We start from the raw sequence: 56,393 nt of genomic DNA on the forward strand, positions 1-56,393 counted from the left end.
GGTGCGGGCGCACGCTCGACGTGCGCTGGTGCCTGACCCCACAGGAGAATCACCACATGTCCGAGCTCGAAATCCAGCAGAAAGTCGTCGACATCATCCGTCCTTTCGCCAAGGCTCCCGAAGGCCTGGAAAGAGCAGGCGGCGAAGTGTCGATCCTCGACGACCTCAAGGTCAATTCGGCGCGCCTCGTCGACATCGTGCTCGCATTCGAGGATGCCTTCGACATCCAGATCGACGACGACGATGCCGACAGCGTCAAGACCATCGCCGACGCCGTCACGTTGATTCACGGCAAAATATCCTGAGGGGATATCCTGAGGTGACACTCCAGTCGCCGACCGCGGCCGAGCGCGCGAGCATTCGCGTGCAGATGGCGGTTTCGTGGGCGGCCGGCGTGCTTTTGGTCTGGCCTGCGACGATTGCGTGGATGCGCATCGCCAGGCGCTGGCGCATCCGCGACCTGCGCGCGCTGCGCCGCCGCGCCCGCGATCTGGCCGGCAGCGACGATGGCCCGCTGGTCGTGTGCCCGAACCACCTGACGTGGGTGGACTCGATGCTCGTGCAGTACGCGCTGGCTTCGCCGTGGGAACTCGCAACGCAGCCGCGAAGCTACGTGTGGAACCTTGCCGAGCAGTCGAATTTCTTCGTGTCGCCGCCGCTTCGCTGGTTCAGCTGGCTTTCGCGCTGCATTCCGATCGCGCGCTGCGGAGATCGCAGCCAGCAAAAGCGGGTGCTCGCCAAGGCGGCATGGCTGCTTCGTCGCGGGGACCGCATGCTCGTGTTTCCGGAAGGAGGGCGAAGCCCGGACGGTCGCATCTGTCGCGAGCGCATCGCCGACGGGGTCGGCCGCCTTGTGCGCGACGTCGGAGGTGCGCGCGTTCTCTGCGTCTACCTGCGCGGCGAGCGCCAGAGCGAGCCGAGCGTGCTGCCGGCGCCGCACCAGACTTTCGCGATGGACGTGGAGCTGCTTCGACCTTCGAGCGGCGCCAGCGGTGTGCGCGCGAGCCGCGAGATCGCCATGCAGATCCTCGACTGCCTGGAAAGAATGGAGGCCGGATACTTTGCGGATCGGCAATGACATCGTCGACCTGCTCGATCCCGAGGCGCATCCCGGCGCCGTCCATCCCCGCTTCGTCGCCCGGATCCTCGCCGAGTCCGAAACGCGCAGCGAGGCGCCGCAGACGAACGCGCTGCGACCGGTCTGGCGGCTGTGGGCCTGCAAGGAAGCCGCGTACAAGGCCGTTGCCAGGGACCATCCCGGCCTGCCGTTCTCTCCGCGCAGCTTCGAAGTGGAGCTCGGGCCGCCGGATCGTCGCGCGCCGGGTTGCCGGCGACACTGCTGCGTACGCTGGCAGGGGCGGGTGCTTTGCGGCGAAGTCGAAGAGACCGCGCGATGGATTCACGCCGTCGTGTGCGAGGACGCAGCCGGCGCCGCCAATGCCGCTCCTGCCGCACTCTACGACCTGCGCCGTGTCGTCGCCGCCTGCGGCGGCGCTGCCGACGCGAGCCTCTTCGTGCGTCGACTCGTGATCGACGAGGCAGCCGCAAGCCTCGGGCTTTGCCCGTCGCGAGTCTCGGTCCACGGCCGGCGGCCTCCGTGGCTCGCGGTCGACGGCGTAAGACGCGCCGCGCTTTCGATATCGCACCACGGCGCGTTCGTCGCGGCCGCGTGGGAGTCGGGAGTCTTCCTCAGCCGATCGCGGCCAGCGAAGGCGGCTGCGCCTCGGAGTGGCAGAACCCGAGCTCGTCCAGGAACTCGGTGACGTGCGCGATGTACGCGCCGCGGTCCAGGTGCACGACGTGGTTGCCGGGAAACCAGTGGATGCGACAGCGTCCCCAGTGGTCCCAGAGCAGGCGCGAATGCTTGGGCGGCGCCAGGCGATCTCCGACTCCGCCGATGATCATCAAGCGCTCGGTCGCGATGCGCGGCTTGTAGGTGAGCGGGGTCGTCACCGCCATGATCTCGCGCAGGTAGCGCACCGACCAGCGCAGCGCGAAAAGCCCCGTGCGCACGATTGTCCCCGCCGGCTGCCATTCCAGCAATAAGTCGACCGGACTGCAGACCGGAACGTTCGGGATCACTGCGTCGAGGTCGTCCTCGAGGCCGGCCAGCAGCGCGGCCGTCCAGCCTCCGAGGCTGACGCCCGTCACGGCGATCTTCTCGACGCCGCGATCGCGACGCAGGTAGCGCATCAGCACGCGAAGGTCGCAGATCGCCTGCGCCATGTGCTCGTTGATGCCGCTCATCCCCGCGGTGAAAAAACCCTGCCCGCTGTAGAGCGTCGAGCTTTCCGCGCGAAGCCCGTGGTGCGGCAGCGTGGCGAGCAGCACGTCGTAGCCGCGCTCGTAGAACTGTTGCAGCGAGAAGAAGCGCACGTTGAGCCAGTACGGATCGGCCATGAAGCCGTGGATCGCGATCAGCGTCGGGCGCGGGCCGCCGTCATGGCGCCACCAGCGCGCACGCGCAATGCGGTTGTTGCGATGCTGCTCGAAAGTCGCGGACAGGCGCGGATTGAAAGGCTCGTACGGGGATTCGAACTTGAGGCCGACGCAGTGGCCACCGGTGGGTTCGAAGATGCTCCAGCGCGGTGCGTACTCGGTGACGCGAACGTTGTCGGGAGGCTCGCGAAAGAATTGCGACGGGTCGCGGTCCTTGCGCACGAAATCACTGTAGAGAGCCCAGTCGTCCGGAGTGTCGGCAAAGCCGCCGATGCCGGGCAGGTAACCGAACGGCATCGTCATCGCGAGCAGGGTTCCGCCCCAGGTCCTCATCACCAGGTCGAGGGCCGCCGTCGCGTTGACGCGCGCCCAGTCCCACGGCTCGAGCTCGAACCCCTCGGGGCGATCGCAGAAATTGCTCTCGAGGTTCTCCCACCAGGTGCCGGACGGCATCGTCGAGGGAGCGTGGCGAAAGCTGTCGTGCGCGATGCGCGAGACGATCGACGAACGCGGCATTGCCCCCAAAATGCGCCAAAGAGGGGGATCTTACAATCGGGCGGCCACTTCGCTGCGCTGCGTAGTATCAGCTTCGCCCGTTCTGCGGCCCGGCGGTCAGTGGCCCGGCGTCTGGGACCCGGCGAGCGCGGGAAGAGTGAGCCTGTCCCCCGGCTTTACGCCGTGCCGCTCGGCCCAGCCGCCACCTACTTCGAGCACGTACCGGGCCGGGCCCCGCGACGGGATCAGCTTTTCGGAGTACGGCGTCGCGCGCGCAGCGATCGACAGCACGGTCGCGTCGCCGCGGATGTAAAGGATGTCGAGCGGCAGCGGAGTGTTGCTCATCCAGAACGTGCGCTCGCCGTCGTCGGGAAACACGAACAGCATTCCGGCGTTTTCGGCCAGTTCGGTGCGGAACATGAGCCCGCGCTCCTGTTGCTGGGGGGAAAGGGCCAGCTCGACCGTGACGCTGGTGTCGCCGCTTGCCGAGTGCACGGTGACGATCGGCCCGGCGGCGGCGCGCGAGCAGGCGCCGGCAGCGAGCACGACTGCCGCGGCCAGGGTGCCGCGGCGCGAAGACGCACGGAATCTCTCGACAAAAATGGCACGCACGGCGGTTCGGCCGGAGGCGGCTGATCTTCTTCGGTGCTGCAGCGGGGTGGATTGCAAGGCGGTGACGTCCCCGTTTAAATCGCCCGTCGCCTGGCGCCCGGCCTTTTTTCCGGCGTTTTTCCCGGTCGAACCCGACCGGACGACGCGAAGCGGGCTTGGGACCAGGCGCAGGCTGGAGGTTTGATCGTGAGCACCGTCATCTGGACCATCGCGTTCCTGGGATTGGTCGGACTGTTCGTCGCCCAGGTCGCCCGGCGCTTCGCGATCCTCGGCTACATGAGATCGGTCGATCGCTGGGACAACATCCAGGAGCGGATCGGCCGCACCCTGAAGTACGCGATCGGCCAGTTCAAGTTCTTCAAGAGCCCGATGCGCGACCGCCGCGCCGGCGTGCTGCACGCCTTCGTTTTCTGGGGCTTCCTGATCCTCGGCTACCAGGTCGTCTCGATGTTCGCGCGAGGCTGGTTTCCCGACTTCGTCATTCCGCTGGCGGGTGCGGCCCAGTTCGGCGGTCCCGTCGTCTTCCTCAAGGACACCTTTGAAGTGCTGGTCGCCGTGTCGGCGCTGATCCTCGTGTCACGCTGGCTGTTCACGCACCCCCAGCGACTGATGGGCTTCAAGCCCGCCGAGGAAAGGGTGGCCAACCATCCTCACTGGGAGGCGGTGCTGATCCTCTTGTTCATCACGACGATCACCTGCAGCGGGCTCATCTATGACGCCGGACGCATGGTCTTCCTGGCGGGCAATCCGGAGATCGAGGCCGAGAAGATGTGGGGATGGGCGTCGCACGCGCTGTCCCACGTGCTGGCGGGCTTCGGTCCGGGCTTTGCCGAGAGTGCGAGCAACACGGCGTGGTGGATCCACAACCTGGTGATCCTGACGTTCATCAACCTGCTGCCGAACTCGAAGCACTTCCACGTCATCACGTCGATCCCGAACGTCTTTTTCACCAAGCTCGAGCCGCTCGGCCGCCTGTCCAAGCAGGACCTCGAGAGCGAGAACGCGATCTACGGCAGCTCCCAGATGCGCCACTTCGACTGGAAGCAGGTGCTCGACATGTACTCGTGCACCGAGTGCGGGCGCTGCTCGTCGCATTGTCCGGCCACCGCGACCGGAAAGCCGCTGGCACCGCGCCAGTTCCTGCTCAACCTTCGCGACTATCTTTACACCCATCCCGAGTCGGTGACGGATCCGGCGGTCGAAGGACTGGTTGCGACGGGCGAAGAGCGTGGGGCCGCCGAGGTCATTTCCGACGAGGTGCTGTGGGCGTGCAACACCTGCCGCGCCTGCGAAGAAGCCTGCCCCGTCAACATCGAGTACGTCGACAAGATCGTCGACATGCGCCGCCACCTCGTGCAGGAAGCGTCGCGCTTTCCCGCCGAGCTGACCCGCGTGTTCCAGGGCATGGAACGGCAGAGCAACCCGTGGGGCATCGGCGCCGACAAGCGCGCCGACTGGGCCGAAGGGATGGACATCCCGACGCTGGCCGAGAACCCCGAGGCCGAGTACCTGTTCTTCGTCGGCTGCGCCGGATCCTTCGACGACCGCGCAAAGAAGATCACCAGGGCCGTGGCGAAGCTGCTCAAAGCCGCGAACATCTCGTTCGCCATCCTGGGTCGCGACGAGCCGTGCAACGGCGACACGGCCCGGCGCCTCGGCAACGAATATCTCTACCAGTCGATGGCGCAGATGGCGGTGGAGACCTTCGAAGGCTTCGGCGTACGCAAGGTCATCACGAACTGCCCGCACTGCTTCAATACGATCAAGAACGAGTTCCCGCAGTTCGGCGGGGAATACCAGGTGCAGCACGCGACCGAGGTCGTCGCCGACCTCATCACGTCGGGAAGGCTGTCGCTCGATGGCGGGGCGGCCGGATCGGTGGCCTACCATGACTCCTGTTACCTCGGCCGTTACAACGGCGTCTACGACGCTCCCCGGCGCATCCTTTCCGCGCTGTCGGGGGTCGATCTTCGCGAGCCCGAGCGCACGCGCAATTTCGGAATGTGCTGCGGCGCCGGCGGAGGCCGCATGTGGATCGAGGAGAAGCCCGAGCAGCGCGTGAACGTGCTGCGCGTCGAGCAGCTGCTGGCGACCGGTGCGACGACGATCGCGTCGGCCTGCCCGTACTGCATGACGATGCTGAGCGACGGCGTGAAGGCCGAAGAGAAAAACGAGCAGGTGCGCAACCGCGACGTGCTCGAGCTCGCGGCCGACGCGCTGCGCACCTGAATCCTCGCCGATCCTCGAGCGCCGGTCTCGAGCGTCGATCCCGCGCGCCAATGCCGCCGCGCAAATCTCGATGGAACGGCTCCCGTTTCACCCAGGCGGGAAAGCATTGCTGCGCGTGCGATCGAAAGCGCGACAATCCCGCGTCGTTCGATCTACCTGACCTCGTTCCGTCATGTTACGACGATCGTGATCGCTCCTGTCCGTTACCGGACTCACAACACTTGCATCCCGAAGGAGGGCCACGACATGCCAAGAGGCGACAAGAGCACGTACACCGACAAGCAGAAGCGCCAGGCCGAGCACATCGAAGAAGGCTACGAGAAGCGCGGAGTCGGCGCGAAAGAGGCCGAGAGCCGCGCCTGGGCCACCGTCAACAAGACGGGCGGCGGCGGCAAGCGGGCGGGCTCGGGCCGCGGCAAGGAAGAGAACAAGGAACCGTCGCGCAAGGGCGGCCGCATTGGCGGTAAGGCCTCGCACAGCCGCTCCAGGAAGTCCGCGAGCTCGTCCTCGGGCCGCTCGACCTCTTCCGGCAGCAAGAGCGCATCGCGCAAGAGCTCCTCGAGCAAGAGCGCGTCGGGCAAGAGTTCCTCGCGCAAGAGCGCGTCGGGCAGGAGCACGTCGGGCCGCACCAGGTCCCGAAGCGCGGCAGCCTCCGGTGCGCGAAGCCGCTCGAAGAGCCATTCCAGCGGTTCGAAGAGCCGTTCGAGCAAGAGCATCGGATCAAGGAGCCGCACCAGCGGCAGCGGGTCGAAAAGCACCAGCGGCGGGTCGAAAAAGAGCGGATCGAGAAGCCGCTCGAAGAAGAGCAGCGGCGCCTCGAGCGAGTGAACAGTTGCGCCCGGCGGTTGCGGATCCGGACCCGGCGCCGGCTCCGCGCCGCCACGCCTGCTGTCAGGCCGCCCGTGCCCGCAGTGCCGGACAGCACCGGCGCGCGGGAGCCCGCTAGCAGGCTGCGAGCTTCTTCGCGATTGCGCTCATCGAACAGCGACGGCGTCGCCATCCGGCCCACGGGTCCTTCGTCGCGTGAGCCGCGGCGGTCTCGATGGTCCACCTCCGCGCGTCGATGCGCGGTGAGCGCAACTCTTGCCACGCGATCGGAGTGGAAACCGGCGCACACTCCAGCGCTCGGACCGAGTACGGCGCTACTGCCGTCTGCGCGTACGCGTTGCGCGCGATGTCGAGATAGACGCGCCCCTTGCGTTTCTCCTTGCGCACTTCGGTCGTCACCAGGTCCGGATGGCGCGACGCGAGCACCTGCATCAGCGAGTGGCCGACGCCGCGCACGGTGTCGAAATCCTCCGTCCCCCGCAGCGGCACCAGCAGGTGCAGTCCCTTCGATCCCGTCGTCTTGAGAAACACCGGCACGTCGAGCTCGTCGAAAAGCCGCTTGAGCGACAGCGCCACGTTGCGGGCCTGCGCGAATGCACCCGACGGTGGATCGAGGTCGACGATGAAAACGTCGGGACGGTCGATCGACTCGGCGCGGCTCAGCCACGGATGCAGCACGATGGCCGCCTGGTTGGCCAGCCAAACCAGCGTCGCGCGGTCGTCGCAGACCACGAGACTCTGGAATCCGCCCTGCTTGCGCACGCGCAGGGTGCGCACCCACTCCGGCGTGTGCGGCGATGCCTGCTTCTGGAAGAACCCGCCGGCGGCGATACCGTCCGGAAAGCGCTCGACGACCAGCGGGCGGCCTTCGAGGAACGGAAGAATGCGCGGCGCGATCGCGTCGTAATAGGCGACGATGTCACCCTTGGTGATGTCGTCGCCGGGAAACAGGATCTTGTCCTGGTTCGACAGCTCGATGCTGCGCCCGCCGATGCGGCGGCTGGTCATGCGCCGGAGCCCGGGCTCTCGCGCCGCACGTCGAGCGCGGTCTTGTCGCTGCGCAAGCCGAGGAAGCTGGGATGGCGAAGCTTGCCGTCGCGCGTCCACTCGGTGAACGAAAACTGTCCGACCAGCTCCGGCGTCACCCAGTGCGCGCCGGCCTCGCGCGGAGTGTCGCGGAACGGACACGTGGCGCGCCCGCGCCGTTTCAGCATCGACCCGAGGCGTTGCAGCATTTTTTCGTCGAAGCCGGTGCCGACCTTGCCGGCATAATGCAACTCGCCGCGTTCGTAGTAACCGACCAGCAAAGCGCCGAACGACGAGCGCGACCCGCGCGGATCGGTGTAGCCGCCGATCACCAGTTCCTGGCCGGCGCTGCACTTGAACTTGAGCCAGTCACGCGAGCGCCGCGATACGTACGGCGCGTCGGCGCGCTTGGCGATCAGTCCTTCCCAGCCCTTGCGGCACGCTTCCTCGAGATATCGTTCGCCGTGGGTGTCGCGGTGGTCGCTGTAGCGCACGGGATCGCGGAACCGCAGCGCGTGCTCGAGCAGGTGCTTGCGCTCGCGCTGCGCAAGGGCCCTGGTGTCATTGCCGTCGAGGCGCAGCACGTCGAATACGTAGTACACCGCCGGAATCGCCTCGACGAGCGACGGCGCAGGCCGGCGCACGCCCATGCGTCCCTGCAGCCGCGAGAAGCTCGTCGTGCGTCCTTCGAATGCAACGATCTCTCCATCGATGATGAAATCGCTGCGCCGCTCGGCGGCCAGCTCGCGGGCGATTTCCGGCCAGGTCGCCGTGATGTCGTGCCCGTTGCGCGATTTGAGGTGCAACTCGCCGCCATGGCGGAAAGCCAGGCAGCGCACGCCGTCGAGCTTTCGCTCGAAGATCCACGCGGGGTCGGAAAAATGCCGCGTCACGAGCGTCGCGAGCATCGGCGGGATCCACTCCGGGAACGGCGCGGACTTGGCCGCCGCGCGACGCGTTGCATCGGTGCGCCGGCCGCGTGGTGCCTCGCCGCCCGCACGGCGCCGCGCCGCCCGCTGTTTCAGCGTGACGACCACACCTTTTTCGGCTTGCGGGCTACTTCCTCGATCGTGCGGCCCGACATCACGCTGCGCATTTCTTCCGTGACCGGATCGGCACCCGAATTTGCCGCCGTGTCCTTCATCTTGATCAGCAGCCAGTTCTTCTCGTTGTCGCCCATGCGGCTGTGGACGAGCGCGAACCCGCCGCGGATCTTGCGGCCTTCGAGCCATACCTCGATGCGGCCGCGCTCCCAGCTCTCGGCCATCGAAGGTCCGCGACCCTCTTGCTCCTTGATGTTTCGGTACGGTCCTGCGTCCCAGACGATCACGGTGCCGCCGCCGTATTCGTCTTCGGGAATGATTCCCTCGAAATCGGCGTAGTCCATCGGGTGATCTTCGGTCTGTACCGCCAGACGCTTGTCGGAAGGATCCATCGAGGGGCCCTTCGGAACAGCCCACGACTTGAGCACGCCGTCCACTTCGAGGCGGAAGTCGTAATGCAGCCGCGTCGCATCGTGTTTCTGGATCACGAAAAACGGGAGCGTTGCGCTTTTGCGGCGAATCTTCCCACGGCGGGTCGTGCCCGACGGCTCGGGCGTCCTGCCGAAATCGCGCTTGCTGCGATACAGCGCCAGTTTCTGCGCGACCGACCCGGACGAGGCGGCACGATGCTTTGGCGCCGCGACATCGGCCCTGGTCGTGCGCTTGGCCGCCGGTTTTGCGCTGCGTTTCGCGGGCGTTTTTGCGCTGGGCCTTTCGGGGCGTTTGCCAGGCGGATCGGCAGCGGGCTTCCGCGACGGTTTCGCGGCGGCTTTCGCGGCGGCTTTCGCGGCGTGGGGCGCGGCGCGCGCGCCGGCGCGAGGAGCCGGCCGGCTGCGACGCGTGGCTGCCATGCGTGCCAGCATCCACGAAAGCCCGATTGCTGCAAGAACCCCCGTCCCTCCGCTGCGTGATGATGCAGCCCCCAGGAACGCGGCCTCCCGATGGGCGTTCGTCGATTTCGTGCAAACGCCCCGCGATGGTTCGCTCTGCCGCATTCGCGCCGCGGCGCGCACCACTTCGATTCCAAACCGGCACGGCGACGAAGGATTTGCCGCGCGATCGGCGCGGCGGAGCGCACGATCTTTTCCCCCCGCACGGGCAGCAGCTCCCGCCGGGGAAAACATTCGTGCGTTGCAATGGTTCGAATGCTACCGCCATGCCAGCGTCGGAAAAAACGGGAAAAGTTTGTCCAACTCGCCGACGCGAAGGAGAACGCCATGCCCCAACAAGCCGATGCCCTATCGATGCTGAAGGCGGATCACGACAAGGTGCGAGGGCTTCTGGCCCAGCTCGAGAAATCCACCGAGCGCTCGGCGGACAAGAGAGAAGAGCTGCTGGCAAGGATCGCGCTCGAGCTCGAGATCCACACGACGCTCGAGGAAGAGATTTTCTATCCAGCGTACCGCGACGCAGTCAAGAAACGCGAAGACCGCAAGCTCTACCAGGAAGCGATCGAGGAACACCACGTCGTCGACTTGGTGATGCCGGAGATCGAGGACACCGATCCGGGAACCGAAGTGTTCTCCGCCAAGGCCAAAGTGCTCAAGGACGTCGTCGAGCACCACGCAGAGGAGGAGGAGACCAGGATGTTCCCGCGCGCGCGCAAGGTGATGGAAGCCGACGAGCTCAAGAAACTCGCGGCGCGAATGGAGGCCCGCAAGACCGAGCTGCAGGGACAGCAGGCCGCCGGAACCGAGGAAGAGATCGAAGAGGAAGAGGAGGACGAGGAGCTCGATTCCGAGGAAGAGGATCTCGAGGAAGAAGAGGAGGACGAAGAAGATGACGAGTGATGCAGCGGAGTAGCCGAGCAGCATCATGGCCCGCTCGATCTGGAAAGGCAGCGTCAGTTTCGGCCTCGTCGAGATCCCCGTCGCCCTCGTCAGCGGCGAGGAGAGCAACGACATCGCGTTCCACCAGATCGACAAGCGCACGTTCTCCCGGGTCGGCATGAACCGCGTCAACCGCGAGACCGGAAAGGAAGTGCCGTGGGAGGACATCGTGCGCGGCTACGAATATGAGCCGGACGAGTACGTCGTCCTCACCGACGAAGACCTTCGCAAGGCCAACGCGAAGGCGACACGGACCATCGACATCGAGGATTTCGTCGACCAGTCCGAGATCGATCCCGTCTACTACGAGAAGCCGTACTACCTGGAGCCGATCAAGAAGGGGAGCAAGAGCTACGCGCTGCTTCGCGAGACGCTCGAGCGCACCGGAAAGGTAGGCGTGGCCCGCGTCGTGCTGCGCAGCCGCCAGAGAATGGCGGCGCTGATGGTGCGAGGCGGAGTGCTCGTGCTCGAGATGCTGCGCTACGCCTACGAGTTGCGCGACCCGAAGAAACTCGACATCCAGGTGCCCGAGACGGACATGCGCAAGCTCGGCATCAGCGACCGCGAAGTGAAACTGGCCGAGCGGCTCGTCAAGGACATGAGCGCGAAGTGGAACCCGAAAAAGTACCACGACTCGTATCGCGACGACGTGCTGGCGATGATCCAGAAGAAGATCAAGGCCGGCAAGACCCACGTGATCGAGGAGCCGTCCGAGGCCGAGGCCGAGGCAGCGCCGCGCACCGACGTCGTCGACCTGATGGCGCTGCTGAAGAAGAGCGTCGCCCGCCGCGAGTCCACTCGCTCCAGGCCCAAGGCGGCGCGAACCACGAGAACGCCGGCCGGGCGCTCGCGCGCACGCAGCGCGTGACGAAGCCGTCGCGGTCACCCGCGCGGGTCGCGGATCCCACGCCCGCTCCTGCGACTGCGGAGCAGCCCGCAGGAGCAGCATCCGCCCCTCGTGTGGCAGGGGTGCGCATCGGCAACGCGACGAAAGTCCTCTACCGCGACGCCGGCGTCACCAAGCTCGAGCTCGCGCGCTACTACGAATTCGTCGCGCCGTGGATGCTTCCGTGGATGGCGCGCCGGCCGCTGACGCTGCTGCGCTGCCCGAACGGCTACGACGCCGGCTGCTTCTTCCAGAAGAACGCGCACGGAGCGCCGGCCGAGAGCGTCGGGCACGTCCGCATTCCGAGCCGCCACGGCGATCCCGAGTCGGAGTACCTGTTCGTGCGCGACGCCGCGAGCCTGGCGGCGCTCGTACAGTTGGGAGTGCTCGAGATCCACATCTGGGGCTCGCGCGTCACCGACCTGGAGCGCCCCGACCGCATCGTCTTCGATCTCGATCCCGGCCCGAACGTTTCGTGGAAGCAGGTGTGCGACGGCGCGGCGACGGTTCGCGAGGCCCTGGCGCGGCTCGGGATGAAGAGCCTGCTGATGACGACGGGAGGAAAAGGGCTCCACGTGGTCGTGCCGGTCGTCGCCGACCGCGAGTGGCCGCAGATCAAGAGCTTTGCGCATTCGGTCGTGCGCGCGATCGTCAAGACGGAGCCGGGGCGCTTTACGGCACATCTGGCAAAAGCGCGGCGTGAAGGAGTGATTTTCGTCGATTACCTCCGCAACGGGCGCGGTGCGACGGCAGTGGCACCTTACTCGACGCGGGCGCGGCCCGGCGCTCCCGTGGCGGTGCCCGTCGGCTGGGAAGAACTGCGCGATCTTTCCGGAGGCGACCACTTCGACGTGCGCAGCACGCTCGCGCGGCTTGCGAAGCTGCGGCGGGGCGACGCGTGGAAGCGCGCGCGCCTGCAGCCGCGATCGATCGCAGCCGTCCTCGACGCGGCGCGCGCCGCCGCGCCGTCATGACCTCACCCGGTTGGCTGGCTTGCGGGCCCGGCGTTTGTCACACTGTCGAGGGGGCAGTCGCCCCGTCACGTTGCGATGAGCACCAGAACCAAGATCGCTCTGTTCTTCGTGGTCATCGTGTTTCCGGCGCTCCTGTCGGCCGTGACGTTCCAACTCGCCTTCACCCGCGCCGAATCGGTCGAGTTCTGCTCGTCGTGCCACACGATGACCCCCTGGGTGAACGATGTGACCGGCAAGGCCGGCGACTCCCTGGCGGCCGAGCATTTCCAGCATCGCTGGATCCAGCAGGACCAGTGCTACACCTGCCACAGCAATTACGGCTTCCTCGGGACGATCCAGGCCAAGATCGGCGGCGTGCGGCACGTGGCAGCCTACTATTTCGGCCATCCGGCCAAGATCGAGTTGTACGGCCAGTACCCGAACTCGATCTGTCTCAAATGCCACGAAGGGGCGAAATTCTTCATCGAGGACCCCAATCACACCCCGCTCGAGGACCTGCTGTCCGGCAAGGATCGCTGCGTCGAGTGCCACGAATCGATCCACGGGGTGGAGCAGGCGGACGACGGTGAGGCGGCGGAAGCCAAGGCTGCCGGCGACGAAGCAAAGCCGGCCTCCGGCGAAGCGAAGGAAGACGAAGGGGCCGGATCCGGTCACGACAGCGATGCCCATGACAGCGATCCGAAGGAGAAGGCCGAGCCGTGACTACCGCGATCCGCGTAGCGCTCGCACTGGTGGCATTCGCTACCGTCATCACGCTGTCGTGCCTCGTCAAGACGACAGCGCTGTCGATGACGTTCTTCTTCGCGGCGGGCATCCCGCTTTACGGCCTGGCGGCGCTGATCTACATCGTCGAGGTCATTCGCGACCTGCGCCACCATCAGGTGCTGTAGCAGAGTTTCCGCTGTTGCGGCAGGATTTTCCCCGCCGTAGAAACACGACGGATCCGCAACGGTGCAGGATCGGGCCTGTTGTGGCCCCCGACATTCCGATCAAAGAGCAGGAGGCACGCATGAAGAACATCACGTCGAAAAGTGTCTTGCGCGGTGCGGGCTTGGCCGCCGTTGCATTGGCCGCTGTATGCCTGGCGCGCCCCGCAATGGCCGCCGACGCCCCCGATGCGGCAAAGCTGTGGACGAAGAACTGCCAGACCTGTCACGGCCCCGACGGCAAGGGCAAGACGAAGGCCGGCGAGAAGGCGAAGGTCAAGGACCTGACTGCCGCTGACGTGAAGTCCGGCCTGACCAAGGCCAAGGCCGCCGACACCATCAAGAACGGCGTCAAGGAAAAGGACAGCGACAAGATGGCGATGAAGGCCTACAGCGACAAGCTGTCGGATGCAGAGGTCCAGGCGCTGGCCGACTACGTGATGGCGCTCAAGTAACCGTTCGTTGCAATCGATGACGGCCCCGGCTCACCGCCGGGGCCGTCGCCGATTTCAGTGCGGGGACGTCGCCGCCAGGCTTCCGTCGGCGGCGCGCACGACCACCAGCTTCGACATGCACGGCAGGCAGAAGACGTGGTCGCCGGGCCTCAGCTCGCGGGTCGAGCGGATCACGACCTTGCATACCGGGCACAGCACTTCGTTGGGTGCGAGCACTTCGCCCGGTCCGCCCCAGCGGCGGTAGAAGCGGCGAAACCGCTTCGGCACCTCATTGAATCCCGTATCTTCGAGCTCGTAGCGGCGCCGCTCGCCCGCCGCCTCCCCGCTGCGCTCGATCGCGAGAACGGGCTCGGGCGCGGCAATGGCCGGGGCTGCATTCATGAAAGCCTCCATCTCCACGATCTGCGCTGTGACCTGCGCTGCGATCCGCTTACGGGCGCGGCGGGGACTGGTATTCCAGCCCGATGCGCGACAGGCGCGTCTTGAACTCGCCGAGCACCGTGTTGGCGAGCAGCCCTTCCATTTCCTCGAGGCTCAGCTCGGCAAGGTCGGCCCCGTGGAACGTCGCATGGCTTCTTTCGAAGCCGATGCGGTCGAGCTCGGCATCGGTGCGGTTTTCGCGGAAAGCCTCGGCAAACGTCGCGAGCATGAACCAGGACATGTCCCTCTGCATGCGCTCGATCTCGGATTTCTTCTCCGGGTGCTCGCGCAGCAGGGAACCGATGCGGTTCTCGCCGAAGCCGACGTGGCGCCGTTCGTCGGCGATGGTTCCTGACAGCGTGTGGGCGAACTTCGGGTTCTGCGCGCCGTTCATCGCGTGCATCATCTCGAAGACGCTGAATGCCATTCCCTCGAGCACGATGTTCTGCCCGACGACGCCGCAGAAGAAATCCTTGCGGTCGACTTTCTCGAGAAGGATCTCGGCGAACTTGACGAGGTTCGGATTCGCGTAGCGCTCGACGGTCGTCTCGAGGTCGGCTTTGCGAACGCCGAGATCGTAGAGACGTTGCGTGAACACCTCGACGTGGCGTGCTTCGTCGAGGGTCTGGGTCGCAAGGAAACGGCGGCTGGCCTCGTCGGGAGCGGCATTGATCAGCCCCGAGGAGGCCGACAGCGCGCAGCGCTCGCCGACGACGAGCTGCACCGTGGTCCGGATCGCGTCCTCGCGCAGCACCTCGTTGTCGATCAGGAAGGAGGGCTCGTTCTCGCCGCCGCGATGGCCGAACTGCGTGTCCTCTAGGTAACCCTGGGGACAGGATTCCAGCCAGTGCTGGATCGAGTAAGCGCCGAGAAAATCGTTCATCAATGATCCTCCTTCGTTCCTTCGTGCGTGGGCCTGCCTGGCCAGTCCCCGGCTTTGCCGGGCGCCAGCGGCGGCGCGGTCCTGGAGACGGTATCGAGCAAACGTCATTCCACGCGCGCCAGGGAAGGCTGCGAAGGAGCGGAGTCGGTGCGTCATCGGGGCCAGCGGTGAGGTTTTGGAGGACACGCCGCGTGTCCTGCCACGTCGCGGCTTCGGGTCCTGCGCCGATTCTTCCCGATCGCGGGAAACCGGGGGCCCGGCTTTCCCGGCCGCGCGAATCACGCCGCGCGTCAGTCGGGCCGGGGCCGCGGGCGCCGCTGCGCCCCTCAGTGGAACTCCCGCTGCGGTCGGCTTGACCGGCTGCTCCGGCAGAGGGTCTGTCACCCGGACGGGAACATTCCCACGGATGAAAATGCCGCGGACCGGGCCTCCCGACTCTGGGAAGCCCCGGCCTTCCCCCCGCAACGTTTTTCAATGCAAATCCGTGCGATCTGCGGCCCGCGCGGCGGAAGCCGCCGCGTCGATCCGTGGCATGGTTCCTGCTCGAACTGCAGTCAAATGTTCCTGAAAGACGCCCTGACTTCCTGCGCGAGCCTGCACGACGACCTGGCGGCGGTCTTCACCAGCGTCGCCGCGGTCACTCCGGGCAGCCGCGACGCCTGGCCGCAGCTGGCTCGGCGTTCGGCGTTCCGGTCAGCGTTGATGCGGTCGCTTGCCGGGCTTTGCGAGGCGGTGGACGACGGCGGTCCTTTCCTCGTGCAGGTGCCGCCGAAGCTGGTCGCGCTGCGCCGCACCATCCATACCGCGCGCTCGCGGCTGGCCGACAGCAACGATCCCGCGATCCTCGAGAAGCTGGCGACGGAACTGGATCACGCTCCGCATTGGGAACTGTACGCGTCGCTGCTCGAGGTCGCCGATCCGCTGATCGGCCGCACTTCGCGCCTGGTGTCTTCGGAGATTCGAGCAGCTCGGCGAGCGGAATCGACCAGCAGCCGCAGCACGAGAGCAAAGGTACTGTGCAGGGTCGCAGCTCGCTAAATCGCCAGCCCGAGAGGGAGGCGCACGACGAAGCGCGTGCCGAACTTTGCTTTCGGCCCGAGCTCCAGGCGTCCGCCCATCCGCTCGCAGGCCATGCGGCAGAACGGCAGCCCAAGCCCGCTGTCGACGTAGGCTCCCGCATCGGGGCGAGGAAGAAGGGCGGCCTCGCCGACCAGCGCTTCGCGCATCGTCGTCGGCAGTCCTGGACCGTTATCGGCGACGATGATGCTGCACCAGTCTTCCATGACGCCGCATTCGACGTCGATGCTGCATCCCGCGGGCGTATGGCGGCACGCATTCATCAGCAGGTTGGAAACGATCCTGCGCACCAGGCTCTTGTCCAGGCGCGTGCTCGGAGTGCATTCGAGCCGCGGAGGACGGATCACGTGGCCGGTCTGCTGCGCGAACGGCATGAGCTGGGCGACGCAGGCACTGACGACCTCGGCCACGTCGAACGGCTCGGCCGCAAGAGGCAGCTCTCCGCCGGGCGCCCTCGCGTGGGAAACCATGTTGTCGATGATCTGCAGCACGTTCTGCCCCGTGGCCTCCAGGAGCGCGAACTGCTTGCCGGGGGGCTCGCGCACGTCACGGAAGCGTCGCAATGCGGCGCGCGCGGTGGCGATGATCGCGGCAACGGGGCTGCGGACGTCATGCACGACCATGCGCAGCAACTCCTCGCGTTTTGCCTCTTCGCGAAGGCGGAACGACAGGGCCTCCTGGGCGAGCACGGTCTCGTAAGCCCGAAGGTCGGCGGTCGAGCGCTCGACGAAGCCGCCGTAGATGTAGGCCTCCGTGGCCAGCGCGATGTCGAGCATCAGGATCTTCGCGAGCGAATCGACCGCCGCGCCGGCAGCGGCGACATCTTCACCGAAGTGCTCGAAAAGACGCTGGGTCGTGAAACTGATCTGGACGAGGTAGCCGGTGAGGTAGAGGTTGGGATCGAGGCGAATGCGCGCGTGCGTCATGCCGACGCGCAGGCGGCTCTCGAAGTAGTCCGCATCGTAGGTTCCGGAGACGAGCTCGATGTAGTGGCGGCGCTGGGCCTTCTTCAGGCTGGCGACCAGCACCGGGTCCTCGAGGAAACGGGCGGTATCCGGAATCGACAGGATGCGGTGGTAGAACACCTCGACCATGTCGTCGGCGATGGACTCGAGGAAAGGAGAGAGGTGGACCAGGCGCTGCCGGTCGGCCTCTCCGAATCCCAGCAATTGCATGCGGCGCTCGCACTCGGCAGCGTCCAGCCCGACGAGCTTCAGGAGCGGTCTCATGACAAATAATTCGCACCCGTCCGCGAACGAGTCAATGTCATCGCCGGCCCGTATGGACCCGGCAAGAGGAACGAGCCCGATGACGAACACGAGAGGATCCATCCTGGTCGTCGACGACGAAGCGGCCAGCCGCGAGAGTCTCGTCGACGTGCTGACCGACGAGGGATACGACGTCAATTCCGCCGCCGACGGCAAGCTGGCCGCCGACCTCCTTCACGAGGCCGAATTCGACGTCGTGATCACCGACCTGCGCATGCCGAACATGGACGGCGTCGAGCTGCTGCGCGAGGTGCGTCGTCTTTGCCCCCAGACGCTCGTGCTGCTGATGACGGCGCACGCCAGCGTCGAGACGGCAGTGGAAGCGCTGCGCCAGGGCGCCCACGATTACATGATCAAGCCTCTCGTCTACGACGAGGTGCTCGCCAAGGTCATGCGTCTTCTGGAACGGCGCGACCTTGCCTGGCAGATCCAGTACCTGCGCCGCGAGGTCGACTCGCGCTGGGACTTCGACAATCTGATCGGCGAAAGCGCGGCGATGAAACGCATCGTCGGGCTGATCCAGAAAGTCGCCCCGACCAACTCGACGGTGCTGATCACCGGCGAGAGCGGCGTCGGCAAGGAAGTCGTCGCGCGTGCGGTCCACCGCGAGAGCCCGCGCCGCGATGCGATCTTCCTTCCGATCAACTGCGGCGCGATCCCCGAGACCCTGCTCGAGAGCCAGCTCTTCGGTCACGTCAAGGGCGCATTCACCGGTGCGCTGACGAGCCAGGAGGGACTCTTCCAGCGCGCGCGCGGCGGCACGATCTTCCTCGACGAGATCGGCGAGCTGCCGCTGGCGCTGCAGGTCAAGCTGCTTCGCGCAATCGAAGAGAAGGAAATCATGCCGGTGGGCGGCGCCCAGCCGGTGCGCGTCGACGTGCGCATCATCGCGGCCACCAACCGCGACCTGGCCGCCTGCTGCCAGGACGGATTGTTCCGCGAGGATCTGTACTACCGCCTCAATGTCTTCGGAATCGAGATTCCACCGCTGCGCGACCGCCGCGAGGACATTCCCGCGCTGGTCGAATTCCTCGTCCGGCGCCACAATACCGAGATGAACCGGCGTTTTCGCGGCGTCGACAACGCTGCGATGAAAGCGCTGCTGCGCATGCCGTGGAAGGGAAACATCCGCGAGCTCGACAACGCGATCGAGCACGCGATGATCGTGGGCGACGGCCAGTGGATCACCGCGGCCGACCTGCCGGGCCGCGCCGCTGCCGAGCTGGCAGCTCCCGAAGGCGCCGCCGTCGGCGACGACCTGAAGAGCGCGACGCGCTTCTACGAGCGCGGGCACATCGCCAGCGTGCTCGCCCGCAGCGAAGGCGACAAGAAACGCGCGGCCGAGATGCTCGGCATCAGCCTGTCGTCGCTCTACCGCAAACTCGAGGAGCTCGAGCTCTGATCGCTCGCGATTTCCAGTTCTGAGGACTGGCAATCGCGCGTTTCTCAATTGCGGGAATTCCGAAAGGATTCCGCGCCTCCAACTCTCCAAGATCAGGCATTTTTCTCGTCGCGCCGCAGTTGGCCGGCCGTTTGCTAATCCAAACGCGGCGCCGGGAGCTCGAGGAGAAAATGATGCGGATCTCACGGCACTTGCGTACCGCCACGGCGGTCGCACCGGCTCTCCCGTGATCCGCCTGCAAAGAACGAGAACGACCGCCGTGCGTGGATTGTACGGCGCAGAGGAGACCGCGATCATGACAAGTGCAGCTTCCCAATCCATTCCCGCCGAGCGCATCGGCTTTTTCGTCGCAGTGGTCGCGAGCGTGTTCATGCTGCTGGCGACGATCGCCTCGGCCGAAGAGATTCCCGACGGGGCCAAGCAGGAAGCCGACACGGTCTGGCAGCAGCGCTGCTCGACCTGTCACGGTCCAGCAGGCAAGGGCGACGGCGCTGCGGCGGTCGCGCTCAACCCGAAGCCCCGCGACTTCACGTCGCCCGACTGGCAGAAGACGGTGACCGACGACCACATCGAGAAGACCATCGTCGAAGGCGGGCAGGGCGTCGGGCTGAGCGTGCTGATGGCCGCCAATCCCGACCTCGCGTCCAAGCCGGACGTCGTCAAGTCGCTGCGCGCCCACGTGCGCAGCCTCGCTGCCAACTAAGGCTCCTGACGATGAGCACGGAGGCCGCTGCGGCAAGCGAGTACGAGGTCGGGGTCGTGCGCAACTTTGCGCTGATGTCCCTGGTCTGGGGCATCGTCGGCATGCTGGTCGGCCTCGTGCTGGCGCTGCAGCTGGCATGGCCCGACCTGCTGCCCGCCGTGCCGTGGCTGAGCTACGGGCGCCTGAGGCCCCTGCACACCAACGCGGTGATCTTCGCGTTCGGCGGCTGCGCGTTGTTCGCATCGGCCTACCACGTCGCGCAGCGCACCTGCCAGACGCGGCTGTTCCTGCCGGGACTGGCGAAGTTCACGTTCTGGGGATGGCAGCTCGTGATCGTGCTCGCGGCCATCACGCTGCCGCTCGGCTACACGACGGCCAAGGAGTACGCCGAGCTCGAGTGGCCCATCGACATCCTGATCGCCGTCGTATGGATCAGCTTCGCAGTCGTCTGGTTCGGGACCATCGCCAAACGCAAGGTCGAGCACATTTACGTCGCCAACTGGTTCTTCGGCGCGTTCATCGTGACGGTCGCGCTGCTGCACATCGTCAACAGTGCGGAAATCCCGGTCTCGATGTGGAAGTCGTACTCGATCTACGCGGGCAGCGTCGACGCGATGGTGGAATGGTGGTACGGCCACAATGCGGTCGGCTTCTTCCTGACGGCCGGCTTTCTCGGGATGATGTACTACTTCGTCCCGAAGCAGGCCGGGCGGCCGATCTACTCGTACCGCCTTTCGGTCGTGCACTTCTGGGCGCTGATCGGCCTCTACATGTGGGCCGGTCCCCATCACCTGCACTACAGTGCGCTGCCCGACTGGGCCCAGAGCCTCGGCGTCGTCTTCTCGATCATGCTCTGGGCGCCGTCGTGGGGCGGCATGATCAACGGCATCATGACGCTCTCGGGCGCGTGGGAGAAGCTTCGCACCGATCCGATCCTGCGGTTCATGGTCGTCGCGCTGTCGTTCTACGGAATGGCGACGTTCGAAGGGCCGATGATGTCGATCAAGACCGTCAACGCGCTGACCCACGACACCGACTGGACCATTGCGCACGTGCACTCCGGCGCGCTCGGCTGGGTCGCGATGATCACGATCGGCTGCCTGTACTCGATGATTCCGCGCCTGTGGGGAAAAGAGCGGATGTTCAGCAAGTCGCTGATCAACGTGCATTTCTGGCTGTCCACGGTCGGAGTCGTTCTCTACATCGCGTCGATGTGGATCGCCGGACTGATGCAGGGCCTGATGTGGAGGGCGACCAATGACGACGGCACGCTGACCTACACGTTCGTCGAAGGCGTTTCGGCCACGCATCCGTACTACATGGTGCGCGCGCTCGGCGGCTTCGTCTTCCTCAGCGGCATGCTCGTGATGGCCTACAACGTCTGGCGAACGCTGACGGTGCAGGTTACCGACGAAGTCCCCGTTGCCGCGGCGGCCGCGGCGAGCGCGTAAGCGGACGGAGGACGCGATGGCCACGCAGACGCCATTCGAAAAGAACATCGGCCTGATGGGCCTTTGCATCATCCTCGTCGTCAGCTTCGGCGGCCTTGCCGAGATCGTGCCGCTGATCGCCGAAACGTCGGCCGCCGCGCCGGCCGACGGGGTCAAGCCCCTGGACGCCGTCGCGCTCGAGGGACGCGACATCTACATCCGCGAGGGATGCCACGTCTGCCACACGCAGATGGTCAGGCCGCTTGCCGCCGAAACCGAGCGTTACGGGCATTACTCGACCGCCGGCGAGTCGGTCTACGAGCATCCGTTCCTGTGGGGATCCAAGCGAACCGGCCCCGACCTTGCCCGGGTCGGCGGGCGTTACAGCGACGAGTGGCACCGCATCCACCTGAACAACCCCCGCGACGTCGTGCCGGAATCCAACATGCCGGCATTTCCGTGGCTCGCCGAAGGCGTTCTCGACGGAAGCGATACGGCGACCAAGATGAAAGCGCTGCGATTCGTCGGCGTGCCGTACACGGACGACCAGATCGCCAAGGCGCAGGGCGCCGTCAAGGGCAAAACCGAGCTCGAAGCGCTGATCACGTACCTTCAGCAGCTCGGCCTGGCGATGAAGGGAAAGAAGGGATGAGCGCGGGCATGTTCGAAGCGGTCGGCACGCTGCTGCTGTTCCTGTCGTTCGTCGGACTGCTGGTCTGGGCGTGGATGCCGCGACAGCGCGAGGCCTTCCAGCAGGCAGCGCTGCTGCCGTTTTGTGACGAGGCGGCCCTGCCGCAGTTTTGCGACGAGGCGGCTCTGCCGCCGTTTCAAAAGCATGCGGCTCTGCCGCCGATTCCGAGGCAGGGTCCGGTACGATGAGCGGCGGCTGGAGCCTGTGGATCGCCACGATCGTCGTGATCAACGTCGTCGGTTCGGCGTGGTTGCTGCTGTGGGCCGGGACCCGGCGCGAGGGCGATGACGAAGGCCCGAAGACCGTCGGTCACGCTTTCGACGGCATCGAGGAATACGACATGCCGCTGCCGCGCTGGTGGCTGTGGCTGTTCGTCGGAACCATCGGATTCGCCGGCGTCTACCTCGTCCTCTATCCGGGTTTCGGCGCATTTCCCGGTGTTCTCGGATGGACCGAAGTCGGCCAGCACGAGGCGGAGGTGCGCGAGGCCGACGCGAAGGTCCAGCCTCTTTATGCGGCGTATGCGGCAAGGCCGATCGAGGATCTCGCGCGCGACTCCCGCGCCGTCGCGACGGGTCGTCACCTGTTCGCGAACACGTGCGCAGCCTGCCACGGCGCCGACGCTCACGGCGGCGTCGGCTTTCCGAACCTCGCGGACGACGACTGGATCTGGGGCGGCGACCCCGAGACGATCCAGACGACGATCCTCGGCGGCCGCATGGCATTCATGCCGGCGTTCGCCCCCGCGCTCGGCGGCGAACAGGGAATCAGGGAAGTCATCCAGTACGTGCTCAGCCTGTCGGGCCAGCCGGCGGATGCTCAGCTCGCCGAGGCCGGAAAGGCGCGGTTCGGCACGATCTGCATCGCGTGTCACGGGCCCGACGGCAAGGGCAACAAGGCGATGGGCGCGCCGAACCTGACCGACAGCGTCTGGCTGTTCGGAGGCACGGCGGCCGACATCGAGTACGGGCTGCGCAACGGTCGCTCGTCGAAGATGCCGGCGCACGCCGACATTCTCGGCAACGACAAGGCGCACCTGGTCGCGGCCTACGTCTACAGTCTTTCGCACGTCGGAGCGGCGGAGTGAGAGATGGGCGTCGCCCCTGCCACTGCCGGTGACGCCGCAACGCGACCAGCCGGTGCGGCCCGTTCGGCCAAGGCGCGCGTGAGCGGCGTCTCGCTCTACGCGGCGCGCGAGCCGATCTACCAGCGCGAGGCAAACGGTCCGTGGCAGCGGCTTCGCACGGTCGTGCTGTTCGCGCTGGCCGGATTCTACGTCGCACTTCCGTGGCTGCAGTGGAACGGTCGCCAGGCGGTGTGGTTCGACGTTCCTGCCCGCAGCTTCTACCTTTTCGGCCTTACGTTCTGGCCCCAGGACTTCATTTACCTGTCGTGGCTGCTGATCCTGGCTGCGTTCGGCCTGTTCTTCTTCACGAACCTCGCCGGCCGCCTGTGGTGCGGCTACGCATGTCCACAGACGGTGTGGACCAGGTTCTTCATGTGGATCGAGTGGCTGACAGAAGGCGACCGGAACAGGCGCATCCTGCTCGACCGTGGCCCCTGGAACCGCCGCAAGATCCTTCGCAAGACCGCCAAGCACACCGCCTGGCTCGCGTTCTCTGCCATGGTGGGCGTGACGTTCGTCGGATATTTCCTCCCTGTCCGCGATCTCGTCGTCCGGATTGTCGGGCAATCCGTGAGCGGCGGCGAGTGGGTGTTCCTGGCGGTCGCCTCCCTTGCCCTCTATGTCGATGCCGGCTTCATGCGCGAGCAGATCTGCAAGTACGCATGCCCGTATGCGCGCTTCCAGGGCGCGATGTTCGACCGCGCGACGCTGACGATCTTCTACGACGCAGGCCGCGGCGAACCACGCGGTCACCGGCGCCGCGATCTTTCGCCGGCCGCGGCCGGTCTCGGCGACTGCATCGACTGCCGCCTGTGCGTGCACGTGTGCCCGACCGGAATCGACATCCGCCAGGGAACCCAGTTCGAGTGCATCGGTTGCGCGGCGTGCATCGATGCCTGCGACAGCGTCATGCACGACGTGGGGCTGCCGAAGGGACTGGTGCGTTATACGACCGAAAGCGCGCTGGCGGGCAAGCCGCTGCCTCTGCTGAGGCCGCGCGTGGTCGGATACGGCGCGGTGTTGCTGGTCGTCGCCTGCGCGCTTGCCGTCGGGCTGGCGCGGCGCATGCCGCTGGACGTCGACGTGCTGCGCGACCGCACGACGCTCTACCGCGAAGTCGGCGCCGGCCTGATCGAGAACGTCTACACGCTGAAGGTCATGAACAAGTCCCAGCAGGCGCGCACCTACCGCGTATCGACGCAGCCTCCGTTCGCCGTCGCCTCGGCGACGGACATCACCGTCGCCGCAGGAAAGCTGGGCGAGCTTCCCGTCCGTGTCCGCATCGAGGAGGCCAGGCTGGATCGCGCGTCGACGTCGCTCACGTTCGCCGTCCAGGCCGGCGACGATCCGTTGGTGCGCGTGCAGCATGAAAGCCGCTTCCTCGCGCCGGCGGCCGTTGCCAACCGCTCCGACGCGGACGATCGCGCCAACCACGGCCACTGACCGGCAGAGAGGAGAGGAACATGTCGGTACGCGAAACGTCTGACCAAGGGCAAAACGACCGGGACCCGCGGCCCTGGTACCGGCAGTTCTGGCCCTGGTTCCTCGTCGCGCTTCCTGCGGCGAGCGTGATTCTCAGCATCTCGACGCTGATCGTCGCGATCCGTCACGCCGACGTCGTGCTGCACGAGGATGCGATGGGCGCTGTGGCCGATGTGCCGACGCGGCCAGCCGTCGTCTCCGCAACCACCAATGCGGAAGCTGCAGGCCAGGCGGCGCACGCGGCGCCGCCCACGCCGCATCCGCGGGTACAGCCCGTGGAAGACACGCACCCGCCGAGCTCACGGTGAATACCGAGCCCTGCTTTCACTGCGGGCTCGAGATCGGGCGCGGGGTGCAGTTCTACGCCGTCATCGACGGTGCTTCGCGCGCGATGTGCTGCGCGGGGTGCGTCGCCGTCGCGGAGCTGATCGCGAACGGAGGCTTCACCGCATATTACCGCTTTCGCGACGCTCCGGCGGACAATCCCCAGGCGGTTGCGAAGATTCCGTCGGACCAGTGGGCGCGTTACGACGACCCGTCACTGCAGAAATCCTTCGTGCGTTTCGACGACGGCGACCTGCGATGCGTGACGCTGTCGATCGAGGGCCTTCGCTGCGCAGCGTGCGTCTGGCTGCTCGAGAGCCACCTGCGGGCGCAGCGTGGAATCGACCAGGCGCGCGTCCATCTTGGAGCGGGAAGGGCCGAAGTAGCCTGGCATGCGTCCGAAACCTCGCTGTCCGTCGTTCTCGCTGCGATGGCAGCTCTCGGTTACGTCGCGCTGCCCTACCGTCCCGATTGGGAAGCGGAGACCAGGGCTGCCGAATACCGCGCCGCACTGCGACGCCTCGTGGTCGGCGGCCTCGGCGCCACGCAGGTGATGATGTACGCAGTGGGCCTGTATGCGGGCGCCCTCCAAGGCATGGAGGATCGTTACCGGTTCTTCCTTCGCGTGACGAGCGCGATGGTCGCCACTCCGGTGCTGTTTTATGCAGGCCGTCCGTTCCTGGCCGGTGCGTGGCGCGACCTTCGCAACCGCCGCCTCGGCATGGACGTGCCGGTGAGCGTTGCGTTGCTGGTCGCGTGGAGCGCCAGCCTGTGGGCAACGGTGACACGCTCGGGCGAGGTCTACTTCGATTCGGTCTCGATGTTCGTGTTTTTCCTGTCGCTGGGTCGTTTCGTCGAGATGCGCGCCCGCCAGCGCGCCTGCGCTGCGATCGAGGCTGCGCTGCGCCAGCCGCCGGCATCGGCAACGAAGATCGACGCGGACGGCTCGCGCCGAATCGTCGCTGCCAGCGAGCTGGCGGCGGGCGACCGGATCGTCGTGCGTCCTGGAGAGACGTTTCCGGTCGACGGCGCCGTGTGCGACGGACGAGGCTGGGTCAACGAATCGATGCTCACGGGCGAGCACTGGCCTTGCGAGAAGAACGCAGGTGACGACGTGGCTGCCGGCACCCAGAACGGCGAAAGCCCTCTGGTCGTCGTGGCCACCCGCACGGGCGCCGACACGGCGTGGTCGAGGATCGTCCGCATGGTCGATGCCGCCGGCGAAGCGCGGCCGCGCCTTGCCCGCCTGGCCGACCGTGTTGCCCAGATTTTCGTTCCGGCGGTGCTCGCGATCGCGGCGGGGACCGCCATCGTCTGGGCGCACATCGATGCGTCCCGCGCGTTCTGGGTGGCGCTTTCGGTTCTGGTCGTCACCTGTCCTTGCGCGCTGTCGCTGGCAACTCCCGCAGCCTTGACCGCAGCATCGCGGGGCGCGCTGCGCCGCGGGCTGCTGCTGCGAAACGGCGCCGCCATCGAATCCCTGCGGCGGGTCACGCACGTCGTCTTCGACAAGACCGGCACTCTTACGCTTGGACGATTTCGTCGCAGGCGCACGGTCGCACTGGCCGGTCTCGACGAAGCGTCGTGCCTGGCGCTGGCGGCAGCGCTCGAGGGGTTCTCGGAACATCCTCTGGCGCGGGCTTTCGACGATGTCGATGCTTCGTCAGTTGTCGTCCAGGGCATCTGCGCGACGGCGGGTGCGGGAATCGAAGGGCACATCGACGGACGCCGTGTGAGGATCGGCTCGGCGTCCTGGGTTTCCGAGCTTTGCGGTGTCGGGGCGGGTGCTGCCGGTGCGCTTGCGACGGGCGGCACCGCCATCGCGCTCGGCGACGAACGGGGACTGCTTTGCCGGTTCGAATTGGAGGATGTACCGCGCCCGCATGTCGCGCGGACGATCGCATCGCTGCGTCGCGCGGGCCTGCGCGTCGTTCTTGCCAGTGGCGACGGTCGCGCTTCGGTAGCGGCCGTAGCGGCATCGGCGGGAATCGACGAATGGATCGCCGACTCGACGCCGGCCGACAAGCTCGCCCTGGTCAAGTCCCTGCAGGCCCACGGTGCTGTCGTGCTGATGGTCGGTGACGGCGTCAACGACGCGCCGGTACTCGGCGCGGCCGACGTCTCGATCGCGATGGGCACGGGCACCGACCTGGCGCGAAGCCGCGCCGATGCCGTGTTGATCGGCAACGATCTTGGCGCGATCGAGCAGCTTCTCGTGCTCGCGCGCCGCACGCGGCGCGTGATGCGGGAGAACCTCGTCTGGTCGGGTCTCTACAACCTGCTGGCAATTCCGCTGGCTTGCAGCGGCCTCGTTGCACCGTGGATGGCTGCCGTCGGAATGTCGGCGAGCTCGCTGGTCGTTGTCCTCAACGCCGTGCGTCTCGGCGATGCGCCGCGCGCCGGTGAGCGGATCGTCCGCGAAGATGGCGCGCAGGTTGTGGCCGCAATGGCCCGGGAGGCAGTGGCATGACGATCCTGTTCGTCCTTGTCCCTCTCGGCCTGATGCTGCTCTCGGTCGCGATTGCGGCGTTTTTCTGGGCCGTACGCAACGGTCAGTTCGACGATCTCGAAAGCCAGGGCACCTTCGTGCTGTTCGACGAAGAGCCGTTGCACCAGACTGCCCGAAACAGCGCTGGCGACGGCGCAGCGTCCGTTCCCGAGGCGAAAACGCGATGATCGTCGTACCTGCAGCGCTTCTCATGGGGTTTGCCGGAAGCGGCCATTGCGCCGCGATGTGCGGCGGCATCGCCGCAGCGATGTCGGCGGCGCCTGCGCCTGACGACGATACCGGCAGTCGCAATCTGCGGATGCTCGCGCAGAACCTCGGACGCATCACCAGCTACGCGACCGCTGGCGCCGTCGTTGGATCCCTCGGCAGTGTTCTTCCTCGTCTGAGTGGCCTGGGTGGCGCATCCGGGACTCTTGCCATCCGTTCGATCGCGGCACTTCTCATGATTGCCGCCGGGCTGCAGATCGGGGGCTGGTCGAGCAGAACGGGCAGCATCGAAAGGGTCGGCTCGCTGCTGTGGCGCCGCATCGCGCCGCTCGCACGCCGCGTCGGTCGCGCCAGCTCGATCGCTTCGGCACTGGTATTCGGCGCGCTGTGGGGATGGCTCCCGTGCGGGCTCGTCTACAGCGCGCTCGTCGTTGCGGCAGCGTCGGGCTCGGCTGCGGCGGGTGCATCGACGATGGCCGCATTCGGGCTCGGTACTGTTCCGGCGTTGCTCGCGATCTCGGGCGCCAGCGCGCAGGGGCTGGCGGTGCTGCGCTCACGGTCGGCCAGGCGGGCAGCCGGTGCCGCGGTCATCGTCTTCGGCGCCTGGACGTTTGCTGCGGCGGCCAGCGGCTATCTTGCGCCTTGCGGACATTGCCACGATGAATCATCGGCGGTCCCCGCGGAGCACCCGGACGTGGCACTGCGCTGACGGGTTGCGGTTTTCGCCACAGTCGCGACGTCGGACGCGGCTGCGCCGGCGGACGCTTGCGCTAAGCCGGGCTGTGACGAAAATTGACCTCCATGCCTCCCCGTGGTGCGCAAGACGCGCAAGACGCGCAAGACGCGCAGGACGCGCAAGACGCACAGGATGCGCCGATTCTCGTCGTCGGTGCGGGACCCACGGGCCTGGTCCTCGCGCTGGAGCTGGTGCTCGGCGGCGCGCGCGTGCGGATCATCGATCGCGCAAGCGGACCCGGAACGGCGTCGCGGGCGATGGCGGTCCACGCCAGGACGCTCGAGCTTTACGATCGCTTCGGCCTTGCCGACGAAGTCGTCTCGCGCGGAATTCGCGTGCACAAGGGGCATCTCTTCGAGCACGGTGTCGCGGTCGCGCTCATCGACATCGGGAACTTCGGCAAGGGCTTGAGTCCGTACCCTTTCGTGCTGAGCTTCCCGCAGGACGAGCACGAGGCCGTGTTGGGCGAGCGACTGCGGCGCGAGGGGATCGAGGTCGAATGGAACACCGAGCTCGTCTCGTTCGAAGACCGCGGTCCTCTCGTGCGTGCCCGTCTTCGCGGTCCGCACGGGGAGGAGAGCATGGATACCGCGTGGCTGTGCGGCTGCGACGGTGCCCACAGCGCGGTTCGCGAGGGGCTCGGGGTCGCGTTTCCCGGTGGTACGTATCGCCAGGCATTCTTCGTCGCCGACATCGAGGCCAGCGGGCCGGGCACCGACGGAGATCTCAACTTCTGCCTGGATGCCGATGCTCTCTGCCTGGTGTTTCCGATCCGCAGCAGCGGACGTTTCCGGCTGATCGGGCTGATTCCCAAACCGCTCGAAGGCCGCGAGCACGTGACCCTCGAGGACGTGCGCCCTTACGTCGAGCAGCTGATCGGCATCCGCGTCGGCCGCGAGATGTGGTTTTCCACTTACCAGGTGCATCACCGGGTGGCCGCGACGTTTCGACGCGGCCGCGTGTTCCTGGCCGGCGACGCCGGGCACATTCACAGCCCGGCCGGAGGCCAGGGCATGAACACCGGCATCGGCGATGCGGTCAATCTCGGCTGGAAGCTCGCCGCAGTGGCGACCGGTCGCGCCGATACGCGCATCCTCGAAACCTACGAGCCCGAGCGCATCGTTTTCGCGCGAACGCTGGTGGCGACGACCGACCGCCTGTTCACCGGGATCACGAGCCGCGGCGTCGCGGGGCGTACGATCCGCCGGCTCCTCCTGCCTCACATCATTCCGCTGCTTCTGCGCTTCGGATGGTTTCGCCGCCTTGCGTTTCGAACCATCTCGCAGATCCGCATCGAGTATCGCGGCAGCGCGTTGTCATCGGGTTCGGCAGGAGCGGTGCGCGGCGGCGACCGTCTTCCGTGGATAGCTCCGCTCGATAATTTCCGCAGCGACGGGTTGCCCGACTGGCATCTGCAGGTCTACGGAACTGTCTCCCCCATGCTTGCCGCCACCGCAGCCTCCTATGGGGTTCACCTGCGCACTTTCGACTGGGATGACGCGGCAGCCGGCGCCGGATTCGTGCGCGATGCACTGTACCTGGTGAGGCCGGACGGCTACCTCGCGCTCGTCGATTCGAAGCAGGACGAGAACGCCTTGCTCCAGTACCTCTCGCGCTTCTCGATCGTCCCCCGCGGCGCCGCCCGCACCTGAAAGACGCGCGCGCAAAAAAAGAGCCGGGCGGACGCTTTCGCGACCGCCCGGCTCTCGAGCGTCTGTCAGGGCTTCATGTCCCGGTCGTCACGGGCACGAATCGATCGTGCACTGGTCGAACCTGGCCTGCTTGCACGCATCGGTGCTGGATGCGGGCGAACTGGCCGGACAGAAGTTGATGTCGTGGTTGCACAACGCCGCCGACTCGCAGTTGCCCGGGAACGTGATGCAGGCCTGGGTCAGCCCGTTCAATAGCGGGCAGTCGCCGAAGTCGCCGCCGCAGAAGACCGACGGCTGGTTCTGGCAGGTGCCCGTTGCGCACTGGCCGCTCTCGATCTGGCCGCCGTTGTTGAAGCAGTCGAGCAGGCCGATGCAGTCGTTCACGGTGGGCGCATTCGGATCCACCGTTCCGGCGCACAGATCGCTGCAGGCGCTGAACTCGGGCACCACCGAGTCGCAGTTGCTCGCGTCTCCGGTGACAGCGCAGTTCAGGGCCGCCGCGACGAGCTGGCGGAACAACTGGCGATCCTGGACGCCCTGCACGGTTACGCACAGAGCTTCCAACGCGTCCGACAGCGTCGCTCCGCTCGTCGTGCTGATCGTCTCGCCGCATACCTGCAGCGGTCCAACCGCGTCGATCAACTCCTGGGTGATGTTCACTCCGGTGCGATGTCCCTTGCTTTCGGTGCCCGCATGCGTGGACCAGAAGCCCGGGCTGCGGCAGATCGCCGTCGGACAGGCGTTGCTGTGCTCGCAGCCGGCCGTCGGCGAGCAGGTGTCCTGCGTGCAGTCGTTGTTGTCGTCGCACGCCGAATCGTTCGCCGTGATCTCGCACTCGGCGAGCGTGTTGCTGCAGGTCACCGTCGCGCACGACGAAGCCAGTCCGCAATCGCGGGCCGTTCCGTTGCACGAGCCGTTGCTGCACGTGTCGTTCACCGTGCAGAACTGGTTGTCGTTGCACGGCGCCGTGTTGTTGACGTGCGTGCACGAGCCGCTCGCGCAGATGTCATTCGTGCAGACGTTGTTGTCCGTCGAGCACGTCGTTCCGTCGGGCAGGAATTCGTTGCCGGGGCACGACGCGGATCCGCCGGTGCAGTTCTCGGCCTGATCGCACTCGCCGGCCGAGGCGCGGCAAACGGTCGTGCTCGGCTGGAAAGAATCCGCCGGGCAGGTCGGCCCGTTGCCTGTGCACGTCTCGGCGACGTCGCAGACGCCGGCCGAACCGCGGCACACCGTCGTCGACGGTGCGAACTGGTCCGGCGGGCAGGTGCCGCCGGCGCCGGTGCACAGCTCGGCAACGTCGCAGACACCGGTCGATGCGCGGCAGACCGCTGCCGAAGCGACGAAGGCATCCGGCGGGCACTGCGCCGAGTTTCCGGTGCAGTTCTCGGGGCTGTCGCAGATTCCGGTGGCGTCGCGACAGGTCGTCGTCGACGACTGGAACGTATCGCCCGGGCACGACGCCGAGTTTCCGGTGCAGGTCTCGGCGACGTCGCAGACTCCGGCCGATGCGCGGCAGGTGGTCGTCGACGACTGGAACGTGTCATCGGGGCACGACGCCGAGGTTCCGGTGCAGGACTCGGCCACGTCGCAGACTCCGGCCGATTCGCGGCAGGTGATTCCTCCGCTGGCGAACGTATCGCCCGGGCACGACGGTGATGTTCCGGTGCATGCCTCGGCTACGTCGCACACTCCGGCTGCTGCACGACACGTCGTCGTGGAGGACGAGAGCGTGTCGGCGGGGCAATCGGCCGACGAGCCCGTGCACGTCTCGGGGGTGTCGCAGATTCCGGCCGACGGACGGCAGACCGTCGTCGTCGGCTCGAACGAGAAGAGGCAATTGCCGCTCGTGCAGACGCCGACCTCGCAAGGACCCGTTGATACGCAATCGGAATCGGCCAGGCATTCCGGCTGCGGTATCGGCAGGTTCGAGTTGACGATCTGGCAGTCGCACTTCGACTTGGTCTCCGGAAGCAGCGGCGGACAGTCGGTCGAGCTCGCGCTGTTCTTCCAGACCGAACAGGTGCTGATGTCGATGAACCCGTTCTGGTCCGCGTCGGTGCAGGGCGCCGTCAGGTTCTGGATCGGGACGGATACTTCCATGGCGCTCGAGACGTCGCCGCAGGTGTCGCCGTCCTGTGGTCCGAGGGACGGATCGGGGGGAATCGGTGTGACCGTGCAATCCGAGTTCGTGTCGGTAAGCGGGTTGTTGCCGAAGTAGAACCCGACGTCGTAGCGATTCGTCGCATTCGACGTCACGTGCAGGATGCCGCTGAACGTGAAGGTGTCTCCGGGGGCACCGGAGCAGCCGTTCTGCAGGTCGGTGATCTCGACGGAAGTGGCCTGGATGTCGTTCGCGGTGCAGTTGAGTGGCGATCCGAAAGCCTGCTGGAGACACTCGTCGGCGCGCGCGGGCGATGCCGCCGCCAGCGCGGCCGTCGCGAGCATCAGCGCCGCGGTGCGCATCAAACGCGCCCTCCGCGACAAATTCGTGTACGAGACTGGGTTCATTCTTCTTACCTCCACCCGCCCCCGGATGACCGGGCACCGGGCCAGCTTGCGATTCCATCCCCAGGCGGCGCCGCCATGCGTTGCCACCATTCGTTGTTTTCCAATGCGTTCCGGCGCTCCGTCCTGCCCGGCGTGACCATCGCGGCGTATCGCGCCTGGCTGCAAGCACGCTTCCGGTATGAGGAATGCACGTCTTCCCCCGAAGATGGATCGGCGTCTCGACTTCGAATGCGCGAGAGTCGGTTTGCGAATCGAATGGTTTCGCGTGCTTGCGCGCTTCGACCTACTTGTTCGGGCGCGACGATCCTGGGTGATTCCGATTTGATACCGTGCTCGCGCGAATGAGTTTCTTTTTTCCTCAGTGCCACTCGGCGGCATCACGCGACAGTGGTACGGGCGGGAAAGTCCTTCGGGGGAAGTGCCACTCTCGTGCGACGTGTGTGTACCGGGCGCGGAGCAGGCCGAAGCCGCTGCAACGAGGGCTCGCATCGCGCTGCGCGTGATTGCGTCCGCCCGGGCAGCCAGGCGTCATTGAGCAGTCCGCGATTGCCGCGGCGGCCGACTTGACGGGGGCGTCACCCGCTGCTCTTTTGAGGCACGATGCGTCTTGTCCCGGCCAGGCACGTTGGACGCCTGGGTCGCAGTCTTGCTTCTGTCCTGTGCTCGCTCGCGGTCGCGATGCAGATCGTGCTGCCCGTGGTGCACGCTGGGCACGACCGCGAGGCAGCTGGAGCGGGACAGGCGGCCGGAGTCGAGCTTCGGCTTCCGGTCCATCAGGCTTCGACGGCCTCGCGTCACGACGCGGCCACCTGCCCCGAATGCCGGCTCGTATCCGAGTTGCGCACCCTGTCGCCGCTGGCGATCGCCGTTACGGTCCCGGCTCTTCGTGAGCACTGGGTCGTAGCCAGCCAGAGCGCATCAACGCGTGCGCAGACTTCCCGCACGAGCGCGGCTCCGCGAGCCCCGCCGCTCCCCGCCTGATTCCCGATCCATCGGTTTCCACCGAATCGTGAGCGACTGCGCGTCCTCGCGGGCGGCGACGGTCGTGTCGTCGCCCGCGTCGTCGTCGCCAGCCCAGGAGGGAAAAGGCCATGTCCTGTGAACCCGCCCCTTGCGGAGAGAAGCGGCTACGGCCCCGCCGCAGATTCCGATTCCGCCGTCGCATCGACGCTGTCGCGCTCGCCTGCGCAGTCGCGATGCTGATCCTGTCGCTGCAGGCCGACGCAACTTTCGCCGACCCGGCCGCCGACACCATCGAAGCGCTGCAAACCCAGCTTCGCCAGATGCAGCAGCAGATGCAGAAGATGCAGAAGAAGCTCGACGAGCTCGAGTCGACGAAGAAGCCGGCGCCTGCCGCGGCCGCGGCAATGAAGCCGGCCGGCGCTGCGTCGACGGTAACCGTGGCTGCACCGCCGGCCGCCGCGACCGCGCCGGCCCCCGCTCCCGTAGCGACGGCCGCGCCCGCTGCGCAGCCTTCACTGATGCAGGCCGCGCTCGGCGGCCAGCCCGTCACCGTGATGCGCTCGGCGTCGGGCGCGAACTACATGAACATGAGTTTCGACGCGATCACGGACGTGGGCAGCTCGACGACGAACGACGTGGGCAAGCTCCAGCTCGGAGACCACGATCCCGACCAGCGCGGCTTCTCGCTTCGCAACGCGGAAGTCGCGCTCGACGGTGCGGTCGATCCCTACTTCAAGGGATTCGCCAACATCGTGTTCAAGCTCGACAAAGGCAACGAAACCTCGGTCGAGCTCGAGGAAGCTTACCTCGTCTCGACTTCCTTGCCGTGGAACCTCCAGGTGAAGGCCGGGCAGTTCTTCGCCGATTTCGGAAGGCTCAATCCCACCCACCCGCACACGTGGGGCTTCGTCGACGAGCCCATCATCATGGGGCGCCTGCTCGGCGGCGACGGGCTTCGCAACGTCGGTGCAAAGGTCTCGTGGCTGGCGCCGACGCCGTTTTACACCGAGCTGATGCTCGACGTGTTCAACGGCGAAGGCGGCACGGCTTTCAGCTTCCGGGATCCGGACAACACGTACGGGCGAGAGCCGGTGGATCACGGGATTCACAAGGTTTCGGACCTGCTGTTCGTGCCGCGCATCACTTCGTCGTTCGATCTGACCGACACGCAGACGCTGGTCGTCGGCGCATCGGGCGCCTTCGGGCCGAACGACACCGGGCGCGGCAGTAGCGCGTATTCCGAAGTCTACGGAGTCGATACGTACTGGAAGTGGAGGCCGGAGCGGGCAGAGCAGGGTTTCCCGTTCGTGTCGTGGCAGACCGAAGGAATGCTGCGTCGCTACGAAGCCGCGGCCGATCCGGTGGCGTTTCTTCCCAAGGAGACGTTCGACGACTACGGGTTCTACTCGCAGGTGCTCTGGGGTTTCTACGTGCGCTGGGTCGCCGGACTGCGCGGCGAGTACGCCACCGGGGACCACAGCGAGTTCGACAACACCGACCCGCTCGAGCGCGGCAACCGCACCCGCGTCTCGCCGAACATCACGTTCTACCCCACCGAGTTCTCCAAGCTTCGCCTCCAGTACAACTACGACCACGGCCAGGTGTTCGGAGACGAGCACTCGGTGTGGGTCCAGGTGGAATTCATTCTCGGCGCCCACGGCGCCCACAAGTTCTAGGAGACCGTTCGATGATCCGTTACCTGTCCGCCCCATTTTCCCGTACGCTGCGCGGCACGGCTGCGCTGGCTGCGGCTCTGGCAATTCTCACCACCGCAAGTTCGGCCCACGCCAAGCTCGAGGTGGTCGCGACGCTGCCCGATCTTGCGTCGATCGCGCGCGACATCGGCGGCGACGCCGTCAACGTCACGTGCATCGGCAAGCCGAACGAAGACCCGCATTACGTGCAGGCCAAACCGAGCTTCATCGTCACGCTGAACAAGGCCGATGTGCTGATCGAAAACGGCCTGGAGCTGGAGATCGGCTGGCTGCCGGCGCTCGTGGACCAGACGCGCAACGACAAGATCCGCGTCGGCGCGCCCGGTCGCATCGTCGCGGCCGACGGCGTGCCGTTGCTCGACATCCCGACCGAGGCGGTCACTCGCGCAATGGGCGACGTGCATCCCGGCGGCAACCCGCACTTCTCGATCGATCCCGAAAACGGCAAGATCATGGCGAAGAACATCGCCGCCGGCCTTGCGCTCGCCGATCCGTCGCACGCATCGGCTTACAACGACAATCTCGCCAAGCTGCTCGCGCGCATCGATGCCGCGGAGGCCGACTGCCTGAAAGTGATGGCGCCGTTCAAGGGAACCAAGGTCGTCACCTACCACAAGAGCCTGACGTACTTCTGCCAGCGCTTCGGCCTGGTCGAAGTCGGCACGGTCGAGCCGAAGCCGGGAATTCCGCCGTCGGCTTCCCACGTCACCGAGCTCATCGCGCTGATCAAGAACCAGGGCGTCAAGGTGATCCTGATGGAGCCGTGGCACGAGCGGCGCACGCCCGACACCGTCGCCGAACAGACCGGTGCCAAGGTGGTCGAGTTCCCGGCCCAGGTGGGCGGCGATCCGGCGATCACCGACTATCCGTCGCTGTGCGGCAACATCGTCCCGCGCATTGCCGCCGCGCTTCGTTGAGGCAATGCCATGACGACCGCAACTGCAGCAAGGCCGGCGCCGGAGGCAAAAACGCCGAAGACGCTCGTCGACTTCCAGGGTGTCACCCTCGGCTATCGGCGCCACGTCGTGCTCTCCGATCTCAGCTTCTCGATCGTCGAAGGAGAGTTCTTCGGAGTCGTCGGAGCAAACGGCTCCGGCAAGACGACGATCCTTCGCGCGATGCTCGGCATCATCCGCCCTCACGCCGGGCGGATCCTGTTCGACGGCCGCGAAGAGAGCATGCGCTTCGGCTACGTGCCGCAGCGCGCGCACATCGACGAGATGTTTCCGCTGACCGCTCGCGAAATCGTGCTGATGGGGCGCTACGGCCTGCTGCCGCCGGGGCGGCGGCCCGGTGCCGAAGACCGTCGCATCGCCGACCGCCAGCTCGAGCACGTCGGGCTCGGCGGCATGGCCGAAAAGAGGTTCCGCGACATGTCGGGAGGCCAGAAGCAGCGCACGCTGTTCGCACGCGCGCTGGCCGCCGAGGCGCGCATCCTGCTGATGGACGAGCCCACGGAAGGGATGGACCTCGAAGGGCAGCAGGCCATTCTCGAGCTGATCGCGCAGCTTCGCGCCGAGATCGGGGTCACCGTCGTCTACGTGACGCACCGGCTCAACGAATTGGCCGATTCCGCCGATCGATTGCTTCTCCTTCACGAAGGTCAGGTGAGGGTGGGGCCGGTCGACGAGCTGCTGACCGCCGAAGTGCTGCACGAGATGTACGGCGTCGACGCGCACGTCGCGCGCCTGGCCGGGAAAAGGGTGGTGGTGCTGTGAGCAAGATCGTCGAGATGCTCCAGCAGGGCTTCATGCTCAACGTGCTGGCCGGCACGACGATCGTTGCCGCGGTCTGTTCGTACCTCGGAGTGTTCATCGTGCTGCGCCGCGCGGTGTTCGTCGGCGCCGCTCTTGCGCAGGTGAGCTCGCTCGGCGTGGCGCTGGCGCTGTTCGCGAGCGGCTACCTCGAGAGCTGGTACGGACACGACGTGCATCTTGCGCCGCAACCGGTCGCGCTGGCGCTGACGGTCTTTGCCGCCGTCGCGATGGCGGCCCAGCGCCGCGAAGGGGCGGTGCCGCGTGAAACCCTGATCGGCGTCGCCTACGCCGCGGCCTCTGGCATCGCGATCCTGATCGTCGCGGTCAGCACCCACGCCGAATCGGAAGTGCTCAACCTGATGTTCGGCAACGTGCTTGCCATCGACACGTCGGAAGTCATCCAGCTCGCGGCTCTCGGCCTGGCCGTCGCCGCGGTGCATGCGCTCTACTTCAAGGAGTTCCTGTTCGTCTCGTTCGATCCGGACATGGCGATGGCTCTCGGCGTGCGCGCGCGGCTGTGGAACGTCGTGCTGTTCCTGACCGTCGGCATCACGATCTCGCTCGCGATCCGCGCGGCCGGGGCGCTGGTCGTCTTCAACTTTCTCGTGCTGCCGGCGGCAACGGCGCTCACGCTGCGCCAGAGCCTGCGCGTCGCTCTCGCGAGCTCGGTGCTGGCAGGAACGCTCAGTAGCCTGGCCGGGATCTCGATTTCGTACGTGGCCGACCTGCCGACGGGGCCGACCATCGTCGCTGTCAGCACGACGCTGATGCTCGCAGTGGCGGCGGCAAGGCGCGTGGTGTGAAATTGAGGGCGCCTCAGCCCACCGAGGAACGGAACTGCCGATGCATCTGATTCTCGTCCTCAAAGCCGCCTTTATGGGCGTGGTGGAAGGCCTGACCGAATTTCTCCCGATCTCGAGCACGGGTCACCTGATTCTGGCAGGGAGCCTGATCGACTGGACGGGCGACGGCGCCAAGGCTTTCGAGATCATCATCCAGGCGGGAGCCATCCTGGCGGTGTGCTGGGAGTTTCGCGGGCGCATCGCAAAGGTGATGGTCGGCCTGGGCAACGACCCGGCCGCGCGCCGCTTCGTCTTCAACCTTGCGATTGCGTTCGTGCCGGCGGCCGTCATCGGCGTGGTGTTCGGTGCGGCGATCAAGGCCGTCCTCTTCGCGCCGGTGCCCGTGGCGCTGGCCTTCGTCGTTGGAGGATTCGTCATCCTGCTGACGGAACGGAGCCTCGCGGGCGCGACCCGCGCGCGCGTCCAGGAAGTCGAGGACGTGACTCCTCTGGACGCGCTCAAGATCGGGCTGGCCCAGACGTTCGCGCTCATTCCCGGGACTTCGCGCTCCGGTGCGACGATCATCGGCGGAATGCTGTTCGGGCTTTCCCGCAAGGTCGCTACGGAGTTCTCGTTCTTCCTGGCGATCCCGACGATCTTCGCCGCGACGTTCTACTCTCTGTACAAGGAGCGGGCAGCGCTGGCGGCCTTGGACAGCTCCCTCCTGGTCGTCGGCCTGGTGACCTCGTTCCTCAGCGCGTTCCTCTGTGTACGCTGGTTGCTGCGCTACATCAGCACCCACGATTTCCGTGCGTTTGCATGGTATCGAATCGCATTCGGCCTGGTCATCCTGCTGACCGCGCACTTCGGATGGGTGGCCTGGGCGGATTAGGACGTCCTCGTGTCCGCAAAAAGCGAAGGCCGCGCCCGATATCGCCGTCAATCTGCCTGGTTCTTTCGGTCCGGAGTCTCTCCAACGATCTGTTGCAGCTTCTCCGCGACCGCCTTGGCGACGAGCTCGTACCCTTCCGGTGTCGGGTGTCCGTGAGCCGCATGCCCATTGGGAAAGACCCAGCGCGGGCAGGGTTCCGTCGGACATACCGCCTCCGCCCGGAATACCGGCTGAAGATCGACGAGCGGAGTATCGGTGGACGTCGCGACCTTTTCGATGCGGGTGTTGGCGAGCCGGTACACGCTGCTGCTCGACGCGTAGTTCAGCAGCACGGGCGCTGCGCCGCGAGCACGCACCCGCTCGACCACCCGGGTCAGATGATCCACGAGTTGCGGGAGCGAGTCGCGAATGGACGAGTCTCCCGCCGCGGCGGGCTCGGAGCCGAGATCGAACGAGTCGCCGAGGAACTCGAGTTTTCCCTTGGATTCGCCGCCTGCGCCGTTCGTGACGACCGGCGCATTCGGATCGCGCATCGCCATGTAGATCAATCGGTAGAGGCGCGACCAGCGCTTCACGCTGGAGAGAAACGACTCGCTGGCATGTTCGTCGACCGGCACCGGCAGCGTCCAGAAATCGTTGGCCCCGATTTCGATCACGACGACATCCGGCTCGAACAGGTCGAGATTACGGTCGATGTCGCGCAGTACCTGCGAGGAGTTCGTCCCGGGATAGCCGATGTTCACGGCCTGGATCGAAGGCTGGAGCTTGCCGGCATCCCAGATCTGCTGCAGGCGCGCGGGATAACTTTCGCCGGGCGCGACGAGGAGACCGTAGGTATTCGAATCACCGATGCAGAGGACCTGGAGCCTGCCCGCCGCGCGCCGCGCCGCCGGACCGCGCCCGACCGTCAGTGCCGCGAGCTGCAGCGCACCTTCGACGAGCAGGAGCGCCGTCGCGGTGCTCGCGAGCACCAGCAGCAGTCTCCGGGCCAATCCGCCTCGACGCACTCTTGTCCTCCCATTCGAAATGCCGAAATGCCGAAATGACGAAACGCCGGAACGCCCGCAACGAAAAAGGCCGCACCGGATGCACCGGCGCGGCCTTCGTCTTCGAACGATCGCAGCGCGATGCTTACTTGGCCAGCGCTTTCACCTTCTCCGTCATTTCCGGCACCGCCTGGAACAGGTCGGCCACCAGCCCGTAATCGGCGACCTGGAAAATCGGCGCCTCGGCATCCTTGTTGATCGCGACGATCACCTTGGAGTCCTTCATGCCGGCCAGGTGCTGGATGGCGCCCGAAATGCCGACCGCGATGTACAGCGTCGGCGCGACGACCTTGCCGGTCTGGCCGACCTGAAGGTCGTTCGGCACGTAGCCGGCGTCCACTGCCGCGCGGCTGGCGCCCATCGCGGCGCCGAGCGCGTCGCACAGCGGCGCGAGCACCGTCGTGAAGTTCTCGCCGTTCTTGAGTCCGCGTCCGCCGGAGACGACGCGCGTGGCCTCGGTCAGCACCGGACGATCCGACTTGGTCTCTTCGACGCTGACGAATTTCGCGGGCTTGGCCGGCTGCACCGGGGCGATCGAAAGCGCTTCGACGGGAGCGCCCGAGCCGGACGCCGCGTCGAACGCCGTCGTGCGCACCGAAATGACTTTCTTTTCGGCGGCGAGCTCAATGGTCGCGAACACGTTGCCGGCGTTCATGGGGCGAACCACCGTGCCGTCGGCGTTGATCTCGGTGACGTCGCTCGCGATCGCCGCGTCCATTGCTGCGGCAAGGCGCGGCGCGATGTCGCGGCCCTTGCTCGTCGCCGCGAAGACGACGGTGTGGGCGCCGACGGCTTCGGCGACGGCCTTGAGCGTCAGCGCGGTAACGTCGGCCAGGGCCTGCGCGACCGCCGCATTGTCGACGGTGACGACCTTGTCGGCTCCGAGGTTCGCGGCTTGCGATGCCACCTCACCGACTCCCGATCCGAGCACGGCCAGGATCGTCTGACCGCCGCTTACCGCCGCGAGCTTCTTGGCGGCGGTCACTGCGACCGCCGTCGCCTTGGGCAGCTTGCCGTGGGCGTGTTCTGCGTAAACCAGTACGTTGCTCACTTTGTCCTCTCCCGAACGCTCGTATGTCTTGGCTGCCGTGTGCGGGGTTGTCCGCGCCTTACAGGACCTTGGCTTCGCTCTGCAGCACCTTGATCAACTCGTCGACGCTGTCGACCTTGCGGCCGGCCGAACGCGCGGGCGGCGGAGTGACCTTCTTGATGCGGATGCGCGGAGTCAGGTCGACGCCGAGAGAAGCGGCATCGATTTCCTCGAGCGGCTTCTTGCGCGCCTTCATGATGCCGGGCAACGACGCGTAGCGAGGCTCGTTCAGCCGAAGATCGTTGGTGATGATGGCCGGCAGCGGAATCTCGATGGTTTCGAGCCCGCCGTCCACCTCGCGAATCGCCGTCGCGGAGGTCTTGTCGGCCGAAAGCGTGAGCTTCGAGATGAAGGTGGCCTGGGGCCAGCCGAGGAACTGGGCCAGCATCTGCCCGACTTCATTGGAGTCGTCGTCGGTGGCCTGCTTGCCCATGATCACGAAGTCCGGGGCTTCGTTCTCGATGATTTTCTTGAGGATGCGCGCCACTACCGTCGTGTCGGGGCGGTCGGCCTTGACGAGAATGGCCCGGTCGGCGCCCATCGCCAGCGTCGTGCGCAGCTGTTCCTGGGCTTCGGCCGGCCCGACGCTGACGACCACGACCTCCACAGCGCCTTGGCCGCCGCCGGCTTCCTTGATTCGCAGGGCCTCCTCGACGGCGATTTCGTCGAACGGGTTCACGATCCACTTGAGGCCCGCCTCGACGATTCCGGTGCCCTCGGGGTTCACCTTGATCGTCGACTCGTAGTCCGGCACGCGCTTGGCGGTGACCAGAATCTTCACGCTGTCTTCCTCCTAGGATTTCTCAGAAGCGCCGTCCCGTGGGCAAGGCTTTGGGGGACGGCGAACCCGTGGCGGGTAGCACGCGAGGGATCATGACGCAACTGTCAGTTCGCCGCGGAGCGAGGCCGCTTTCGCCGGAACCAGCGGTTTTTGCAGGGTCCGGGCATCGCAGACTGTTGCCTGGCCCGCGCTCTACGGCCAAGAAGGCCCATGGCAAAGATCCTGCTGTTCGGCCAGGCCCAGTTCGGCCAGAAAGTCTTCGAAGAGCTCGCGCTGCGCGGTCACGAGATTCTTGCGGTCTGCCCGCCTCCGGACGTGGCAGGGCGACCTGACGATCCTTTGAAGACTGCCGCGGCGGCGCGCGGGGTGCCGGTCATCCAGCGCAAGGGATATCGCAGCGACGAAGCGGCACGCGAAGTGGACGCCGCGCGCGCCGATCTCGGGATTCTTGCTTACGTCACCCAGATCATTCCGTCTCGCATCCTCGACGCGCCCCGCTGCGGCTCGATCTGCTTTCACCCCTCGTTGCTGCCGGCCTATCGCGGCGGCTCGGCGATCAACTGGCAGCTCATCGAGGGATGCAAAATCGGCGGCGTATCGCTGTTTCGTCCCGACGACGGAATCGACGAGGGGCCGGTCTGTCTTCAGAAAGAGCTTGCGATCGGACCTGACGACACGGCCGGGTCTTTCTATTACGGCAAGGTCTTCGACGCGGGCGTTGCGGCAACCGTCGAGTGCGCCGAGCTGGTGCTGGCGGGCAAAGCCAGCGCCGTCGCGCAGGACGAGAGCCTGGCAACGTACGAGCCGCTGTGTCGCGACGAGCATGCCTGTGTCGACTGGTCGCGCCCGGTACGCCACGTGCACGACCTCATCCGCGGCTGCGATCCTTCGCCTGGTGCGCACGCGCGTTTCGGCGACCAGGTCGTGCGCCTGTACGGATCGCACATCGCCTCGCGCCGCGACCGCGGCAGCGCCGGCACCGTGCTGGCGCTCGGCGAAACCGGCATCGAGATCGCGGCAGCCGGTGGCAGCGTGATGCTGGCGCGTCTCGGCGTCGGTGGAAAGAAAATGACCGCGACGGATGCGGCCGCAGCGCTCGGTCTCGAATTGGGAGCGAAACTGGAAACGGGCAGGGTCGCGGCTACTCGGACATGAGCCAGTGCATCGCCGTCTCGCGGTCGGTGAACAGCGCGACCTCGTAGGAGGAGGACTTGCCCATCGACTCGTAGAGCCTGGCCATGTCGTAGGCCGCCGATCCTTTCGACACCAGCACCGCCGCCCGGGCCCCGTGCAGCCTCTCTTCCATGTAGAGCGGAAGAGCGCGCATTCGCTGGATGCCTGCCGTCGTCATTCCCATCACGTCGACGCCGGTGAGGTCGATCAGGCTGTGCCAGCCGGCGCGGTACTTGGTGTTGGCGAGCATGTTCGCAAGGTATTCGAACAGGTCGGCGTCGGTGACATTGCCCTCGAAGGTCGCGACGACCAGCCGGGTATTTTCGTCTGCAACGTAGCGATACACTGGCTGCCGGCCGGCGTCAGGCGCCGATTTCGAATCCTTCGTATCCGTTGGCCGCGATCGCATCCACTCGCATCACGTAGTCCGGAAAGCCGAGATACGGCATGAACACGCGCGGCTTGCCCGGGACATTCGAGCCGAGATACCACGAGTTGCAGGTCGGATAGATCGTCAGGTTGCCGATCTCGTTGACGAGATCGACCCAGCCGTTCTCTGCATCCGTCCTTGCCTCGATGGTGCGCCCGCCGGTTTCGATCACGTGCAGGATCAGGCGGCTGATCCAGTTCACGTGCTGCTCGATCGACGGCACCATGTTGGTCAGCACCGACGGGCTGCCGGGACCGGTGACGAAGAAGAAATTCGGGAAACCGGCTGTCGACAGGCCGAGATAAGTGCGCGGGCCTGCCGCCCATTTCTGCTTCAGCGTCATGCCGTCGCGTCCGCGGATATCCACGGCCAGAAGGGCCCCGGTCATGGCATCGAACCCGGTCGCGAACACGATCGCGTCCAGCCCGTACTCGGCGGCGCTGGTGCGGATCCCCGCCGGCGTGATCTCTTCGATCGGCTCGGTGCTGACGTCGACGAGCGTGACGTTGTCGCGGTTGAACGTCGCGTAGTAGTCGGTGTCGACGCACAGGCGCTTGCAGCCGACGGCCGTCGCCGGCGTGAGCTTCGCAGCGACGGCAGGGTTCTCGACGATCGCGCGGATCTTGGTGCGGACGAACTCGGCGGCCGTGTCGTTCGCTTCGCGGCTGAGCACGAGGTCGTTGTAGCCGCCGAGGAACGCCAGCCCGCCGCGCCGCCAGCGGTCTTCGAACTCCACCTGCCGTTCTTCGCCGGAAACGTCGAGCGCGGCGGTCTCGGCGCTTCGCGTGTCGAAGCCGAACGGCTGCATGGCGCCGTTTTTGCGCAGCTCCGGATACGTCTCCTTGACGCGGCGGACTTCCTCCGGATCCAGCGCGCGGTTGTGCGCCGGAATCGACCAGGTGGGTGTTCGCTGGAAGACGGTAAGGTGTGCGGCTTCGGCGGCGATGAGCGGAATCGACTGCACGCCCGAGGAGCCGGTGCCGATCACGCCCACGCGTTGTCCGTCGAAATGCACTCCGTCGTGCGGCCAGCGTGCGGTGTGATAGATGGGGCCGTGAAAAGAATCGCGGCCGGGAAACTCCGGCATGTTGACCGCCGACAGGCATCCGGTCGCCATCACGAAGAAACGGGCATTCCATCGGGAGCCGTCGCTGCAGCGCACGCCCCAGCGTCCTTTCTCCCGGTCCCAGCTGGCAGCTTCGACGCGAGTGTCGAGCTGGATGTCGGGACGCAGCGAGAAGCGGTCGGCGACGTGCTCGAGGTAGCGCAGGATTTCGGCCTGGGGCGCGTAGCGCTGCGACCACTGCCACTCCTGCTGCAGCTCGTCGGAAAACTGGTAGGAGTACTCCATGCTCTCGACGTCGCAGCGGGCGCCGGGATAGCGGTTCCAGTACCATGTGCCGCCGACTCCGCCGCCGGCTTCGAACACGCGCGTGCGAAGGCCTAGGCTGCGAAAGCGGTGCAGCGCGTAGAGACCGGCAAAACCGGCGCCGACGACGACCACGTCGAGCTCGGCAGTGCGGTGGTCGCCTGAGGTCATTGCGTCATTCTCCTGCTGCATGGTGCCGGATCCTCCAGGGATGCAGGATAGTGCGGGATCACGAGCGAATCACTTGCGCCAATGCGGCGGGTAGCTGTTCTGGTACGCAGGGAGCTGGCGCATCCGGTCGCGCCATTCGGCAAGGGCCGGCATCGTTGCTCCGTCGATGCTCGCACCCGCGCGACCGGCGATCTCGACGAAAGGAATCCAGGTCGTGTCGGCCCTGGTCAGGGCCTCTCCCATCACGAAAGGGCCGCCGCGCCCGGTGATGCGGCCGTCGAGGCGCGCAAGCTCACCCCGCACGTCGGAGCGGCGCTCGGCCAGCGTTTTCGGATCGCGTTTGTCCTCGGGAGTGAAGAACGCGATCTGCGCGAGGCCGCGGAACGACTCGGCAAGGTACGTCGTGCACTCCAGCTCCTCGATGCGCGTCCTGGCGCGGGCTTCGGGCGAGGCGGGAAGAAGAGGGCGGGACGGGTACTTCTCTTCGAGGTATTCGAGGATGGCCGCCGATTCGTAGACCACGAGGTCGCCGTCGCGCAGCACCGGCACTTTTCCGTGCGGATTCATCGCGAGGTAGTCGGGTTTCTTCAGGTCTCCCGAGCTGAAGGTCACGAGCACCGGCTCGTACGCGATGCCCTTCTCCTCGAGCGCGATGTGAACGCGCCACGCCCACGGAGAGCCGGACGCGTACCAGAAATGGATCATGCGGTTACCTCCACGCAGCTTTTCCTGGCTGGAGTCGTAGCACCGGAGGCAGCCGTGCCCAAATCCGCCCCGCCGATCCTTCGCCCGGCGCTGCCGGAAACCCGGCAACGATGATTAGAGGCGTGGCGTCGTCACGGCCGGGAGCGTAAGTTCGCACCTCCGCCAAGCGCAGGCTGACGCCGTTCGCTGACGCCGCAAGCAGACCGACGGGATTGTTGCTATTTTCGATCGGCCGAATCCCGGCTCACTACGGGGATCGCCGCCGACGCGAGCTACGACACGATGCCAGACGAAACTCGCGATCCGGTGACGGGTGTCGGAAAAGAGCATCGCGCGAATGTATCCATACGAGGTTCTTCGCCGATGTGGCCGCACCTGGTCATCCTCCTGAGCGTGGGCATTGCGCTCCGTACGACCTATCGAATCGCCAGAAAGATGCTTCTCTTGGGGTCGGTGGAAGGCCATTTCGTCTATGCCTACGGTCATGCCCTGGAGGGACGAGTCTGGTTTCCTTTCCTGATCGTGTTTGCCCCGGCATGCGGACTTGCGTGGCTCACGACGCGAAAGATCGCCACTCGCGAACGGGCATGCGTCCTGGCGTGGTGGGTGGCGGCATTCCCATCTCAACTCGTCCTGCGGGTCCTGGCGTTCGAACCGCTCGAAGCGAGCATTCGAAGCGATAGCTCAAATTCCTTCTACACGCCGACGTTGAGCTCCACGGCCCTGGACTTCCTGGGGAATTTTCAGCGACAGGCCGAAGCGCTTCCGATGCACGCGGCTGCCAACATGCCGGGCAAAGTCCTCCTGTACTATCTGCTGGAAACCATGACTTCCGCACCGCAGGTCATGGGGTACGCGAACATTCTGCTCTCCAACCTTGGCGGGGTTTTCCTTTACTTCATCGTACGCGACCTGTTCGGCGATCGGCGAACGGCGCTTTACTCCTTGATCCTCTACCTTTTCATTCCCGGCAGAACGTATTTTTTTCCACTCGCGAACACGGTTACTCCGACGGTGGTCCTGGCGTGTCTGTTCCTTCACGTCCGTTTTCTCGTTACCGGCCGTTCGATCTATGCGCTTGGTCTCGGTGTCGGCCTTTACGTCATGTTGCTTTTCGACCCGATACCGTTGGCTACCGGACCGATCTTCGTTGCGGCGTTTCTGAACTCGCGACTGCCGACGTGCAACACCCCGGCCGCGGCGATTCGCACGGCTTCGCGCGCCACGCTGCTGGGAGCGGCAGCATTCGTCGCCGTTTACGCGACGGTTCTGGTGAGTACCGGCTTCGATATTGCAGGCTGTTTCTGGACCGTTCTGGCGAACGCACAGGACTTCAACGCGCAAAACAAGCGCGACTACACGCTGTGGGCGATGCGCAATCCCGTCGATTTCTGCATCACTGCCGGCGTTGCGGTAGTCCCGCTCGCGCTCGCTGCCGTTCTCGAAGCAGCGCGTTCACCCGTCCAGCTTCGTGCACTCGCAACGTTCGGCATTGCCACCGTGCTCGCCTTCGTCGCTCTCGATGCGGCGGGTGTGAATCGCGGCGAGGTCATGCGTCTGTGGATCTTCCAGGCGGCATTCTTCGCAGTGCTCGCCGCCTGGACATGTGCGCGCGTACGCGGGTCCCTGACGTTTTATCTGGTGCTCGGCGTGAACATCCTGCAGGCAGCAGTCGGCCTCGACGTCGTTCGATTCCTGTAAACCCGCCGCATCAGATCGCGCAGCTGACGGGCTCGGCGCCGAGAAGCTCGGTCAGCACCGACGGCGATATGGAAACCAGATGCCCGCGCCGTCCTCCGTTGAGGAAGATCCGCGGCAGGTCGAGCACCGTCTTCTCGACGAAAACGCGCATCGATTTTCGCGTCGCGAACGGGGAAGTTCCCCCGACGAGGTAACCGCTGTGGCGCTCGGCGACCTCCGGTTTGCACGGCTCGATCGATTTTACGCCTGCGGCGCGGGCAAGGGACTTGGTGCTGACCTGCCGGTCGCCGTGCATCAGCACGATCAGCGGCTCGCGCGCCTCGTCCTGCATCACCAGCGTCTTGATGACCTCGTGCTCGGGCACGCCGAGCTGCCGCGAAGATTCGGCAGTGCCGCCGCGGTCGACGTAATCGTAGGCATGCTCGCCGAAGGCGACGTCGTGGCGGCGCAGCCACGCGATGGCCGGAGTCTCGCCGAGGTGCCGCGTCTTTTTCGCCACCGCGGCATTGTGCCGTGCGGGGCCAGAGGACGAAACTGCGGGGGCGACGGCGGCAGAGCCGCCTGCGTGCTTCGTCAGTGCGCCGCCGCGAACGGACCGGCAGGAAGCCGCACGGCCACGGGATCACCGTTCCCCGTGTCCACACGGTACGTTGCCCATCGGTACGCGTCCGGGCGCGAGGCGACCATGCGCGACGACTCCCACGACAGAGGTGTCGCCGGCGAATCGTCGAACGAAACGCTCGCGGCAACCGGCTCGAGAGGACGACGATCGAGGTCGGTGACGAAAAGCTCCACGTGCCGGTCGTTCTCGACCACTTCGACGTGCACGTTGCCGGCCATCGCGACGGTTCCGCCGTGGTGGGGCTCGTGATCCATCGAACACGACGTCGAATGTGCGCCGGACTCGCCGAGCCCCGACTGGAAGAACGGCAGCGCAAACAGCAGCAGGCCGATCGCGAGCGTACCGCTTCGCGACAGCATCAGCGACCGCCCGCGCTGTCGCGCGCCAGCCTGGCGGTGCACGCGACGAGGACGATCGTCGCGATGTACACGGGTCCAAGGTCGAAGCGCCAATGGCCCGGCTCGAAGAGCCCGCGCAGCGAGTCGGCGATGTGGACCAGCGCATGGGCGACCGAATAGGCGCTGGCAGCCACCATTGCCGGCAGCCTCAGTTCGCGGCGCCACACCGAGACGACCAGTGCAAGGCCGAGCAGCGTGAAGATGCAGCCGATGTCGCGAACGAAGTGTTCGTTGAGCGGGCCCGACGCCGGCACGTTCGCCGGAAGGTTGAGGTACCAGTGCAGCGGACTGGCGAGCATCCACAGGCCGTTGACGAGATTGCCAATGCCGAACAGCGCGACGACGACGGCCCAGCGCCCGGAAGCCTTGTCGTTCATCCGATCTTCCATCTTACCGTCAGCGAACGGGTTTCGCGTCGCTTGCGCGAGCCGGGATTTCGCAGGCACCGTCGGGGAGCAGGCCGAGCGGCTTGGCCTGGAGATTGAGATAGTTGCCGACGGCATTGAGCCAGGTCAGCTCGACGATCTCGCGCTCAGCGAAGTGGCGCCGCAGATTCTCGAACGTCTCGTCGCTCGCACGCCTGGTCGTGTTCACTTCTTCGATGTACTGGAGGGCAGCTTTTTCGCGAGCGCTGAAACGGTCGCTGGTACGGAACGAAGGCAATGCATCGACGTCGGCGCGCTCGACGGACTTGTGTTGCAGCGCAAGGCGCGTCTCGAGGTCGTCGCAGTAGAGGCAGCCGTTGACCCTGGAGCCGTAGACGCGCGCGAGGCTGCGCAATCTCGCGTCGAGCGAAAGGCCGTACTCCGAAGTGGCCATCAGCAGGATGTGGGCCAGCAGCGTGCGCGGCGCCCTTGCGAAGATGACGCCGACCGGCGCGGTCGAGCCGATCGAGAAGCGGTAGATCAGCGTGGTCAGCCACACCAGCGGGTTCCACGAACGGATCGGTGCCAGGCGCGGGGCGGCGGCTTCGGGCGAAGCCGTACGGGGAATATCTTGAGCGCGAATTGCCGATTCCATCGCAGGCTCCTTTGGCATCTGCGCGCCAAACCGCGCAGATATTGCACTTGCGTGGCAGGCCGGCAGTTGCGGCGGCGCAGACTGCCGGGCCCCGTCCAGCGGGCGCCCGGACGCCGTTTGCGCCGCGCCCTTTCGCAACCATCACGATCGAAGCGCAGCCGAGGTTACTCGTGCCTCGCAGAATTCGTCGCGCGGGCGGCGGCTGTCAAACGATCCAGCCGGCCAGGGTCGAAAGAGGCTGCGGTGCTTCGGGAGCCCACGGACGAGGCAGGTCGAGCTGCGCGGCTTCGTGGTCGAGCAGCCAGCGTTTCGCTTCGAGACCGCCGCCGAAGCCGGTCAGCGTCCCGTTGCTTCCGATGACGCGATGGCAAGGCACGATGATGCCGACGGGATTGGCACCGTTTGCCGCTCCGACTGCACGAACCGCAGCAGGTGAGCCGATCTCGGCGGCAAGCTCTCCGTAGCTTCGCGTCTGGCCGGCCGGAATCGTGCGCAGCGCAGCCCAGACGCGCTGCTGGAACGGCGTGCCCCAGCTTTCGACGTCGATCGGAGCCAGCGCATCGAGGTCGCCGTCAAAGTACGCTCGAAGCCGCGTAGCCACGCCGGCCGGGTCCTTGTGACGGCGCTTTTCGAACTTGGGAAAGCGCCGTTCGAGGTACGCGCATTGCCGCGCGGTAAGCGATCCGAAACTCAGCGCGACGACGCGCTTTTCGTGGACCGCAAGCGTGAGGAGACCGACAGGGGAGGTGAGCTCGCAGTTTTCGAGGATCATGATGCTTTCTCCATCGCCCGCGGCCTGGCCGCCAGGCTGTGCCACAAATAGATCACCGCATAAGAGCGCCACGGCCGCCACGCTTCGGCGCTGCGAAGCACCTGGCGCGCCGGGGCCGCAGGCTCGCTTTCCGACAGCGCGCGGCGCAGTCCGATGTCGCTTTCCAGGAATGCGTCCGGTTCGGCGAGCGCACGCATCGCGATGTAGTTGGCCGTCCACGGTCCCATTCCGGGAATCGCACAGAGGCGCTCGACTGCTTCGTCCAGACCGAGCGCCGCATCGAGCTTGAGCTCGCCGCTGGCAATCGCGACGGCCAGAGTGCGGATGGTCGCGGCGCGAGCGCGCGTCAGGCCGATGCGCGAAAGATCGGCCTCGGCCAGTGCGGCAGCGGAAGGGAAAACATGCGTGAGCGAGCCGCGAGGAGCCGGCAGCGGCGTGCCGAATTCCTCGGCCAGGCGTCGCGCCATCGTCGTCGCTCCGTGCACCGTGATCTGCTGCCCGAGCACTCCGCGCACCGCCATCTCGAATCCGTCCCATGCGCCCGGCACTCGAAGACCGGGCAGCGCAGCGACCAGGCTGCGAAGCGGCTCGGCCTGCGAGAGCTGCTCGGCGATGCGCGGAAAATCGGCGCCGAGGTCGAAAATCCGACGGACCTTTTCGACGACGCCGATCAGGTTGTGGCAATTCGCCAGCTCTACGCGCATCACCAGGTGCGCCGCGTGGTGCGGCGCGTCCTTGCCTGCCGTTCGTCGCGTAGCGCCGGCCGCACGCGGGTCACCGCCGCGGCGCACTTCGATCGTGCCCGCGACGCCGTCGATCGAGATCGTGCGCCGGTACGCGCCGTTTTCGACGCTCTCGACGCCGGGAATCGCGCGGTGCGCGAGGAACTCGAGCATCGCTTCCCATGCCAGCGGCGGACGGTACGGGAGTCGCACGAGAACGCCTGCGTTGGCGGACTCGCCGGTTCTTGTCTTCGGACCGCGAAGCTCGGTGGGCGAGCGTCCGAATGTCGCCTTCAGCGAATGGTTGAACTGCCGGATGCTCGTGAATCCCGACGTCATCGCGATCTCGGATACCGGAAGATCGGTCTGGTCGATCAACGTGCGCGCGAAGTGCACGCGCCTGGCGCGCGCGACGTCGCTCGGAGACGCGCCCAGATGCTGCGCGAACAGGCGCCGCAACTGGCGCTCGCCGATGCCGAGGCGCGCCGCGAAACGCTCGAGGTCTCCATCGTCGTCGAGGCCGCCTTCGCCGATCAACCGCAAGGCGCGCGACACGACGGCCGAGCTGCCGGCCCACGCCGGCGTTCCGGGCGCGGTTTCGGGGCGGCAACGCTTGCAGGGGCGGAACCCGGCTGCCTCAGCCGCGGCCGCGCACGGGTAGAAACGCATGTTTTTCAGTTTCGGCGGGCATACCGGGCACACCGGGCGGCAATAGATTCCGGTGGTCACAACGCCCGTGAAAAAGCGCCCGTCGAAACGGCGGTCCCGGGTGAGGATGGCCTCGTAACAGCGCGACGGGTCGAGATCCATGGGCCTCTTATAGGCCGGACGCCCGCCGATGTCTGGCAATTTCCGGACATGGTCGTCCGGGGCCACGCCGCGTCGTCCGGGGCCGGGGCCGGTCGTCAGCGTCCCTTGGCCAAATACACGTCGCCGCGCAGTCGCAGGAGCGGACGCTCGCCGGCGCGGCACCCGAGCTGCCATAGCAGCGCGTTCGGCGCACTGCCGTGCACGTGAATGCAGCCGCGGTGAATGAAAGCTCGGTGATGCTCATCGCAGACCGCGGTCAGATTCCACGCATCGTCCGGGCCGCCCCTGGAGCGGAACCGGACGTGGTGCGCATGCAGAGGGCCACGGCTTCGGCACGCAGGCACCTGGCAGCGGTGGGAGTCGCGCGCGAATACCGGATTTTCGTGACCGGGCAGCGCCAGCCACGTCAGATACGCGTGTGCGAGAATGCGCTCGAAGCCGCGCCAGCGAGGCTCGACTGCGCGCCGGCAGCCTTCGATCGCATCCTCGACGAGCGCGGCGACGCTCGCCGGCACGACGACGCCGATTCGCGCGGCCACGCGGCGGCCAAAACTTTCGAGGTCGGCTTCCGGACGCGCACGCATCTGGACTTTGGTCTCGTCGACGCGCGAGAGCGCGTCCGTGGTCACGTCGAGATCCAGAGGAGGCGGCGACTGCTGCGAATTGCCACCGATGTCGTCGGCGCGATCAAGCGCCCAGCTCACGTCGGCTTCGAGACGGCGCAGCGTGACGCGTTCGGCTCGCATGATCCACGCGGGCTCATGCTGCGGCGAAATGACCGGCAGAACAGCCGTGGCAGCAAGCCACGTCACGCGGCCTTCGCAGTAGGCCCGCAGCAGCATCGGCGACCGCAACGCGCACTGGCGATCGAGCCGGACGAGCGCCCTCGCTTTACTCCCGCAAACGCCGAGGCGGCTGTCTGCATAGAGGCGCAGATCGGCGAATCCGAGGCGCTGGTGGACAGCGCGATCCGCAATTTTCCGCAGCACCGCACCGAGATCCGCATCGATGCGTTGCATCACCGAGCGGACGCCGCACAGCCGCCGGTCGACCTCGTGCGCATCGACGAGATCGAGATTGAAACGAAAGCTCTCGAGCTCGCGATCGATCGCACGCAAGGTCGGCGGTGCTTCGATCCACGAAAATCCTTCACTGGTTCCATGGACGGCTTCGAACGAGGCAATCAGCGATTCCCTCCGCTCGCATGCAGCGCGCGGCGGGAGAGCCTCGACGGCCGGTGGTTCCCAGACCGGCCAGCTCATGGCTTCGGCTGCGACCGCTTCGGCAACGCGCGAAGCAGGGACGTCGGTCCCGCACACGCGCGAGGCAATGTCGCCGACCATGCGCCAGAGCTTTCGACCGTTGCGCGTGACCTCGATGGTCCAGTGGACCAGCGGGTCGGCAGACTCGCTGACGCTCGGCGCCGTGCCCGCGGCGGCGCCTGGCGACGGGCATACAGCCGGAACTGGGGTCTCACCTGCAGCGACGGCTTCGGCCGATGCGCACGCATCTGGATCAGCGCTCGACTCGCGCACGTGACCTTGCTCGGCCGATTCGTGCGCAGTCGGTGGCGCGTCGGCCGCGAGGGCGCTGCGAGTGTCCTTGACCAGTTCGGCCAGCCGCCGCGTCGTCGACGTGAGCGCGAGTTGCAGCCATTCGCCCTCGCTCGTCGGCAGGGCGACGCCGGCCAGCAGCCGCGCGTGCGTCCAGCGGATCGCGCCGGTCTCGAGAGCCTTGCAGACTGCCGGGAGGCGCTCGAGCGCGTTGACCACGTGCGCATCCGCCTCCAACGACCGAGCGCTCGCGCCGAGACGTTCGGCCGCGTAGTCGGACAGGCGCGTGAATCCGAGCGGCCGCCACAGGCGCCGTTTCAGCAGCGTCGCGACGACGTGTGCCTGAACGAGGCGGCAGCGTGCTTCGCGTGTCGCCAGACGACAGGCGTCGCGGTCGAGCTCATCGGTGCAGGGCGGGGCCGTAACAAGTGGAAACCGCCCGGCGTCGCGATCGACGATGACTCGCGACCCGGCAGTTGGCAGGCGCCGGGGCGGTTCGCATAGGCGCGAAAACGCGAAGGAAGGAGCCAAGGTCATTGGGCGAACGTAACAGGGAATTATCTAGTTGACAAACCAACCCACCATCCCTAGTATGGGGGCATGGACTTCAAGGCGATCCGAAAGCTGACTGAGGACGGGGCACGAGAATATCTGGAAAGCCTGCGCTGGCCGGAAGGCGTGAAGTGCGTTCACTGCGGCGCCTCTGTCGTTGCGAAGCTGGCGGGCAAGGCCACGCGCCCCGGCGTCTACAAGTGCAAGACCAGCGGTTGCCGCAAGCAGTTCACCGTCACGGTCGGTACGATCTTCGAGCGCAGTCACATTCCTCTCAAGACTTGGCTGGAGGCGTTCGCGCTGGTCTGCGCGAGCAAGAAAGGAATCAGCGCGCTCCAGCTACAGCGTATGCTTGGACTCGGTAGCTATCAGAGCGCTTGGCACATGGCCCACCGCATCAGGCACGTCATGGAGGGTGGCGGCGATGTTTTCGGCGGTCCCGGCCAAGACGTGATGTTGGACGAGACCTGGGTAGGTCCCAAGCCCGGCAATCTGCATCGTAACAAGCGCCCCGGAAATAAAGGGGCCAATCTCTACAAGACGCCTGTGGTTGCCCTCATAGAGAAGGGCGGCAGGGCTTTCGCCATGCCCGTTGCGGCCGTTACGCGGGCCAATGTTGAAGCCATCATCAGTAAGCGGGTTTCGCGCAAGTCGCGGCTGCTCACTGACGATGCCAACCGCTACCAGCGCCTTGGGCGGCAATTCGAGGGCGGCCACGAGACCGTTAACCACGGCGATGGCGAGTACGTGCGTGGGACTGGGGCCGATACGATCTCCACTAACGAGATTGAGGCTTTCTTCGCCCTGCTAAAGCGCGGCGTTGTGGGCTCGTTCCACCACGTTTCAAAGGCCCACCTGCACCGATACTGCAACGAGTTTTCGTTCCGCTGGTCGCACAGGAAGATCACGGATGCAGAGCGCACCCGCATCGCGCTGACCCAGATGGTCGGCCGTCGCCTCACCTATCAGCAACCATTGAGGCGGGAGCGAAAGAGCGTCGTCGCCTGAAGCGCCCCAAGCGTCGGCGCAAGCGATAGGCCCTGCATTCACTCTCTGGCCGTGGTACGGTGCCTCGCGATGAAGGCAGGCGCCGGCACCCGGAAACCGAAGGCCACTCCACGCCCGCGGCTGAAACCGATTAGCCTGCACCCCGTGAAGCTCGAAGATGCGCTGCGTGCCGCGCTGAAAACGCCAGCGCCCGATACGAAGTCGCCACCACAAAAGAAGCGGGCGATGTAACGAGGCCGGGTGACGGTTTTATCCGCCTTGCGGCTGCCCGGTCAGCCGGTTGTGTGCATGGATCGAAGCGACGGCCCGTGTTGGCGCACGAGGCCGTCGCGCTTTTTTGTGCGTTCGTTTCTCCGTGGCGGCGGTCGTGCTATAAGACGCACGAAGGCCGTCACCGTCCAGCGGTACATCGCTTCAACCTCCAAGTAGCAGCGAACGGACTTCATAGGGGGGCGCGGTTCACGAGACTGCGCCCCCCTTTTTTCAGGCTGCGGCCGTATCACCTCCATCATCAGGCTCGTCGGCGGCGACGGCCGTCACAGTCTCGTCGCCCTTCTTTCGAGGGCGCTTCTGCTTCTGCTCGTCCTTCAGACCCGGATACCATTCACGCAGGCCCCAGGCTCCGCTGGGCACGCGATGGAACACCACTGAGTTCTTTGCCAGTGAGATTGCGACGCCGCGCCTGGCGTCCACGTCGTCGCCCTCGAAGGCGAAGCCTCCTCGCTTAAGGAGCGTGAAGATCTCGTCGATCTCGGCTGCGCCAAGGCCGGCCGACTTACGCATCATCAGGATTTCTCGAACGACGGTGGCAAGCGGTTGCCCGTAGAACTGATCGCTGCGAATCGCGCTGATCGAGGCGATTGTTGCCTCGCCAACGTCCGCATAGGGCTCCGGACGATGCAGGCGGGCGGACAGCTTGTTGATCATCTTCTTCGTATCGATGACCGACTGCTCTTCCTTTCTGAGCTGTTCGAGGAGTTCGTCGATTGCCGATTCAAGTCCACTAGCCATAGCGTCAACCTCCAAGTTGATGCCATTCAAGTAGACCATCCGGCGCGTCTGGGCAAATGGATTATCGGAATTCAAGATGCGCGGGCGCAAGACCCGCAGGGACGGTCATTGGATGGTCACATTCAATAGCCTGATTTTGCTGGTAATTCAGTGCAGAATTTTCTTTGCAGCACTTGACGTTGGGGGTTTAAACGCCGCACGGTCGGCGACCGGCAAGGGGCGAATGGTTTAGGCCCGTATATCGATGGTGGATTGTTAGTCCGCGAATCTACAGCGAAAATGAGATATCCCCACCACCCTGTGGACAACTCGTAGGCTGCTATGGCTTGTGGGATGGTTCGTTAACCAGATAATTCCCACGTAACACGAAAACGCGGGGGGTGGCAATCACATTGCAGTCATATTCCCTGGGTTCTCATGCAGGGGCTCAGGGCGCGGATTGGCTGCCCATCGCTCAATCTCGTGCCGGCGGACTCCCGGCAACGTGGGCGCGTTGTCTGAACTCTATGCGCCGTGCTCGGCGACGTCAGCCTGCGCGCCGGTGTGTTCATCCGGGCGACTGATCGTCAGGGACTCGAACGGATCTGTCGGTACATGGCCGTCCCGCAGTGGCATCCGAACGCCTCGGACAACTCGCCGACGGCAGGCTTCTCTCTCGGCTGGACACCGCCGGCGCGATGGCAGCTCGGCCATCGTGCTGGAGCCCCGCGAGCTTCTGGCGCGGCTGGCGGCGCAGGTTACGACGCCCGGAGGCCACCGGGTTCGCTACCATGGTGTGCTCGCGCCGGCTTCCGCATGGCGGCCGTACGTCGTGCCGGCAAGCGACCAGACCGGGGACAGTAGCCACTGCAATCGCGGCGGCGCGAACGTGCCGCGGTGGAAACGGACGGCGTGGAGCGAGTTGTTGCGCCGCGTGTTCGCGGTGGACGCGCTCATTTGCGACCACTGCAGCGGCCAAATGAGAGTGATGGCGACGATCCGATAGTCGAAAGCTGTTTCGCGCTTTCTCGATGCCGTGGCTGCGGGCGGCTCACCGCCGGGGCAGCAGACGGACGATCCTGTCGGATCGTCGAAGAGCTTCCGAGCTACCGGTATGGCGACGATCGCTCCCGGCGTCGCGACGGACGGGCGTGTCCGTGGATCGACGCCGACGATCCGCGAACCTTGTTTTGGCCCGTGCGTCCCGG

At 66.2% G+C, this 56,393-nt stretch carries 57 protein-coding genes; 33 read left to right on the forward strand and 24 right to left on the reverse strand.

Features of this window, described 5'->3' with window-relative positions; all coding sequences use genetic code 11:
- The 3 genes from VGK20_11295 to VGK20_11305 form a co-directional block, all read left to right on the forward strand.
- The coding region (locus VGK20_11295) for a phosphopantetheine-binding protein (GenBank protein ID HEY2774619.1) at positions 1-305 on the forward strand (305 nt) is incomplete at its 5' end.
- Positions 306-319: 14 nt separating this feature from the next.
- Entirely contained in the window at positions 320-1,078 is a 759-nt protein-coding gene (locus VGK20_11300) for a lysophospholipid acyltransferase family protein (protein HEY2774620.1), read from the forward strand.
- Positions 1,062-1,763, forward strand: a complete 702-nt coding sequence (locus tag VGK20_11305; GenBank protein ID HEY2774621.1) for a 4'-phosphopantetheinyl transferase superfamily protein — start codon at positions 1,062-1,064, stop codon at positions 1,761-1,763. Before VGK20_11300 ends, VGK20_11305 begins: the two co-directional genes overlap by 17 nt.
- Here VGK20_11305 and VGK20_11310 read toward each other — a convergent pair.
- Together VGK20_11310 and VGK20_11315 are read right to left on the reverse strand one after the other, a co-directional pair.
- Positions 1,690-2,955 carry an alpha/beta hydrolase gene (locus VGK20_11310; protein HEY2774622.1) on the reverse strand — a complete coding sequence of 422 codons (1,266 nt, stop codon included), beginning with the start codon at positions 2,953-2,955 and terminating at the stop codon, positions 1,690-1,692. The genes VGK20_11305 and VGK20_11310 overlap by 74 nt on opposite strands.
- Before the next feature lie 96 nt (positions 2,956-3,051).
- A complete protein-coding gene (locus VGK20_11315; protein ID HEY2774623.1) occupies positions 3,052-3,546 on the reverse strand; it encodes a DUF192 domain-containing protein in 495 nt (164 codons plus the stop codon).
- 186 nt (positions 3,547-3,732) lie between these two features.
- Between VGK20_11315 and VGK20_11320 the strand changes: the two genes are divergently transcribed.
- Together VGK20_11320 and VGK20_11325 are read left to right on the forward strand one after the other, a co-directional pair.
- Positions 3,733-5,775, forward strand: coding sequence for a (Fe-S)-binding protein (locus tag VGK20_11320; GenBank protein HEY2774624.1), 2,043 nt, complete (start codon positions 3,733-3,735; stop codon positions 5,773-5,775).
- Positions 5,776-6,021: 246 nt separating this feature from the next.
- A complete protein-coding gene (locus tag VGK20_11325; GenBank protein ID HEY2774625.1) occupies positions 6,022-6,603 on the forward strand; it encodes a hypothetical protein in 582 nt (193 codons plus the stop codon).
- A 114-nt stretch (positions 6,604-6,717) separates the two neighbouring features.
- Here the strand turns inward: VGK20_11325 and ligD (VGK20_11330) are convergent, their stop codons facing one another.
- The 3 genes from ligD (VGK20_11330) to VGK20_11340 all read right to left on the reverse strand — a co-directional run bounded on the left by ligD (VGK20_11330) (position 6,718) and on the right by VGK20_11340 (position 9,265).
- Positions 6,718-7,611 carry a non-homologous end-joining DNA ligase gene (gene ligD / locus VGK20_11330; GenBank protein ID HEY2774626.1) on the reverse strand — a complete coding sequence of 298 codons (894 nt, stop codon included), beginning with the start codon at positions 7,609-7,611 and terminating at the stop codon, positions 6,718-6,720.
- Positions 7,608-8,537: a non-homologous end-joining DNA ligase gene (gene ligD / locus VGK20_11335; protein HEY2774627.1), complete on the reverse strand. Its 930-nt coding sequence runs from the start codon at positions 8,535-8,537 to the stop codon at positions 7,608-7,610. Before ligD (VGK20_11335) ends, ligD (VGK20_11330) begins: the two co-directional genes overlap by 4 nt.
- 113 nt (positions 8,538-8,650) lie before the next feature.
- Entirely contained in the window at positions 8,651-9,265 is a 615-nt protein-coding gene (locus VGK20_11340) for a DNA polymerase ligase N-terminal domain-containing protein (protein ID HEY2774628.1), read from the reverse strand.
- Here VGK20_11340 and VGK20_11345 point away from each other — a divergent pair.
- From VGK20_11345 to VGK20_11375, 7 genes are all read left to right on the forward strand, one after another.
- Positions 9,210-9,923, forward strand: a complete 714-nt coding sequence (locus VGK20_11345; protein ID HEY2774629.1) for a hypothetical protein — start codon at positions 9,210-9,212, stop codon at positions 9,921-9,923. The genes VGK20_11340 and VGK20_11345 overlap by 56 nt on opposite strands.
- Positions 9,890-10,462 carry a hemerythrin domain-containing protein gene (locus VGK20_11350; protein HEY2774630.1) on the forward strand — a complete coding sequence of 191 codons (573 nt, stop codon included), beginning with the start codon at positions 9,890-9,892 and terminating at the stop codon, positions 10,460-10,462. The genes VGK20_11345 and VGK20_11350 overlap by 34 nt, the downstream gene beginning before the upstream one ends.
- Before the next feature lie 25 nt (positions 10,463-10,487).
- Positions 10,488-11,369, forward strand: coding sequence for a Ku protein (locus VGK20_11355; GenBank protein ID HEY2774631.1), 882 nt, complete (start codon positions 10,488-10,490; stop codon positions 11,367-11,369).
- A 92-nt stretch (positions 11,370-11,461) separates the two neighbouring features.
- Entirely contained in the window at positions 11,462-12,361 is a 900-nt protein-coding gene (ligD, locus tag VGK20_11360; protein HEY2774632.1) for a non-homologous end-joining DNA ligase, read from the forward strand.
- A 75-nt stretch (positions 12,362-12,436) separates the two neighbouring features.
- Positions 12,437-13,063: a NapC/NirT family cytochrome c gene (locus VGK20_11365; GenBank protein ID HEY2774633.1), complete on the forward strand. Its 627-nt coding sequence runs from the start codon at positions 12,437-12,439 to the stop codon at positions 13,061-13,063.
- Positions 13,060-13,251 (forward strand): hypothetical protein, encoded by a 192-nt coding sequence (locus tag VGK20_11370; GenBank protein ID HEY2774634.1) that lies wholly within the window; start codon positions 13,060-13,062, stop codon positions 13,249-13,251. Before VGK20_11365 ends, VGK20_11370 begins: the two co-directional genes overlap by 4 nt.
- A 206-nt stretch (positions 13,252-13,457) precedes the next feature.
- The gene (locus tag VGK20_11375) at positions 13,458-13,742 is read left to right on the forward strand and encodes a cytochrome c (GenBank protein ID HEY2774635.1); all 285 of its coding nucleotides are present in this window, start codon (positions 13,458-13,460) and stop codon (positions 13,740-13,742) included.
- 54 nt (positions 13,743-13,796) lie between these two features.
- Here the strand turns inward: VGK20_11375 and VGK20_11380 are convergent, their stop codons facing one another.
- Both VGK20_11380 and VGK20_11385 read right to left on the reverse strand, forming a co-directional pair.
- Positions 13,797-14,123 (reverse strand): hypothetical protein, encoded by a 327-nt coding sequence (locus VGK20_11380; protein ID HEY2774636.1) that lies wholly within the window; start codon positions 14,121-14,123, stop codon positions 13,797-13,799.
- A gap of 49 nt (positions 14,124-14,172) precedes the next feature.
- A complete protein-coding gene (locus tag VGK20_11385) occupies positions 14,173-15,045 on the reverse strand; it encodes a ferritin-like domain-containing protein (protein ID HEY2774637.1) in 873 nt (290 codons plus the stop codon).
- Positions 15,046-15,603: 558 nt separating this feature from the next.
- On the opposite strand from VGK20_11385, the gene VGK20_11390 reads away from it, so the two are divergent.
- Complete coding sequence (locus tag VGK20_11390) at positions 15,604-16,083, forward strand: hypothetical protein (GenBank protein ID HEY2774638.1); 480 nt, start codon at positions 15,604-15,606, stop codon at positions 16,081-16,083.
- On the opposite strand, the gene VGK20_11395 is transcribed toward VGK20_11390, so the two are convergent.
- A complete protein-coding gene (locus VGK20_11395) occupies positions 16,080-17,351 on the reverse strand; it encodes a protoglobin domain-containing protein (GenBank protein ID HEY2774639.1) in 1,272 nt (423 codons plus the stop codon). The two genes, VGK20_11390 and VGK20_11395, sit on opposite strands and share 4 nt — an antisense overlap.
- A 79-nt stretch (positions 17,352-17,430) precedes the next feature.
- On the opposite strand from VGK20_11395, the gene VGK20_11400 reads away from it, so the two are divergent.
- The 12 genes from VGK20_11400 to VGK20_11455 all read left to right on the forward strand — a co-directional run bounded on the left by VGK20_11400 (position 17,431) and on the right by VGK20_11455 (position 29,652).
- On the forward strand, positions 17,431-18,792 hold the full coding sequence (locus VGK20_11400; protein HEY2774640.1) for a sigma-54 dependent transcriptional regulator: 1,362 nt from the start codon (positions 17,431-17,433) through the stop codon (positions 18,790-18,792).
- A 295-nt stretch (positions 18,793-19,087) separates the two neighbouring features.
- A complete protein-coding gene (locus VGK20_11405) occupies positions 19,088-19,495 on the forward strand; it encodes a c-type cytochrome (GenBank protein HEY2774641.1) in 408 nt (135 codons plus the stop codon).
- 11 nt (positions 19,496-19,506) lie between these two features.
- Positions 19,507-20,946, forward strand: coding sequence for a cytochrome-c oxidase, cbb3-type subunit I (gene ccoN, locus VGK20_11410; GenBank protein ID HEY2774642.1), 1,440 nt, complete (start codon positions 19,507-19,509; stop codon positions 20,944-20,946).
- Positions 20,947-20,962: 16 nt separating this feature from the next.
- Positions 20,963-21,577 carry a cytochrome-c oxidase, cbb3-type subunit II gene (ccoO, locus tag VGK20_11415; GenBank protein HEY2774643.1) on the forward strand — a complete coding sequence of 205 codons (615 nt, stop codon included), beginning with the start codon at positions 20,963-20,965 and terminating at the stop codon, positions 21,575-21,577.
- Positions 21,574-21,804 carry a cbb3-type cytochrome c oxidase subunit 3 gene (locus VGK20_11420; protein HEY2774644.1) on the forward strand — a complete coding sequence of 77 codons (231 nt, stop codon included), beginning with the start codon at positions 21,574-21,576 and terminating at the stop codon, positions 21,802-21,804. The genes ccoO and VGK20_11420 overlap by 4 nt, the downstream gene beginning before the upstream one ends.
- Positions 21,801-22,703: a cytochrome-c oxidase, cbb3-type subunit III gene (gene ccoP / locus VGK20_11425; protein ID HEY2774645.1), complete on the forward strand. Its 903-nt coding sequence runs from the start codon at positions 21,801-21,803 to the stop codon at positions 22,701-22,703. Before VGK20_11420 ends, ccoP begins: the two co-directional genes overlap by 4 nt.
- A gap of 3 nt (positions 22,704-22,706) precedes the next feature.
- Positions 22,707-24,185: a cytochrome c oxidase accessory protein CcoG gene (gene ccoG / locus VGK20_11430; GenBank protein HEY2774646.1), complete on the forward strand. Its 1,479-nt coding sequence runs from the start codon at positions 22,707-22,709 to the stop codon at positions 24,183-24,185.
- Between the two features lie 20 nt (positions 24,186-24,205).
- A complete protein-coding gene (locus tag VGK20_11435) occupies positions 24,206-24,532 on the forward strand; it encodes a FixH family protein (GenBank protein HEY2774647.1) in 327 nt (108 codons plus the stop codon).
- Positions 24,529-27,018 (forward strand): heavy metal translocating P-type ATPase, encoded by a 2,490-nt coding sequence (locus VGK20_11440; protein ID HEY2774648.1) that lies wholly within the window; start codon positions 24,529-24,531, stop codon positions 27,016-27,018. Before VGK20_11435 ends, VGK20_11440 begins: the two co-directional genes overlap by 4 nt.
- Positions 27,015-27,224 (forward strand): cbb3-type cytochrome oxidase assembly protein CcoS, encoded by a 210-nt coding sequence (gene ccoS / locus VGK20_11445; protein ID HEY2774649.1) that lies wholly within the window; start codon positions 27,015-27,017, stop codon positions 27,222-27,224. Before VGK20_11440 ends, ccoS begins: the two co-directional genes overlap by 4 nt.
- Positions 27,221-27,973, forward strand: coding sequence for a sulfite exporter TauE/SafE family protein (locus tag VGK20_11450; protein HEY2774650.1), 753 nt, complete (start codon positions 27,221-27,223; stop codon positions 27,971-27,973). The genes ccoS and VGK20_11450 overlap by 4 nt, the downstream gene beginning before the upstream one ends.
- 92 nt (positions 27,974-28,065) lie before the next feature.
- Entirely contained in the window at positions 28,066-29,652 is a 1,587-nt protein-coding gene (locus VGK20_11455) for an FAD-dependent monooxygenase (GenBank protein ID HEY2774651.1), read from the forward strand.
- A gap of 87 nt (positions 29,653-29,739) precedes the next feature.
- On the opposite strand, the gene VGK20_11460 is transcribed toward VGK20_11455, so the two are convergent.
- Complete coding sequence (locus VGK20_11460) at positions 29,740-32,118, reverse strand: hypothetical protein (protein HEY2774652.1); 2,379 nt, start codon at positions 32,116-32,118, stop codon at positions 29,740-29,742.
- Positions 32,119-33,254: 1,136 nt separating this feature from the next.
- Between VGK20_11460 and VGK20_11465 the strand changes: the two genes are divergently transcribed.
- The 5 genes from VGK20_11465 to VGK20_11485 are packed head-to-tail and all read left to right on the forward strand — an operon-like array spanning position 33,255 to position 38,272.
- Positions 33,255-34,802 carry a TonB-dependent receptor gene (locus tag VGK20_11465; protein ID HEY2774653.1) on the forward strand — a complete coding sequence of 516 codons (1,548 nt, stop codon included), beginning with the start codon at positions 33,255-33,257 and terminating at the stop codon, positions 34,800-34,802.
- An 11-nt stretch (positions 34,803-34,813) separates the two neighbouring features.
- Positions 34,814-35,758 carry a metal ABC transporter substrate-binding protein gene (locus tag VGK20_11470; GenBank protein HEY2774654.1) on the forward strand — a complete coding sequence of 315 codons (945 nt, stop codon included), beginning with the start codon at positions 34,814-34,816 and terminating at the stop codon, positions 35,756-35,758.
- A 9-nt stretch (positions 35,759-35,767) separates the two neighbouring features.
- Complete coding sequence (locus tag VGK20_11475) at positions 35,768-36,559, forward strand: metal ABC transporter ATP-binding protein (protein ID HEY2774655.1); 792 nt, start codon at positions 35,768-35,770, stop codon at positions 36,557-36,559.
- Positions 36,556-37,401, forward strand: coding sequence for a metal ABC transporter permease (locus VGK20_11480; protein ID HEY2774656.1), 846 nt, complete (start codon positions 36,556-36,558; stop codon positions 37,399-37,401). The genes VGK20_11475 and VGK20_11480 overlap by 4 nt, the downstream gene beginning before the upstream one ends.
- A 40-nt stretch (positions 37,402-37,441) precedes the next feature.
- On the forward strand, positions 37,442-38,272 hold the full coding sequence (locus VGK20_11485; GenBank protein HEY2774657.1) for an undecaprenyl-diphosphate phosphatase: 831 nt from the start codon (positions 37,442-37,444) through the stop codon (positions 38,270-38,272).
- Between the two features lie 47 nt (positions 38,273-38,319).
- Here the strand turns inward: VGK20_11485 and VGK20_11490 are convergent, their stop codons facing one another.
- From VGK20_11490 to VGK20_11500, 3 genes are all read right to left on the reverse strand, one after another.
- A complete protein-coding gene (locus VGK20_11490) occupies positions 38,320-39,264 on the reverse strand; it encodes a GDSL-type esterase/lipase family protein (GenBank protein ID HEY2774658.1) in 945 nt (314 codons plus the stop codon).
- Between the two features lie 139 nt (positions 39,265-39,403).
- The gene (locus tag VGK20_11495) at positions 39,404-40,369 is read right to left on the reverse strand and encodes an electron transfer flavoprotein subunit alpha/FixB family protein (protein ID HEY2774659.1); all 966 of its coding nucleotides are present in this window, start codon (positions 40,367-40,369) and stop codon (positions 39,404-39,406) included.
- A gap of 58 nt (positions 40,370-40,427) precedes the next feature.
- Complete coding sequence (locus tag VGK20_11500) at positions 40,428-41,189, reverse strand: electron transfer flavoprotein subunit beta/FixA family protein (protein HEY2774660.1); 762 nt, start codon at positions 41,187-41,189, stop codon at positions 40,428-40,430.
- A gap of 210 nt (positions 41,190-41,399) precedes the next feature.
- Between VGK20_11500 and VGK20_11505 the strand changes: the two genes are divergently transcribed.
- Complete coding sequence (locus tag VGK20_11505) at positions 41,400-42,344, forward strand: methionyl-tRNA formyltransferase (GenBank protein HEY2774661.1); 945 nt, start codon at positions 41,400-41,402, stop codon at positions 42,342-42,344.
- Here VGK20_11505 and VGK20_11510 read toward each other — a convergent pair.
- The 3 genes from VGK20_11510 to VGK20_11520 all read right to left on the reverse strand — a co-directional run bounded on the left by VGK20_11510 (position 42,331) and on the right by VGK20_11520 (position 45,037).
- On the reverse strand, positions 42,331-42,708 hold the full coding sequence (locus VGK20_11510) for a hypothetical protein (protein ID HEY2774662.1): 378 nt from the start codon (positions 42,706-42,708) through the stop codon (positions 42,331-42,333). The genes VGK20_11505 and VGK20_11510 overlap by 14 nt on opposite strands.
- Before the next feature lie 16 nt (positions 42,709-42,724).
- Positions 42,725-44,332 carry an NAD(P)/FAD-dependent oxidoreductase gene (locus VGK20_11515; protein HEY2774663.1) on the reverse strand — a complete coding sequence of 536 codons (1,608 nt, stop codon included), beginning with the start codon at positions 44,330-44,332 and terminating at the stop codon, positions 42,725-42,727.
- Positions 44,333-44,401: 69 nt separating this feature from the next.
- Positions 44,402-45,037 carry a glutathione S-transferase family protein gene (locus VGK20_11520; protein HEY2774664.1) on the reverse strand — a complete coding sequence of 212 codons (636 nt, stop codon included), beginning with the start codon at positions 45,035-45,037 and terminating at the stop codon, positions 44,402-44,404.
- Between the two features lie 282 nt (positions 45,038-45,319).
- Between VGK20_11520 and VGK20_11525 the strand changes: the two genes are divergently transcribed.
- Positions 45,320-46,738, forward strand: coding sequence for a hypothetical protein (locus VGK20_11525; GenBank protein ID HEY2774665.1), 1,419 nt, complete (start codon positions 45,320-45,322; stop codon positions 46,736-46,738).
- A 10-nt stretch (positions 46,739-46,748) separates the two neighbouring features.
- Here VGK20_11525 and VGK20_11530 read toward each other — a convergent pair whose 3' ends face one another.
- From VGK20_11530 to VGK20_11560, 7 genes are all read right to left on the reverse strand, one after another.
- On the reverse strand, positions 46,749-47,237 hold the full coding sequence (locus VGK20_11530; protein ID HEY2774666.1) for an aminoacyl-tRNA deacylase: 489 nt from the start codon (positions 47,235-47,237) through the stop codon (positions 46,749-46,751).
- A gap of 74 nt (positions 47,238-47,311) precedes the next feature.
- Positions 47,312-47,719 (reverse strand): hypothetical protein, encoded by a 408-nt coding sequence (locus VGK20_11535; GenBank protein HEY2774667.1) that lies wholly within the window; start codon positions 47,717-47,719, stop codon positions 47,312-47,314.
- Positions 47,719-48,135 (reverse strand): hypothetical protein, encoded by a 417-nt coding sequence (locus VGK20_11540; protein HEY2774668.1) that lies wholly within the window; start codon positions 48,133-48,135, stop codon positions 47,719-47,721. The genes VGK20_11535 and VGK20_11540 overlap by 1 nt, the downstream gene beginning before the upstream one ends.
- Before the next feature lie 19 nt (positions 48,136-48,154).
- On the reverse strand, positions 48,155-48,778 hold the full coding sequence (locus VGK20_11545) for a carboxymuconolactone decarboxylase family protein (protein HEY2774669.1): 624 nt from the start codon (positions 48,776-48,778) through the stop codon (positions 48,155-48,157).
- A 205-nt stretch (positions 48,779-48,983) separates the two neighbouring features.
- Positions 48,984-49,550, reverse strand: coding sequence for a methylated-DNA--[protein]-cysteine S-methyltransferase (locus VGK20_11550; GenBank protein ID HEY2774670.1), 567 nt, complete (start codon positions 49,548-49,550; stop codon positions 48,984-48,986).
- Complete coding sequence (locus VGK20_11555; protein HEY2774671.1) at positions 49,547-51,082, reverse strand: AlkA N-terminal domain-containing protein; 1,536 nt, start codon at positions 51,080-51,082, stop codon at positions 49,547-49,549. Before VGK20_11555 ends, VGK20_11550 begins: the two co-directional genes overlap by 4 nt.
- Before the next feature lie 95 nt (positions 51,083-51,177).
- Positions 51,178-52,872, reverse strand: coding sequence for an HNH endonuclease signature motif containing protein (locus tag VGK20_11560; GenBank protein HEY2774672.1), 1,695 nt, complete (start codon positions 52,870-52,872; stop codon positions 51,178-51,180).
- 363 nt (positions 52,873-53,235) lie between these two features.
- Here VGK20_11560 and VGK20_11565 point away from each other — a divergent pair, with 363 nt between their 5' ends.
- Positions 53,236-54,195, forward strand: a complete 960-nt coding sequence (locus tag VGK20_11565; GenBank protein ID HEY2774673.1) for an IS1595 family transposase — start codon at positions 53,236-53,238, stop codon at positions 54,193-54,195.
- A 483-nt stretch (positions 54,196-54,678) separates the two neighbouring features.
- On the opposite strand, the gene VGK20_11570 is transcribed toward VGK20_11565, so the two are convergent.
- Positions 54,679-55,236, reverse strand: coding sequence for a hypothetical protein (locus VGK20_11570; protein ID HEY2774674.1), 558 nt, complete (start codon positions 55,234-55,236; stop codon positions 54,679-54,681).
- Between the two features lie 735 nt (positions 55,237-55,971).
- Positions 55,972-56,142, reverse strand: coding sequence for a hypothetical protein (locus tag VGK20_11575; protein ID HEY2774675.1), 171 nt, complete (start codon positions 56,140-56,142; stop codon positions 55,972-55,974).
- Between the last annotated feature and the right edge of the window lie 251 nt (positions 56,143-56,393).

This window comes from Candidatus Binatia bacterium (assembly GCA_036493895.1).
Taxonomy (GTDB): Bacteria; Desulfobacterota; Binatia; order UBA1149; family CAITLU01; genus DATNBU01.

Excerpts from the sequence above, each read along its gene's own strand:
- VGK20_11475 (HEY2774655.1), top strand. The coding sequence starts at position 35,768 with ATGACGACCGCAACTGCAGCAAGGCCGGCGCCGGAGGCAAAAACGCCG.
- ccoG (HEY2774646.1), top strand. The coding sequence starts at position 22,707 with ATGGGCGTCGCCCCTGCCACTGCCGGTGACGCCGCAACGCGACCAGCC.
- VGK20_11460 (HEY2774652.1), bottom strand. The coding sequence starts at position 32,118 with ATGCGCACCGCGGCGCTGATGCTCGCGACGGCCGCGCTGGCGGCGGCA.
- VGK20_11565 (HEY2774673.1), top strand. The coding sequence starts at position 53,236 with ATGGACTTCAAGGCGATCCGAAAGCTGACTGAGGACGGGGCACGAGAA.
- ccoS (HEY2774649.1), top strand. The coding sequence starts at position 27,015 with ATGACGATCCTGTTCGTCCTTGTCCCTCTCGGCCTGATGCTGCTCTCG.
- VGK20_11515 (HEY2774663.1), bottom strand. The coding sequence starts at position 44,332 with ATGACCTCAGGCGACCACCGCACTGCCGAGCTCGACGTGGTCGTCGTC.
- ligD (HEY2774627.1), bottom strand. The coding sequence starts at position 8,537 with ATGCTCGCGACGCTCGTGACGCGGCATTTTTCCGACCCCGCGTGGATC.
- VGK20_11375 (HEY2774635.1), top strand. The coding sequence starts at position 13,458 with ATGGCCGCCGACGCCCCCGATGCGGCAAAGCTGTGGACGAAGAACTGC.
- VGK20_11465 (HEY2774653.1), top strand. The coding sequence starts at position 33,255 with ATGTCCTGTGAACCCGCCCCTTGCGGAGAGAAGCGGCTACGGCCCCGC.
- VGK20_11450 (HEY2774650.1), top strand. The coding sequence starts at position 27,221 with ATGATCGTCGTACCTGCAGCGCTTCTCATGGGGTTTGCCGGAAGCGGC.
- VGK20_11325 (HEY2774625.1), top strand. The coding sequence starts at position 6,022 with ATGCCAAGAGGCGACAAGAGCACGTACACCGACAAGCAGAAGCGCCAG.
- VGK20_11310 (HEY2774622.1), bottom strand. The coding sequence starts at position 2,955 with ATGCCGCGTTCGTCGATCGTCTCGCGCATCGCGCACGACAGCTTTCGC.
- VGK20_11455 (HEY2774651.1), top strand. The coding sequence starts at position 28,066 with ATGCCTCCCCGTGGTGCGCAAGACGCGCAAGACGCGCAAGACGCGCAG.
- VGK20_11400 (HEY2774640.1), top strand. The coding sequence starts at position 17,431 with ATGACGAACACGAGAGGATCCATCCTGGTCGTCGACGACGAAGCGGCC.
- VGK20_11385 (HEY2774637.1), bottom strand. The coding sequence starts at position 15,045 with ATGAACGATTTTCTCGGCGCTTACTCGATCCAGCACTGGCTGGAATCC.
- VGK20_11395 (HEY2774639.1), bottom strand. The coding sequence starts at position 17,351 with ATGAGACCGCTCCTGAAGCTCGTCGGGCTGGACGCTGCCGAGTGCGAG.
- ccoO (HEY2774643.1), top strand. The coding sequence starts at position 20,963 with ATGGCCACGCAGACGCCATTCGAAAAGAACATCGGCCTGATGGGCCTT.
- VGK20_11420 (HEY2774644.1), top strand. The coding sequence starts at position 21,574 with ATGAGCGCGGGCATGTTCGAAGCGGTCGGCACGCTGCTGCTGTTCCTG.
- VGK20_11520 (HEY2774664.1), bottom strand. The coding sequence starts at position 45,037 with ATGATCCATTTCTGGTACGCGTCCGGCTCTCCGTGGGCGTGGCGCGTT.
- ligD (HEY2774626.1), bottom strand. The coding sequence starts at position 7,611 with ATGACCAGCCGCCGCATCGGCGGGCGCAGCATCGAGCTGTCGAACCAG.
- VGK20_11540 (HEY2774668.1), bottom strand. The coding sequence starts at position 48,135 with ATGAACGACAAGGCTTCCGGGCGCTGGGCCGTCGTCGTCGCGCTGTTC.
- VGK20_11525 (HEY2774665.1), top strand. The coding sequence starts at position 45,320 with ATGCCAGACGAAACTCGCGATCCGGTGACGGGTGTCGGAAAAGAGCAT.
- VGK20_11485 (HEY2774657.1), top strand. The coding sequence starts at position 37,442 with ATGCATCTGATTCTCGTCCTCAAAGCCGCCTTTATGGGCGTGGTGGAA.
- VGK20_11380 (HEY2774636.1), bottom strand. The coding sequence starts at position 14,123 with ATGAATGCAGCCCCGGCCATTGCCGCGCCCGAGCCCGTTCTCGCGATC.
- ccoN (HEY2774642.1), top strand. The coding sequence starts at position 19,507 with ATGAGCACGGAGGCCGCTGCGGCAAGCGAGTACGAGGTCGGGGTCGTG.
- VGK20_11390 (HEY2774638.1), top strand. The coding sequence starts at position 15,604 with ATGTTCCTGAAAGACGCCCTGACTTCCTGCGCGAGCCTGCACGACGAC.
- VGK20_11470 (HEY2774654.1), top strand. The coding sequence starts at position 34,814 with ATGATCCGTTACCTGTCCGCCCCATTTTCCCGTACGCTGCGCGGCACG.
- VGK20_11505 (HEY2774661.1), top strand. The coding sequence starts at position 41,400 with ATGGCAAAGATCCTGCTGTTCGGCCAGGCCCAGTTCGGCCAGAAAGTC.
- VGK20_11435 (HEY2774647.1), top strand. The coding sequence starts at position 24,206 with ATGTCGGTACGCGAAACGTCTGACCAAGGGCAAAACGACCGGGACCCG.
- VGK20_11405 (HEY2774641.1), top strand. The coding sequence starts at position 19,088 with ATGACAAGTGCAGCTTCCCAATCCATTCCCGCCGAGCGCATCGGCTTT.
- VGK20_11575 (HEY2774675.1), bottom strand. The coding sequence starts at position 56,142 with ATGAGCGCGTCCACCGCGAACACGCGGCGCAACAACTCGCTCCACGCC.
- VGK20_11355 (HEY2774631.1), top strand. The coding sequence starts at position 10,488 with ATGGCCCGCTCGATCTGGAAAGGCAGCGTCAGTTTCGGCCTCGTCGAG.
- VGK20_11350 (HEY2774630.1), top strand. The coding sequence starts at position 9,890 with ATGCCCCAACAAGCCGATGCCCTATCGATGCTGAAGGCGGATCACGAC.
- VGK20_11550 (HEY2774670.1), bottom strand. The coding sequence starts at position 49,550 with ATGATCCTCGAAAACTGCGAGCTCACCTCCCCTGTCGGTCTCCTCACG.
- VGK20_11535 (HEY2774667.1), bottom strand. The coding sequence starts at position 47,719 with ATGCTGTCGCGAAGCGGTACGCTCGCGATCGGCCTGCTGCTGTTTGCG.
- VGK20_11555 (HEY2774671.1), bottom strand. The coding sequence starts at position 51,082 with ATGGATCTCGACCCGTCGCGCTGTTACGAGGCCATCCTCACCCGGGAC.
- ccoP (HEY2774645.1), top strand. The coding sequence starts at position 21,801 with ATGAGCGGCGGCTGGAGCCTGTGGATCGCCACGATCGTCGTGATCAAC.
- VGK20_11545 (HEY2774669.1), bottom strand. The coding sequence starts at position 48,778 with ATGGAATCGGCAATTCGCGCTCAAGATATTCCCCGTACGGCTTCGCCC.
- VGK20_11365 (HEY2774633.1), top strand. The coding sequence starts at position 12,437 with ATGAGCACCAGAACCAAGATCGCTCTGTTCTTCGTGGTCATCGTGTTT.